The following is a 52270-nucleotide window of genomic DNA, read 5'->3' as shown; positions in this document are numbered from 1 at the left end:
ACCGGGAGTGGAGCGTCTTTCGTCCTGTCCTACGAGCGAACGACCGACCCGGTTCACCAGGTATCCGGCGGTTCGTTCAAGACCACCGAACGCACTGTCCGGACTCCAGCGCTCAGTGACTCCCGAGGTGATCAGAAGCTGTACGCACGGTGGGAGGACGCGCTGCCCCTCCGACAGGAGGACTGGCCCCTCCAGCAGGAGGACTGCTTCCGCTGCGCTCTCTGTCCTACGTCCGACATGAACCGAGCCGATGACCGATTGCTCCCGCTCCTGCTGACCAGCGCCCAGGCGGCGGTGGGGTCGCCCGTTCCGCCCTGTGTCGGCACGGTCTCCCGCTCGTCGCATCCGCCCCGGCCGACATGGTGCCGCTGCTCGCCTGCCGGAAGGCGCTGCCGCGCTCTTCGCCAGCGCTCCCGGTGCGCCGATCAATGCCCAAGTCATCGGGGTGCGCCCGTGCCCCGCCTCGGGGCGCACCACGGAAACGGCACGCGGACCCGCCGGTTGACAGGTGACAGCTCCGCACACGCAATCTCCGGCTGGTCCTGGGGTTCGGTGCGCCTCAGGCGGTGGATTCCAGGACGTCGTAGACCTGCTTGATGTAGCTGTGGGTGCGCCCCGAGCCGAGGATTCCGTCTCCCACGCGGTTCATCGTGTACGCGAACGTGACGCGTCGGTCCACGTCCATCATGACGACGGAACCGCCCCGACCGACCCAGAAGCAGATCCTGCCGGTGGGCATGCCCGGCATGGTCCGGGGATCGGCGAGTGCGTAGCCCATGCCCCAGCGGACGGGGACGCCGAGGAACAGGTCGACTCCGTCGGCCTGCACCTCGAACACCTTGTCCACGGTCTCCGCGGAGAGAAGCCGGCGGCCGTTGACCTCGCCGCGCCGTGAGATGGCGGAGAGGGCGCGGGCCATACCTCGTGCGGTGCCGTGTCCGTTGACGGCTCCGAGTTCGGCGGAGCGCCACTGCGGGGTGTCGACGTGTTCGTCGCGGGCAGGGCTTCCGATCAACGTCTTGGTGAAGATCCCCTCGGGATCGAGGCCGGTGGGGATGCCGGAGAGCTGCGAAGGCGCCACCAGGCCGGCGATGCGCGGCCAGTCCGCCTGGCGCGCACCGATCTGGACATCGGCTTGTGCCGGCTTGGCGATCTCGGTGTCGACGAACTCAGTCAGGGTGAGCCCGCTGACCCGCCGGACAAGCTCGCCGACCAGCTGTCCTTGAGTCTGTACGTGGTAGCCCGAAGCGCTGCCGGGCTCCCACCAGGGCGCCTGCGCGGCCAGCCGGGCGCTCGCGGTGGGCCAGTCGTAGAGGTCGTCCATGGTGAAGGGCTGCTGCCATCCGGAAAGTCCCGAGGTGTGGGACAGGACGTGCCGTACCTCGATGTGCTCCTTTCCCTGGGCGGCGAACTCGGGCCAGTAGTGCGCGACCGGACGGTGGAGGTCCAGTGCGCCTCGGTCGACGAGGACGAGGGCGGCGAGGTTGGTGAGTGTCTTCGAGGTCGACCACAGGCTGACCAGCGTGTCCTGGCGCCAGGGCGTGGTCCGAGCCTCGTCGGCATGACCACCCCACACGTCGAGTTCCATGACCCCGTCCACGTCGACGGCCATCGACGCTCCCAGCTCCTCGCCGGCTTCGAGGTTGGCGGCCAGCGCCGCTCGAACCGGTTCGAACCGGTCACTGCTCGTTCCCTCGACGATGCTCATGCTCTTCTCCAGTCTCCGTGACAACCGTTCGACCGCTCAACGGAAGGCACACCCGGGCGGTTCACGCATCGCCGCAGGTCATGACATCCCTCACATGTCGCTTCCGAAGGTTCCGGCTAGGAAACTCGACGCGTTCGTCCAGCGTGGGCTGACGGCTGACGGATGGCCGAGAGGCGTTCTCCTCCCCTATCTGGACGCGGCGATCGCCCAGCGACCGCGGGACCGGGCCGAGCACCGGTCTCTGGTCTCGAGAACCTGGGCAGGATGCCCGTGAGTGGCAAGTCTGTGCTCTCGCCGCGTCGCCCTCGCGCCTTCCGGTCACGTCCGGCACTCGACGCCCTCCCCCGCACGAACATGGAGAACGTCGCATGGACGAGCTTCGCCTTCTCTCTCACCCTGGCGGAGATGCAAGACAATTCGGACACCGCAGCCTCAAGGGTCCTGGCATCACTGAGCTTCTTCGAGCTAGCCCTTGATCGGGGGACGGCTGTGAGGCGTAACGAGCGAGGTCCTCGGGCTGTTGATCGAGCTGGCCGACGTCTCAACCGACCGGCCTGGGGGCCTCATTGGTCATCCACCCTGCCAGTCTCGACCTGCCACATGCCCTCGTGGAGTGGGTGACGATGCTCATCGTCACCCGTGAGGCGACCAGCGGTGCACATTGCGCCCGTCCCAGCGCGCGGTGGTGGCGCTGGTGGACACGCGCGAGCACACCACCCTGGCCAAGATCGCCACCGGGTTCCGCATCAGCGAGCCCACCGCCCATACCACCCCGGTCATCGATCTGCTGGCCGAATGGGCGCAGAGCCCACTGCGGGAAGGCGATCCGGACTTTGTCCTGCTGGACGGCACCCTCACCGAGTGCGGCCGCGTCGGCGACGGCCGGGCCGACTACTCCACCAAGCACCGCCGCCACGGGGCGAACGTCCAGGTCGTGTCCGATCACCACGGGCATCAATCGTCGAAGCCGTCCTCACTTTGAAACGGCACCGCTGACAAAGCTCAGTGAACAACGCGAAGATCGAAAAAGGGCATGGCGTAGGGCGAAGCGTGACCGAATGCTACGGCTGGCTGGTCTGGACGGTCACGGCACTCCGGACTCACCACAGCTCCCCGGGTCCCATGACAGTAAGTCCCACCTGCTCGGCGAGCCAGTGTGCGTACGGCTTCCTTACCTGGCGGCCGTCAATGCAGACGCTACGAACGTGAAGCAGGACGGTGTGATCGTCGGCAGGCTCGCTGAGCTCCCGAGTGCGTGTGTTGCACAGGAGCGACACCTCGGCATGTTTGCGCTCGCCAAGGAAATCCAACTCAGGTGCATCCGGCCAGCACAGCCACTCCCAGTTGATCCAGCCCCTGCTCGGGCCGATCGCCGCTGCGAAGACGTCCTCAATTCTTCCGACCGGCAGGTCGTCGAGCTCGCACGTCACCGGCAGCCGTCCTTCGTAGACCGCCGGATCGGTCGGCAGATCAGGTCCCGCAAGGCCACCTACCAACGGGGGCCACTGCTCCCGTGGCACTCCGTCGACCTCTCGATAATCAAAATTCCCCGCGTAGTGCCCCTGGGGCAGCTCCCTCGCCACCCGCTGCACCTCGGCAACCGAGCAGAGCTCGGCATACACGGCGACCCGAGAGTCCTCGCGGCGGCCGAACTCCATCAGACGGCGCGCGGTGCTGAGGCCTAGGCCGAGGTCGGAAGTGCGGAAGACGGGATAGGCGATGTCGTTGGACATGCGGGCGACTGTGCCACGACCCGTCCTCACAGGTCACGGAATTTCCGCTGCATACCGCTGAGGCGCCCGTAGGACCACGATCAGATGACGTCATTGAAGAGGCTCACTGCCGGCGCCGGCACGATCGGCACCCCGACCCGCGACCTGGTCACGGCAGGCATCGCGCGATCAACGAATCCTGACTTCGGATGACATCCTGATAAGATCTTCTGGCATGCGTGAAGCGGACAACGGGGTCCTCGTCGCTCCCGTCCTCAGCACCACCGCTGCACCGATCCTGTAGGCGTCCGGTGGGCGAGGCTGGTTTCCGTCACCGCGCGAACAGGTCGTCCATGATGCCGGGCCCTGGTCAGGTGTGCGCCCCTGCGGTGACGCTGTCGAGTGAGGTCTGGTGGGTACGTGACAGAGGTGGGGCAAGACCTTGACTTCGGGCTTCTGGGCCCGCTCGAGGTACGGCGTGCGGGGACGGTGCTCGACCCGGGCCCACGCAGACAACGACTGCTGCTGATCCGCCTGCTGATCGCCGACGGCCAGGCGGTCTCTCCACAGGTACTGTGCGAGGAACTGTGGCCCCAGCAGCCGGGGCGGTCCCCGAGCGCAGCGCTGAGCTCCCTCCACGCCCACATCAGCAAGGTGCGCGCGATCCTCGAACCCCAGCATCTTCGCCGACAGGGCTCCTTCGAGATGCTCGTCACCCAGCCCCTGGGCTACGCCCTGCGTGTGGCACCCGAGAACCGTGACACCGTGCGCTTCGAGCGCTCCGTCGACCAGGCACACCGTTTCATGGACCAGGGGCGACCCGACCGGGTCGTGGAGGAAGCCCAGAAGGCCCTGGACATGTGGCGCGGCGCGGCGTTCGCCGACGCCGGCCACCACCTGTTCGCCGCCCAGGAGACAGCACGTCTGGACGAGCTGCGGCAGACCACCCGCGAGATACGCACCACCGGTCTCCTGCTGCAAGGCCGGATCACCGAAGCGCTCAACGCGGCAGAGGAGATCACGGCGCGGCATCCTTTGCGGGAGACCGGCTGGGCCCTGCTGCTGCGTGCTCTGTACCTTGCCGGCCGGCACCCCGAGGCGCTTCAGCGCTACACCGAGGTGCGTCGCCTCCTCGCCGACGAGCTCGGGCTCGAACCGGGTCCGCTCCTCCGCGCTCTGCATCAGGGCATCCTCCACCACGACGTGCCACCCCTGCAGGGGGCACCGGACGGGGCAGCCGCCGCGTCGATCAGCCCGGCCGACGACGCCGACGAGGCCGCGCCGGACGCACGTGGCGTAGGGGCCGTGGAGGCCGAGAGGCCCGCGCCCCCGCCGCTGGTTCGCCCGGCGCAACTGCCCCACAGCCTGCCGGTGTTCGTGGGCCGCGCCGCTGAGGGGGCGTGGCTGTCCGCCGTCAGTGGTGCACCGGGACGACCCGCGCCGACCGCTGCTCCCTCCGTCGTCATCAGCGGTGCTCCCGGAGTCGGCAAGACCACGTTCGCCGTCCACCACGCGCACCGCATCGCGTCCTCGTTCCCCGACGGGCAGCTATTCGTCAACCTGTGCGGATTCCATCCGCACACGCCCGCAGTCGAACCCGGTGACGCCCTGCACGGCTTCCTCACCGCCCTCGGCGTTCCCGCCCCCCACATCCCCGAAGCCACTGCTGACCGGAGCACACTCTTCCGCAGCCTCCTGGCCGGCCGTCGGGTCCTTGTCGTCCTGGACAACGCCCGCGACGAGCAGCAGGTGCGCCCTCTGCTTCCCGCAGGAGCGGGCTGCCTCACCCTCATCACCAGCCGCAACCAACTTCCCGGCCTGATCACCACCGACGGTGCCAAGCCCCTGCGGCTCTCACTGCCCTCGCCGACCGAGGCGCACGAGGCTCTCGAACAGCGTCTGGGAACGGAAAGGCTCGCTGCTGAGCCCGGTGCCGCAGCGGAGATCATCCGCCTGTGCGGAAGGCTCCCGCTGGCCATGGCCGTGGTCGCCGCACGCGCGGAACTCGACCCCTCGCTCCCGCTGCACGTCATCGTCGACGACCTGCAACACACCGACGGCGGCCTGGACGCGTTCACCGGCTTCGACGCCACCACCGATGTGCGCGCCGTCTTTTCCTGGTCCTACCAGTCCCTGGACGAACACACGGCCCGGCTCTTCCGCTTGATGGCCCTGCATCCCGGCCCTCACCTCACCGCCCCTGCCGCAGCCAGCCTCGCCGGCCTCACCCCCGCGGGGACCCGCCGTGCACTCGCCGAGCTGCTCAGCTCCTGCCTCGTGGAGCAACCGCTCCCCGGGCGCTACAGCCTGCACGACCTCCTGCGCGGTTACGCCACCGAACTCACGCACACCCAGGACACCGGCCAAGGACGCGACCACGCCACCCTGCGGGTCCTGGACCACTACATGTTCACCGCCTGGCAGGCAAACGAACTCCTCAAGCAGGACACATCGCCCGACCTCGACCTCGGTACCCCCTCCCCCGGTGTCGCCCTCGAAGAGCTCACCACCGTCAAACAGGCCACCCGGTGGCTCAACGCCGAGCACTCTGTGCTGACCGGCCTGCTCCACACCGCCGTCAGCCAGAAACTCGACCATCAGACGACCGGGCTTGCCTGGTCGCTCGCCGAGTACCTCAACCGCCAGGAATTCTGGCCCGAAGCCATCACCGCGCTGCTTCCCGCCCTCGAAGTGGCCCGACGCCGGAACAACCGCCTGGAGGAGGGCCGTTGCCTGCGCCGCCTCGGCGGCATCCACGGCTACCTCGGCCATCAGGAGCAGGCTCTGGACCACCTGCGACGCGCGACAGCGATCTTCGAGGAACTCGACGACGTCGGTGAACAGGCACGAGCTCACTACATCACGGCGTGTGCGCTGTTCCTGCTGGGCCGAACTCCCGAAGCTGTGGCGGCCTCCGAGCGGGGCCTGGAACTCTCCCGGGAGACGGGCGAAGAGCTGTGGCTGGCCGAGTGCCTCCTTGAGCTCGCCTGGTTCCACTCCAACCTGGGAAACCTCGAGAAGAGCCTTCTGTACAGCGAGGAGGGCATCGCCCTGTTCCACCGCCTGGACACGCCCTGGCAGCTCGCCCAGGGGTGGGACATCCTGGGCCACAACCTCCGCCTGCTCGGTCGCTACGAGGACTCGGTGGCCACCTACCAGCAGGCGTCGCAGGCGTTCGAGGAACTGGGTGACCACAGGAACGCCCTCGGCACACGGATGCGCCTCGGCGACACCCGGCTGGCCATGGGCGACCGGGAAGGTGCCCGGGCCGACTGGGCGGATGCCCTTGCGAATGCCGAGGCGCGGGCGATGTCGTACAGCGCTCAGCAGGTCCGCGACCGGCTCACCGCCCTCGACATGGACAAGGACCCCGTCCCCCCGGTGCCGGAGAGGGTGGTCGGGAAGCACAAGCTCCCGGTTCCCAGGAGCAGCGACTCTGCGCTCTGAGCGCTGTGGCCTGGACGACGCGGCGGGCAGTGCACGTGCGCGCACCTGTTCCGGACCGCGCGGCCGGGTCCCGGGAGACCGGTAGGGCGCCGAGCCGCTCGGCTCCTGGACGTCTCCTGGGCGGCTCCGGCCGGCGGCTGGGCGGTTCGCGCCGCGTCCGATGCGACGCGTGATTCCGCCCAGGGTGACAAGGCCCCCTGACGGGCGAGGTGCACCTGAGCCGGAACGGTCAACTGCTCGTGGTGGGTTGGCATTACGCCGACCGCGCCCTCCGTCGGGTATCGCTGCATGCCGTAACTGTCCTTCTGTCGGCGGTGGGTGGGGGAAGTCGCCCGGCGCCTTTCACGAAGCGGTGCACCACGTTCGACCCCGGTGCGCTCCTCGGGTGGGGACGGCCGGTTCACAGGCACGAAGGAGACCACGCATGGGGTGACCTTCGGCTCGGCAGGCACGCCGGTGCGTGAACCGAATCCGCCGATCACTCGTCTTCTGCGGAGAGGCCACACGTACCTGGCTGTCCGCGCCCGCAACCAGGTGGTCCGATCCGTGTTTTCCCTGCCTCGCAGATGCCTGCCCGGGGGCATGCCACGCCCTTGCCGAGCCGCCTGCACCTGCGGAGAGAACCGAGCGGACCCCGGGCACGCCTGGCATGGACCGCAGGCGGCGCCCTCGGAACCGGACGCCTTTCCGGCAGGACGCCGCGGGTTCAACCGCCCGCGCCTCAGGTCGGAGGCGACCGGCAGGCCGGGGGCAGCGGGGCTCGCGGTCTCCTGCCGGGACCCGGCTCCGTCGGCCCTCATCTTCAGTCCCTGCCCTGACCCTTCGAACGACCGAGAGGCAACGATGCCCCAGAGGAACAACACGGATCCGACGGGTACCCCGGCGGGCGGCAGGAGAGGCCCCCGGCGTAACCCGTTGCCGGTCCGGAACCCGGCGACAGATCCCGCAAGCAGGCCTTCCGAGACCGCGGCCGAGACCCCGAACGAGGCGCAGCGCGCCCATGTCGCCCGGGCCCTGCGGGCCACTCGCCGTGCGGCGTCCAGCACCTCCTCCGCCGCCGTCCCCACGCCCCGCCCTTCCGTGACCGAGGAGTCGCCTCCGTCGAACGGGCCCACACCTGAGGAGGGCGGAACGTCGAAGTTCCGCCTTCCGCGCACGCCCCTCCTCATCGCCTCGGCCGCCGGCGTCGCATTGATAGGTGTAGCGCTCCTGTTGCCCGTGCTCGGGGACGACCCGAAGTCCTCCGCCGCTCACGAGACCCCACGTGCGGGCAGCTCTCACGCAGCGGGCGCCCCGTACGACGGTGGGGCGAGGAACGGCGAGGAGTCCACGGAGGAGGACGGCAAGGCAGGGAAGGCCTCCGGGGACGGCGCCAAGAAGGGCCAGGAGGAGAAGGAAGGCACGAAGGAGGGCACGTCCGACGGCGGGGCGCTTCGGACTCCCGAAGACACGGGCACGCCCGTGGCCAGTACGCCGGCGTCCGACGCGAAGAAGCCGGGAGCGAAGGCGGCGCCGGTGACCGGTCAGGCGTTGATCGGGCAGCAGTCGGGAAAGTGCCTCTCCGCAGGGGACGGCGGTGCCCAGTTGACCATCCGGACCTGTGACGGGTCAGCCGGCCAGCGGTGGGAGTTCCGCTCGGACGGTACGGCCCGTTCGCAGGGACAGTGCATGGACCTCGCCGGAACCTCGAAGGACAACGGCACCGCCATCCGGGTGTCCCCCTGCACGGGCGCAGCCAGTCAGCAGTTCCGCCTGAACGCGACCGACGACTTGGTCGCCGGGTTCGCCGCCAAGTGCGTGGACGTCTACGACGGCCAGTCCGCCGACGGCACCCGAGCCGTCCTGTGGCCGTGCACCGGTGCGGCGAACCAGACCTGGACACGCAGATGACCAGGACTGCGAGGCGATCTTCGGCCGGCGTCGGGAGCGCAGGTCGAGGATCGCCTCGCAGGAAGGTTCCGCTCGTCCCGTGAGCCTGCCCCTCGTGCCGCCCTCGGCTTGCAGGACGGCACGCCGGGCGGTCTGCCACAGGAGGGCTGGATCACACGCGGTTCTCGGCCTGGAACATCCAGCTCTGCTTCTCCAGGTCGGCCGTGAGCCCGATGAGGAGGTCCTCGGTCACGACATCCACCGGGCCGACCTCGCTGATGCGCTGACGCAGTCTCTCGATCACGGTGGAGAGCGCGTGCACGAGGGCCTCTACGGCGTCGGTGTCCCTGGTCCAGCCCGACGGAAAGGCGGGCACTCCGCTGGTTCCCGCTATGGTCGCGGCCCGTCCGTCCGGGCTGACGCCGAGGGCGGCAGCACGCTCGGCCACGGTGTCGGCGTGGTCCCGAGCAAGGGTGGCGGTCTCGTCGAGTTGCACATGGACCGAACGGAAACGGGGGCCGTACAGGTTCCAGTGGGCCTGCTTGGCCACCAGGGTCAGGTCGAGAAGGTCGGCCAGGGTCGCCTGCAACGCGGCCCCCGCGGTCTCGCGGTCGCCCTGCGGCAGAGAGTTGTTGATGACATGCATGGGAGTACGGTCCTTACGTGAGTGGTGCCGGAGCCCTGGTCGCGGGCGCCGACGACTGCCGTGCACGGAGATGTGCCGCAGCTCGTTGCTGTGGGGCGGTGATGAGCCCGAGGCTAGGAACGGCGGAATCCCGCCATGGGTTCAACCCGTCCGGCACATGAACTGCACATGTGGCGATGTTCCTTCATCCGGGTCGGCCTGACCGGTCGAGGGAGGACGCGTGGCCACACCCGCTCTCGGCGCCCATGAAGCGGTTCGGGTGGAGCACCGCGCCGACGTGGGGGTGTCGTGTCGTCAGCCCGGTGGCTGCGGATGCCGCCCCCCTGTGGGTACGGGCGACCTCGCGAGAACCGGCCCTCGACGACCCCCAGGCCACCCAGCCACGTCGGCTGTGGAACACGCGACAGCAGGCCCGGCTCGACCGGTCGACGCGCACAGTGGTGAATCCGGCAACCGGCGGGATAGCTCGCCGGACGGTCGGGAAGACGACAACCATGAGATTGACCAGCAGTTGCCGGACCGACCGGCCTTCCGGCACATGGCAGGCGTACGCCTTCTCGGCTGCCGCGGTCTCGGCGTGCGCTGCGCTGGGCGCCAAGGCTGTCGACGCGGACAGCGCCTGGTATCGAGCGCTGGACAAACCACGATGGCAGCCGCCCTCGTGGGCTTTCGGCGCAGTGTGGACCCCTGTCTACGCATCGGTCGCCTGGGCAGGTGGACACGCCGTGTCGCGGGCCCGGGGGCGCACTCGGAGCCGGCTGGCGGTCAGTCTGGCGGCCAACCTCACCTTGAACGCCTCGTGGAACTGGGCGTTCTTCAACCGCCGCAGCCCTGGAGCCGGAGTGCTCGGCACCCTTCTGCTGGACGCGAGCAACATCGAGTTGATCCGCCGTACAGCCAGGGTCGATCCCCTCGCGGCTCGCGCTCTGCTTCCCTACGCCGGCTGGTGTCTTTTCGCCACCGGGTTGAACGCCGCTCTCGCTCGCCGCAACTAAGGGCTGTCGCGACAGCTTCGGTGGTCGTCCGCGGTCGGTGCGCGCCGAACCGGCCGGCCGGGGTGGGCCTCGGCCCGTCCACGCCCTGGTGCAGCGCGGTCCGCTTCGCGGGACGGCCTGTCCGAGGAGGAGCGGCGGGGCGCACAGTCGCCGCACGGAGGGCACGGGCCTCGCGGGACGTACAGGGGGCCGGAGGTGCTCGTGCCCGATCTCGTTTCCGCAGGAGTGGTGGTCCTCGGCAGTTCGTTCAGCTGCGGAGCCCTGGCCTGATCGCGGCCGCGACGACCGTGCCGTTCTTCAGGGCGTCCAGTCGCGCACGGACGTCGGCCGCTCGCTCGGGCTGGAACTCCTCCAAGTACGGCAGCGCTTGCTGCCAGCGATATCCGGCTGGTTCGGTCTCTCCGGCCGCATGGTGGACCGAAGCGAGCCCACAATGTGCGAGGGCCTCAGCTTCCCTGTCCTGGGTCTCGCTGGAGATCCGCAGAGCGTCCGTGTACGGGCCCATCGCCTCCCCTCCCCTCCCCAGACTGAGCAACGCGTCACCGATGCCGATCAGAGCGCGGACCTGTCCGTAGAGGTCGGCGGTCTGCCGGTAGGTTTCGAGGGCGGGGTGATGCTCGACAAGTCCTCTCTCGGGCTGTCCGGTGCGGGTGTAGAGGTCACCCAGGCAGCGCCGGACGTGTGCCTCGCCGGTGCGGCTTCCCAGGGCGCGGAAGATGACGAGGGACTGGCCGAAATGTATGACCGCAGTCTCATAATCCCCTGTCTCCGTGCGCAGAAGGGCTAGGTTCGCCGCAGCGCTGGCTTCGGCCAGCGTGTTCCCCGTGGCGGTGCAGAGCGCAAGGGCCGATTCGTAGCAGCGTGCCGCCGTGTCGAAGTTTCTGAGCATCTTGTTGGCAATGCCCAGGCAGATGAGGGCGTCGGCCTCCACCCGCCCGTCGCCTGCTTCCCGTGCCAGTTCCACGGCTTGGCTGTGCCGTTCGGCGGCTCCCGCGTAGTTGCCCTGGAGTTCGTCGATGATGCCGAGGTTGAACAGGTTCCTGGCCTCGTCCGCCGGTCTGCCGAGAGCACGGAACGCGGTGATCGCCCATTCGTGGTGCGCGGTGGCGCGGTCGTGCTGTGCCAGCCTGCGGAGGACCGTCCCGAGGTTGGTGCGCAGGAGCGCCTCGCTCAATTCGTCCCCGGTCTCCTGGGCTGCCGCCACTGCGTGGGAGTAGGCGGCGACCGCCTGGGAAAACTGGCCGCTGCTGTGGAGATAGGTGTGGATGACGAGGGCGAGGGTGGTGCTGTACGGAGCGGCCCACTTGTGCCGGGTGCTTGCCTCGCAGGTGGCCAGCAGGCTCGGCATGGCCGCCGAGAGCCAGCGTGATGCGTCCTCGCTCCTGGCCAGATCGGGCAGAAGGACGGAGCGGTGTGGTGGGGGAGCCGTGACCCGGTCCGGGGCTTTGAACAGTGTGTGGGTCGCTGTTCTGGCTGCGGCGATGAAGTAGTCGAACAGTGATGCGAGTGCATGATGCTGCTCGCTCCGGGGGTCGGCGCTGTCGGTGGGGTCACGAGCGTAGGCGCGGAGCAGGTCGTGCATGGTGCTGTGGCTGTCAGGGGCCGGCTGGATCAGGTGGGCCTTTGTGAGCGCACGCAGGTCCTGGTCGACCGTAGCGAGGTCTTGTCCGGTGAGTGCCGCTACGGAATGGATGTCGAAATCGAGGGCGGGGTGGAGTCCCAGGAGTCGGAATGTTCGGGCAGCACGAGGGGTGAGGCGCTGGTAGGACCAGTTGAACACGGAACGGACTGCCGCCCGCTCGTCTCCGCCCGCTTCGAACAGATCCAGACGGCTGCGATGGTCGTCGAGTTCCTCGACGAGTTCGGTGAGGAAGGCGTCGGGACGGCTCGCGGCCAGTTCCGCGACGAGCCTCAGGGCGAGGGGCAGGCGTCCGCATTGTTCCGCAAGGCGGGTGGCGGCAGCAGGCTCGAGGTCCACCCGCCTGCCGACCAGCGTACGAAGGAGCCGTGTTGCTTCGCGGAGAGGCAGGAGGTCGATGTCGAGTCGATGGGCGCCGTTGAGAGCGACGAGGCCGGCGAGCGGGTCTCTGCTCGTCACCAGTGTGGTGCAGGTGGGTGTGCCGGGGAGCAGCGGCCGGACCTGTTCGGCCGAGGAGGCGTTGTCGAGGATGATCAGCATGCGCCGATCAGCCAGTTCGCTGCGGAACAGGGCGGCGCGTGCTTCCGGATCGTCAGGGATCTCGGTGGCTGGTATGCCGAGCGCTGAGAGGAAGCCCGCCAGGACGAGCATGGTTTCGGCAGGTCGGTCCACGTCGTAGCCGCGGAGGTTCGCGTAGAGCTGTCCCCCGGGGAACTGTGCGCGGTGTTGATGGCCCCATCGGACGGCCAGGGCCGTTTTGCCAACTCCGGCGGTACCTGAAACTGTCGAGATGGCTATCGTTGCGCCGGCCTTGGTGTCCTGTGGCCAAGCGCGGGCTGTGAGACAGTCCATTTCGTGGGTGCGGCCGACGAACGACGGTACGTCGGCGGGGAGTTGTGCGGGTACTCGAGGAGCTCGGGCCGACAGGGGACCACCGCGGTGCTGGGGAGGTGCCACCGTGTCCCCGTCGAGCATCGCTCGGTGGAGTTTCTGTGCTTCCGGGCCGGGGCTGGTGCCGAGTTCTTCGGAGAGGGTGTGTCGTAGCGCGGCGTATCGGGCCAGCGCTTCGGACGTTCGGCCGACCATGTGCAGGGCGCGCATGAGGTTGATCGTCAGCGGTTCGGTGAGCGGATCCTCCTCCGCCATGCCCGCCAGTGTGCCGAGGACCTCAGCCGGCCGGCCGACGGAAAGTTCTGCCTGCGCCCACGCAAGGGTGATGTTCGTGTGCTCGCGGCGCCACTCGGCACGAGACCGTTCGGCCCAGTCTCCCGTGCAGCCCGCGAGTGGCCAGCCGCGCCACTGCCTCATCGCTGCACGGAGAAGCTCGACCCGCCGGGATGGGGTGGAGTGAGGCCCGGAAGCCTCTTCCACCAGGCGTCGGCGGGAGTGGAGGTCCACCGAGCCGGGATCGGCGATCAGCGTGTAGCCACCGCTGAAGCGGCGAAGCTGCCAGACTTCTGCCCCCGGCTCACCCAGGGCTCCTGCCGCAGCGCTGCGGATCCGCGCGACATGGGCGTGGAGGGAAGCGCGGGGCTGCGAGGGAGGATTCTCGCCCCACACACGGTCGATCAGGGCTTCCACCGTGACGGGCCGCCCGATCTCCGCCAGAAGAACAGCGAGTACCAGCCGACGTTGGGGCGGCCCTGTGTCTACAAGACGCCCATCGATGCGCATTTCGACCGGCCCGAGCAATCGATGCTCCAACATGCGCCTATACTTCTTGCTCCCCAACGCCGACCCCCGGCGACGTGGTTCACATGGTCCTTCGCAGCCTCGCCCTTGTCGACGAACCCAGCGATATTCTCGGCCCGCAAGACGCGGGCGCGGGATCAGGGATGGTATGGGGCCTATTGTGAGGTGCGGCCCGTTCCAGGAGTCCTGTCGGCGGGTACCTGAACGCCATCGGGCCGCTCGCGACTCGGGTGCAGATCCGCGAGAGGGGCCGGCGGTTTCAGTTCGAGGCGAAGGAAGGGCCCGGCGGCGGCGGTGAGGTATGGCTCGTGGGCCTCACTGAGCAAGTCCACGGGGTGGAGTCTCAGTCCGGTGCGAGCCAGGTCGATGGTCGTACCCGGTGCACTCGGTCGGGGACGAAGGCGGGCACACCTTCCTCAGCCGGTCGCCCGAGGAGCCGCTCACCGGTCCAGGTGAAGTGGAGCGAACGGCCCGAGAACGTGTCGGTGACCACGCTCCGCGTGCGGCTGTCGTGCCGCCCTCACGCAGTCGCCGACTCCCACCGCAACGCGCCCAGTTCCTCGCGCTCGCCGCCGGTCAGCCCGCTGCGCCGGCTCGCATCACGTCCGCTCGACCCGGTCCCGCACCACGGCCCCCGGTCGGTTCGAAGTCTTCGGCGACATCCTCCCGGGGCTGGACCCCTGATCTCGGATGTCCGTCGCAACGGATCAGACCCGGCCCTGACCGCAATCACGACTGCCGAACACGTCGCCGTGAACGGGCCGGAGAAAATGGGCATGCCGTGAGCAGGTCGTCCTGAACAGGAGGGACCGACTCCTGTCGAACCCCACCCGCAGGAAGACCCGGAAGGAGAAATCCGGACGACAACTCCTTCGGGGAGCAGTGAACTTGACACCCCAGAGGCGGCCGCCAAAGAGTCCAAGGTCACGTTGACAGCAACGAGCCGGAACTCTACGCTCGCATTCGAGAACAACGAAAAGAGCGAGTCGCTCCGGGAAGCGCTGAGCAAATGACGCCGCTTTTGAGATATCTCGTCAGCGGCAGCACCCGATGCGGACTGAGCCGACTTTCCCTACCCATCGCTCCAGCCACCGACGGAAATGTGGTCGCATGAAGGGCATAGTTCTGGCCGGAGGCACCGGCACCCGGTTATACCCCTTGACGCACGCTGTCTCGAAGCAAATGCTTCCGGTATACAACAAGCCGTTGATCTACTACCCGCTCTCGGTACTGATGCTGGGAAAAATCCGGGACGTCCTGATCATCTCCTCGCCCCAGTACTTGGGCGCCTTCCGAGAACTGCTGGGAGACGGCAGCCAGCTCGGAATAAATATCGAGTACGCCGAGCAGCCGGAGCCGAACGGAATTGCCGAGGCGCTTGTCATCGGTGCCGACTTCATCGGCTCCGACGCCGTGACGCTCGTACTGGGCGACAACATCTACCACGGTCCCGGATTCGGCAGACTGCTCCAGGCGGAGATGCAGAACCTCGACGGCTGTGTGCTGTTCGGCTACTCGGTCGGCGACCCCGAACGCTACGGCATCGGCGAAGTGGATGCCGACGGACAGTTGATCTCCCTGCAGGAGAAACCGGCCGCGCCCAGGTCCGATCTGGCCATCACGGGTCTGTATGTGTACGACAACGACGTGGTGGACGTGGTCAAGAACGTGCGCCCCTCGCCGCGCGGCGAGTTGGAGATCACCGATGTGAACCGCGCCTACCTGGAGCAGGGCAGGGCCAGGATGGTCAACCTCGGGCGCGGATTCGCCTGGCTGGACACCGGTACCCACGACTCGCTGCTTCAGGCCTCGCAGTTCGTCCAGACGCTGGAGCAGCGCCAGGGAGTCAGGATCGCGTGCCTGGAGGAGATCTCCTTCCGCATGGGCTTCATCGACTCCGCGGCGTGCTACGAACTCGGCAATCAGCTGGCAAAGACGGACTACGGGAAGTACCTGATGGAGATTTCCGGCCACAACTAATTTCTCCCCCGTTCCCCAGCACTTACATCCTGATCCCACAACGAGAGGTAGCCCGTGCGCATACTTGTCACCGGGGGTGCCGGGTTCATCGGCTCGCACTTCGTCCGGCAGACCGTGCAGAACAATTACCCGGAGCTGGCCGGAGCCGAGGTGACGGTGGTCGACAAGCTGACCTACGCAGGAAGAAGAGAAAACCTCTCAACGGTGTCCGGGAGCCCCGGCCTGCGCTTCATCGAGGGCGACATCTGCGACACGCAACTGATGTCAGAAGCGATGCGGGGCATGGATCTCGTCGTGCACTTCGCCGCCGAGTCCCATGTCGACCGTTCCATCGCCGGGGCCGAAGAATTCGTACGGACCAATGTGCTGGGGACGCAGTCGCTGCTGACCGCCGCGTCGAACACCGGGGTCGGCAAATTCGTCCATGTTTCCACCGACGAGGTGTACGGGTCCCTGGACGCCGAGGGGAAACCGTGGACGGAAGAGGAGCCCCTCGCCCCCAACTCCCCCTATGCCGCGTCGAAGGCCTCCGCCGATCTCATGGTGCTCGCCTTTCACCGCACCCATGGGCTGCCGGTGTGTCTCACCCGGGGATCCAACACCTACGGCCCGTACCAGTACCCGGAAAAAATTGTTCCGCTGTTCGTTTCCCGTCTGCTGGCCGGCAAGAAAGTGCCGCTCTACGGTGACGGCGAGAACGTTCGTGACTGGCTGCATGTCGACGACCACTGCCGGGGTATCGCGCTGGTGGCAGCGGGCGGAGAATCCGGGGAAATATACAACGTCGGCGGCGGAACGGAATTGACCAACCGCGCGCTGACCGAGCGGTTGCTCGAATTGCTCGGCAGGGACAGCTCAATGGTGGAACGTGTGGCCGACCGCAAGGGGCACGACCGGCGGTACGCCATGGACATCACCAAGATCAGCGACACCCTGGGCTACCGGCCCGCAGTCGAGTTCGACGAGGGCCTCGCGGCGACGGTCGACTGGTACCGCCGGCACCACAGCCTCTGGGAGGACGCCGCGTAGTCCGCTCGCTCCGCTCCCAAGAAGGGGAGGGGGCCGGGCCACAAGCCTTTACGGTGGTGGTCCGGCCCCCTCCCCTTCTCTCAGCCCGGCACTGCGCTCCGTGCGATGACCCGACTACCCGAAATTTCCACCAGCCGGTCGCACGAGGCGAGTTCGCCACCGACGCCCGTCAGGAGCCAGCACGTGCGGTCCTGGGAGAGCCCGGTGAACAGCGCGGCCAACCGGGGGTCGGCGCCGAATGGATCCGCACCGGCCGTCGCGTCCACCACCACCAGGGAAGGATCGCCCGACAGAGCACGCAGCAACGCCAGCCGCCAGCGGTCCTCCGAGGAGAGCGGCTCGGCCGACGTCGTGGTCAGCGACTCCGAAGCGGTGTCGTCCGCAGCCACCGCCGCGCGCAGCCGGTTCAGCCCGTCCTGTACACCGGGCCGGTCCGCAAGCCGGTCAGGGAAGGAGTCGAGCAGCCGGACCGCCTCCTCCCGCGTGTGCTCCGAGTCCTGCGGGCAGACCCGGGCGATGTGCTGCTCCACGACGGACGGGGCGAGGGTGGTGACGTCCACCCCACCGATACGCACCTGCCCGGACGTCGGCATGACGTCGCCGGTCAGCAGGTCGCCGAGAAGCAGCCGGCTGCCGTCGGGGGTTCCGACGAGCGCCGTGGTCGTGCCGCCAGGGATCTCGAAAGAGACCGTGTCGAGCACGGTCGTGCCCTCCACCCGCAGGCTGACGTCGTCGAAGACGAGGTCAGTGCTGTCGGGCCAGTCGGCGCCCGGCAGGGCCTCCTGCGACCCGGACCCGTCGATGTCCAGGAGCCTGCCGATGGTGGCCATCACCGCACGTGCGTTCATGACCGTGCTGATCAGCAGAACGGCTTCCATCATGGGCCGGTAGGTGAGTACCGACAGCACGATCAGTGCGACGCCCCTCGTTCCCGGGAACCCGTCGGCAACGACGGCCGCCGCGCAGGCTCCGACAGCGGCGCACGCGGCGAGTTCGACCGCCCGCCACAGCAGCACCTCGCCGGTGGCGGTCGGCAGGAAGCCGCCCGAGCGACCCGCACCCCGCTGCTCGTAACTCCTGCGGAGCCACTCCGCGCCGTCCGAATCGTCGCTGCGTGACAGCAACCGGACCACGAGAAAGGAGCACAGCGCCAGCACGATCAGTCCCGCCGCCAGAGTCAGGGCGATCCGTAGGTTGACGAAGGCGCTGATGACGATCACGGTCAGCGGTGTGGCGACCGCGGCCACCACCGGCCGCATGACGTGTGCGGGAAGTCCCATCAGAACCACGACCGCGGTGCCGTCGAGCGCTGCCAGCCGGTCGGAACGGTCCACTCCGAGGGTGCGGTTGGGCAGTGTCGCGGTGTGCTCGGCGACCTTCCTGTGCAGGGTGGTCACCAGTTCGGCGCCCAGCTCGTTACCGAGGGGCACGCTGCGGTGGTGAAGTACCGCGTACACCAGGCTGACGGCCGCGAGCACCGCGATCCAGCCCCAGGGCGCTGCCGCACCGGGGGTGAGGAGGCCCGTCGTGATGGGCACCACGAAAGTGAAGGCGACCCCCTGGACGACGGCGCCCAGGAGCAGGAACAGGCAGAGAGATGCGAGCTTCCGTCTCCCCGAGATCTGCAAGAAGCGAGCGAGTACGGCCCTCATCGGGGCACCTCCTGAGACGCGGGGGTCCCTGCGGACCCGGTGGACAGGGCCACGGGGTCCGCGGCACGGCTCGGTCCCCCGACGGGGCCGAGCAGCCCCGCGTACGGGCTGCTGGGACCGGTCAGTTCCTCGTGCGTCCCCGATGCCACCACCTTCCCGGCTTCGGTCACCACGATCCCGCCGTCGACGACCGTGGGCGGACCGGTGGAGACGACCACTACGGCCGCGCGGCCCGACAGTTCGGCGACCGCTGCCCGGATGATGTCCGGACGGCCTGGAAAGGCCCTCTCGTCGAGCACGACGACCTCGCGGTCCCCGGCGAGCAGCCGGGCGAGCGCCAGCCGCTGGAGCTCGGGGTACGACTGCGGCGCCTCGGAGCCCACGATCGCGTCGTAGCCCCGGGGCAGCGCGGCGATCGTGTCGTGGCATCCGGCGGTGCGCGCGGCGCGTTCGGCCTCCGCGGTGCTGCCGTCCGTACGGTCGGCGGTGATGTACGCGCCGATGGGGCCGATCACGACGGCAGGGGCGGCCTCCACCGCGGCGAGCCGTTCCTCGGGCGTCTCGGCGAGCAGCTGGTCGATGACCGAGTCCGCGCCCGCGTCGGTGGTGGCGACGACGGTCAGCACCCCGCGCTCGGGCATCTCCAGGGCGGGACCACCGGGCGGCCCGGCCTCCGGGGCCGCGCCGTCCGCGGTACCGGTGGTGCCCGCCTCGCCCGCCGCCGCACCCGACGGGGCCGTTGCGGGCGGCAGGCTCCCGGACGTGAACCGGCTCAGGCGGGCCGCGGCCTTCTTGCCCTCCCCGACCTCTTCGACGAAGTAGGTGATGGCCAGCAGGGGTGCGGCGAGACCTGCTCCGACCAGCAGGAACGGGATCAGGTCAGCGGGGGCCAGCCACTGCGAGCGGGTCAGCACGGCACCCCCGCCCAGTACGAAGACGAGCACGGTCAGCGGCGAGAAGGCGATCTCGGCCAGCGCCCGGCCGCCCAGCAGCAAGCCGATGCGGGAGCGGAAGAACTCGCTGAACTCATCGGTGACGTCGGCCAGCCGGGCTGCGGATCGCCGCGTGGCGGCGGCGGTGCGGGCCCGTGTACCGGCCGGGCCGACGCGGAGCGGCAGGTCCACGGTGGGACGTACCGCGTCGATGCCACCGATGCTCTCGGCGTAGTCGGTGGCCATCTCCCGGAAGAAGCGCGCGGAGATGAAGCCGAAGACGACGAAGCCGATCAGGATCGGAGCCAGGGTGATGACCGCCATCAGCCAGTCGACCCAGAACAGATAGCCGACCGACAGGAGGAACACCAGTCCCGCCGAGAGCAGTTCCGATCCCGCTCGGCCCACCGTGACGCCCATGGAGACGATGTCACGGCCCAGTGTGGTGCCGTGCTCCTTCCAGGCGGCGTGCAGCGGCCGGGCCGCGCGTGCGCCGCGCAGCCTGCCGGTGACCGCGAGAAGCAGTGCGTTCTGGGTGCGTGCCCCGGCCTCCTTGCTGAGGACACGGCCCACCAGTTGGACGACGAAGCCGACGGCTGCCGCGGCGGCGACCACGAGGACGAGCCGGCCGACCCTGCCTCCGTCAGGGTGCTCGCCGAGCAGTTCCCGGCACACCTCGACGACGGCGAGGACGGGGCCGACCGTCGCCACCGCCGCGGCTGCCTCCAGGGCGAGTGCCGTTCGGGTGCGCCAGACGATTGCGGTCGACCCGCTCATCGCTTGGTGACCAGGTGGTCACCGAGGACCAGGAAGTCGATATCGGTTCCGAGGAAGCACTCGACGGCGTCCTTCGGGGAGTTGACCACCGGCTCGCCCGCGACGTTGAAGGAGGTGTTGACCAGGCACGGCACCTCGGTGCGCGCGGTGAATGCACGCAGCAGTTCGGCCAGCCGGGGGTTGCTGTCGTCCGTCACGGTCTGGATGCGCGAGGTGGCGTCGACGTGCGTCGCGGCTGCGATGGTCTGCGTGTACTCGGGCTTCACCGGGAACACGAAGGTCATGTACGGCGAGCGCTCCTTCTTGCCCATCTCGAAGACCTTGGGCGCGTTCTCCTCCAGGACGATCGGGGCGAACGGGCGGAACGGCTCGCGGTGCTTGACGCGGGTGTTGATGATGTCCTTCATGTCCGCGTGGGACGGGTTGGCCAGGATGGAGCGGTTGCCGAGGGCGCGCGGGCCGTACTCGGTGCGGCCCTGGAACCAGCCGATGACGGTCTTGCCGCTGAGCAGTTCGGCGGTCTTCGCGACGATCGCGCCGTCGGGGTGCTCCTCCCAGACGACACGGTCGGTGTAGGCGTCCAGGGTGGCGACGATCTCCTCGGCGGTGTACTCGGGACCGAGATAGGGCGACTTCACAGGCACGAGCGGGACGTTGTTCTCGCGGACGACGTGTGCTGCGGCGCCGATGGAGACACCCGGGTCGCTGGCGCCGAAGCTGACCTCGGCGCGCTCGAACGGGAGGTCCTCCAGGAGCTTGGTGTTGTTGACGCAGTTGAGCGCCACACCGCCCTCGTAGATGAGGTCGCGCAGGTCGGTGACGTCGGCGAGGGCGCGCAGCTGGTGCGCGGTGACCACTTCGAGAGCCTGCTGGGCGGCGCTCGCGACACGAACCTGGAACTCGAACTCACCCCGGTTGTCGTCGTTGCCGCCGAAGATCTCGTCGAAGAGGGGGAGGTAGGCGCGAGGACCACGGGGGTCGTTGGCCAGGGCCAGCGAGTACCGCCCGGGGCCGTCGAGGGTGACGACGTGGTTCAGGATCGGGTTGTCCTCCTGGGCCGGCGGCTCGCCGAACCCTCCGAGGCCCATGACCTTGTACTCGTCGTTGTTCGGGGTGAAGCCGAGGTATCGCGTGATCTCCGCGAAGAGCTGGGCGATCGAGTTCTGGGCGTCGATCGTGAACTGCTCGAACACCTTCACCTCGCCGTCGCGGATTTCGCCCATGATGGCGCTGTCCGCCTCGCCCTGGCCGTCGCTGATGAGGAACGCGGTGTCGTCGAAGCCGGAGAAGGTGCGGCCGCAGGCGAGGTGTGCCCGGTGGTGCGGGACCGGGACGAGCTTCTCCTCGGCCAGCTCGTACCCGGTGTTACGGACGAAGTCCTCGAGGATGGCGTTCTTGCCGAGCATGCCGGTGTAGAGCTCACCGAAGCCGGCGAGGGCCTGGAACTTGTACTCGGGGGGTATCGGCGAGCCGGCGATCTTGGAGATGGCCGCGTCGGCGAACTCCGGGCTGAACCGCCAGCCGAAGGCGTAGAGGTCGACGTCGGAGAAGTCGAGCCCCCCCTGGTCGAGGACCCAACGCATGGCGTTGATCGGGAAGGCGGTGGTCTTCTTCTGGCGGTTCATGCGCTCTTCCTCGACGGCGGCGACCAGCTTGCCGTCGATGAACAGGGCCGCGGCCGCGTCGTGACCGAGGAAGCTGTGCCGGTCGACACTGTCCTGCGTATAGCCGTAGAGCTTGCCGAACAGCTCGACGGCACGGGAGAAACCGTTGTAGCCAAGAACTATCACTGCGCTGTCTCCTCTGGTACACGGGTCACTGTGAGCCGTGGTGTCATGTGGTGGCCGGAATGAGCGGCCGGTGGCCACGAAGGCAGAACCACCCTCTGCCTCTCGTCGGTTCAGATCTCCTGGTCCGCGAGCCATCCGCGGATCGCGGCGGCGGTCACGGCGATGTGCTCCTCCATGAGGGTGAAGTGGTCGCCCTCTGTGGTGACCAGCGTGTGAGGAAGGGGCCAGGCGGCCCGCCAGCCGTCGTCGTCGAAGCCGTCGGCCTGGTGCGGAAGGGGCTTCTCGGCGCGCACGAACAGTGTCGGAGCCTTGACTTCGGCGATCGCGCACTCGTCCATCAGCGTGTGGTAGTGCCCCATCGCACTGAGGCGTACGCCGCTCAACGCGTCGCTGCCGAAGAGGTGTTCGCGGGCGAAGAGCCCCTCCAGCATGGCCCGGCTCAGGTCGTCGGAGAACTGCGTACCGGCTTGGAAGGTGTCCAGGACGACGATGCCCGCGGGCGCGAGCCCCTCTCGTTCCGCCTGCGCGGCAAGGGCGTGGCCGATCAGCCCGCCGGCGGAGTGCCCGAGCAGTACGAAGGGCCGCGAGCCCACGGCCCCGCGCAGTACCTCGACCTGGAGGCGGAGGTACGCCTCGAAGGACTCCGGCACCAACTCTCCGTGTCTGAAGCCGGGGTTGACCAGCACACTCACCTCACGCCCGCCCTGGATCTGCTGGGCGAGCCCGACGTACTGGAGGGGGCCCGCAGTCGCCGTGATGGCCGGGACGCAGACGAGAACCGCGCGGTCCGCACCGCCCCTGGCAAGACGGATGGGTTCGTGGAGGTGCTCCGCCGCACTCTCGTAGCCGAAGGAGGGCCGCAGCCTGCCCGCGGCCTGGATGAGGTCCATGCCGGTCGAGCCCGCCCTGCCGAGGGCGTGGGACTGCCGGTACAGGGCCTCCAGGCTGTCGAACGACGAAGCGGTAGCAGGGGCGGTGGCAGGCACGCCGACGGTGCCCGCGTCACCGGGCTCGGGCGCGGTGCCTATGAGGCCGACGAGGTTCGCGGCGAGAAGCGCCGTGGTCGGGTACTCGAACAGCGTGGCCGCGGCGAGGTCCAGGCGCAGGAGCGAGCCGAGCCTGGAGCGCATGTCGATGCCCGCCATCGAGTCCACGCCCAGGTCGAGGAATTCGGCGTCCACGTCGATGGCTTCGGCATCACCGTGCCCCAGGACCGCCGCGAGCTCGGCACGGACGAGGTCCTCGACGAGCCGGGCCCGCCGGCCGGGCTCGGCGGCCAGGATCCGCGCCACGGCGTCCTGCACCGACTGCGCGGGGCGGGCGACAGGCCGCCGGGCGGCCGCCTGCGGGGCCGGGGCCTCGGCATCCCGGTCACGCCGGAAGCCGGCGGTGGGCACCGCTCGCAGTGTCACCGTGCGGGCCTCGGCGACCGGCCGCCCCGTCGGGTCGGCCATGTGCAGGCGGAGTGCGCCGTCTCCTGCGTCGGACAGCCGTACGCGAAGGCTTGTGGTGCCGGTGGCGTCAAGGATCCGCACCCCGCCCCAGGCGGCGGACAGCCACACCTGGGTACCGTGCGCGTCCGTGTCCGTCGGCTGCTCGGCGATGTGCGCGTGCAGCGCGGCGTCGAGCAGGACCGGGTGCAGGCCGCCGAAGCCGGGCCCCACGGCAAGGGCGTCGTCGGGAAGCGCCACCTCCGCGAGGATGTCGGTTCCGCTGCGCCAAGCGGCGCGCAGACCCCGGAAGGCCGGGCCGTGGACGTGGCCCCGCTCCTCCAACGCGGCGTAGAGGGCGCCGGGTTCGAGGGCCTGTGCGCCTGGCGGCGGCCAGGCGCCCGACAGCGCGCGGAACTCCGAGGTGTCCACGGGGCCCGGCGGGACCGGCGCGACGACGGCACGGGCGTGTCGCGCCCACTCCCCCGCTTCCTCGCCGGTCGCGGGTTCGGGCCGGGAGTGCACGGTCAGATCGCGCAGGCCCGCCTCGTCCGCCGCACCGACCTGGACCTGGACGTGCAGGGCGGCGCCCGGCTGAAGGACCAGCGGCCCTTCCAGGGTGAGTTCGGCCACCTGGGCACAGCCGAGCCTGCCTCCCGCGTACAGCGCCCAGTCGAGCAGAACACTGCCCGGGAGGACGACGGTGTCCGCGGCCGCGTGGTCGGCGAGCCAGGGGTGGGTGGCCTGCGCGAGCCTTCCGGTGAGCAGGGCCGTGTCGCTCTCCGCGGGCTCGATCGCGCCGGCGAGGAGCGGGTGATCGGCGGCCGTGAGCCCGACGGTGCCCGCGTCGCCCGCGGGCGTGGGGACGTCCAGCCAGTAACGCTCGTGCTGGAAGGCGTACGTGGGTATGTCGGCGGGCCGCACGGCCGGGTCGAGCAGCGCCGCCCAGTCGACGGTGCCGCCGCGCGCCCACAGTGCGGCGGCGGTCGAAAGCAATGCGGGGCGCGCCCCCTGGCCCTGCCGCAGGGCGGCGGTGACCAGAATGTCGGGGCCTTCGGCCCCGGTGGCCGACTCGACGGCGGTGGTCGTCTCCCGGGAGACGAGGGCGCCGAGCTCGACGACGGCCTCGACGCCGTCGCCGAGAAGCCCCTTCACGGCGGCATCGAAGCCGGCCGGCTCCCGCAGGGTGCGGTGCCAGTGCTCCGCGTCGAGGTCGCCTGCGACAATGCGCGCCCCGGTGACCGCCGAGTACATCCGGACGCGGCCCTTGCCCGCGGTGACCTGGGCCGCGGGCACGCTCGACCGCTCCTGCTGGGAGTCGGCCCCGGGGATGCCGGCCACCGCGTCGTCGTCGTGCCGGCGCTCGTGCGGGTGCTGTCGCCGCTCGTGCTCGTGCCGACGCTCGTGGCCGTGCTCGTGCTCGTGCTCGGCAGGCAGGCGGCCCTGTCCGGCGGCGAGTAACGCGCCCTCGGCAAGGGACAGGACGCCGGCGGCGCAGGCCGCGGCGATCTCGCCGACGCCGAAGCCGACGACGGCGGCCGGGGTGATGCCGACGGCCGACCACATCTCGGCGAGCGACACCGTGGCCGCCCACAGGGCGGGGCGGGCGACAGCCGGGTCGGCGAGCCTCCGGGATTCGTCGCGCAGGACGTCGAGGAGTGCGAAGTCGGTGTGCGGGGCCAGAGCGGCGGCGCACTCGGCCATGGCGGACGCGAAAACCGTTGAGGTGTCCAGGAGTTCGACTGCCGCTTCGGCCAGTCCTTCGGCCCGGTCGGGGAAGACGAACGCGGTCCTCAGCGGCCCGCGGGCCACGCCGCGCGCGGCGGCGGCACCGGGGACGTCCCCGGCCGCGAGGGTGTCGAGGGCCGTGGTGAAACCCGTGACGTCCTCCGCGAGGACGACGGCGCGGTGGTCGAAGGCGGTACGAGCGGTGGCCAGTGCCACCGCCGTCCCCGCCAGGTCCACGTCGCGTGAAACGGCGTGCTCCCGCAGCCGCACCGCCTGGGACCTCAACGCGGAGGGCGACTTCGCGGAAAGCACCCACGGCAGCACACCACCGGACCGCCCACCGGCCTCGGCCACCGCCCCTTCGACCGGGACGTCCCGCGGAGCCTCCTCCAGGACGACATGGGCGTTCGTACCACTGATCCCGAAGGAGGACACACCCGCGCGTCGCACGCCACGCCCCGGCCACGAGGTCCTCTCCGTCACCAACTCCACGGCGCCGGAGGCCCAGTCGACATGACTGCTGGGCTCACCCACGTGCAACGTCGGGGGAACCACACCGTGCCGCATGGCGAGCACCATCTTGATGACACCGGCAACCCCCGCGGCGGCCTGCGTATGCCCGATGTTCGACTTCACCGAACCCAGCAGCAACGCACCTCCGTCGGACCGCTCCTGGCCGTACGTGGCCAGCAACGCCTGCGCCTCGATCGGATCGCCCAGGGACGTGCCCGTCCCGTGCGCCTCGACCACGTCCACATCGGCAGCACCCACACCCGCACTCGCCAACGCCTCACGAATCACCCGCTGCTGCGACGGACCGTTCGGGGCCGTCATGCCGTTCGACGCACCGTCCTGATTGACCGCGGTCCCCCGTACCAAGGCAAGGACACGGTGACCGTTGCGGCGGGCGTCGGACAGGCGCTCCACGAGGAGCATCCCGACACCTTCACCCCAGGCCGTACCGTCAGCACCCTCGGCGAACGCCTTGCACCGGCCATCGGCGGCAAGGCCACCCTGTTTGCCGAACTCCGCGAACACCGTGGGGGTCGACATCACGGCGACGCCGCCCGCGAGTGCCAGGTCGCACACGCCGCTGCGGAGCGCGGACACGGCCATGTCCAGGGCGACGAGGGACGAGGAACAGGCGGTGTCCACCGTCACGGCAGGGCCCTCGAAGCCGAAGGTGTAGGCGATGCGACCGGAGGCGACACTGCCCGCGTTGCCGTTGCTGAGGTACCCGGCGATCTCCTCCGGGATCTCCTGGAGCCGTGCCACGTAGTCGTGGTGCATCAGGCCCGCGTACACGCCTGTCCTGCTGTGCCGCAGGCTCGTCGGGTCGATGCCCGCACGCTCGACGGCCTCCCAGGAGGCTTCGAGGAGCAGTCGGTGCTGGGGGTCCATCGTGGTGGCCTCGCGGGGCGAGACACCGAAGAATGCCGCGTCGAAATCGGCCGCCTCGTGGAGGAATCCGCTCTCGCGGACGTACGTCGTACCGGTGCGGCCGGGCTCGGGGCCGTAGAGCCGCTGGAGGTCCCAGCCGCGGTCGTCGGGAAAGCCGCCGATGCCCTCGCGCCCGCTGTCGACCATGTCCCACAGATCTTCGGGTGAGGAGACGCCGCCGGGGTAACGGCAGGCCATGCCGATGATGGCGATGGGGTCGTCGTCGGTGGCCCGCACCGGGGCGAGGCGTGCGCTGCGCTCGGAGGGATCCCTGAGGGTCTCGCCCAGGAAGCCGGCGAGCGCCTCGGGGCTCGGGTAGTCGAAGACGAGGGTGGTGGGCAGCTGGACCTTCGTGAACTCGGCCAGCCGGTTCCGGAGTTCGACGGCGGTCAGGGAGTCGAACCCGAGGGCGTCGAAGGACTGGGCGGGCGCGATGTCCTCGGACGTGGTGTGGCCGAGGACGGTGGCGACGTGCTCGCGCACCAGGTCCACGAGGGCGGCGGAGCGCTCCGCCGCCGACAGGCCGAGCAGCCTGTCGTGCCAGGCCGAGGAGGCGGCCACCGGGGCGGCGGAGACATGCCGGGGGGCGGACCTCACCAGGGAGCGCAGCAGCGCGGGCGGGTCGGTCCGGCCGCGCAGGTCCAGGCGTACGGGAACGGCGACCGGCTCTTCCAGCCGCACCGCCGCGTCGAACAGGTCGAGGCCCTCCTCGGCGCTGATGGCGCGCAGGCCGCCTCGGCTGAACCTGCCCCTGTCGGTGTCGCTGAGCGTCCCCGTCATGGTGCTGAGATCGGCCCACAGACCCCATGCGAGCGAGTTCGCGGGCAGCCCCGCCGCGCGTCGGTGCCGGGCGAGCGCGTCCAGGAAGGCGTTGGCGGCGGCGTAGTTGGCCTGGCCCGGGGAGCCGAAGATGCCCGCGGCCGAGGAGAACAGGACGAACAGGTCGAGGTCTCGCTCCCGGGTGAGCTCGTGCAGGTACCAGGCGGCATCCGCCTTGGGCCGCAGCACGGTGTCCAGACGCTCGGCGGTCTGCGCGGTGACCATCCCGTCGTCGAGGACGCCCGCGGCGTGCACCACGCCGCGCAGGTCGGGCAGGGATTCGACGAGTGCGGCCAGCTCGGACCGCTGGGAGACGTCGCAGGCGGCGAGGCGCACTTCTGCGCCCGCCGCACGCAGTTCCCCGGCGAGTTCGGTGGCTCCCGGCGCGTCGGCACCGCGCCGCCCGGCGAGCACCAGGTCGCGGACACCGTGAGCGGTGACCAGGTGGCGGGCCACGGCGGACCCGATGACGCCGGTGCCACCGGTGACCAGGACAGTGCCCCGTCCGGTGTACGCGGCGGGAGCGTCGGGTGCGGTGCGCACCAGACGCCGCACGAAGATGCCGTCGCCGCGCACGGCGATTTCGGTCTCCTGGTCGGCGAGAGCGGCGTACACGGCGGGCCAGGGGATGTCGGCGAGCCCGGCGTCGGGGGCCAGGTCGAGCAGCGCGAACCGCCCGGGGTGCTCGGAGCGCGCCGAGCGCAGCAGGCCGTGCACCGCGGCCTGAGCCGGGTCGGCGGTCTCTCCGGGGTACACCGCGACGGCGCCCCGCGTCAGTACGGTCAGCCGGGCCTGGGCGGTGCCGTCGTGCGCGAGCCAGGCGTGGACGCGCTCCAGGGCGTGTCCCAGACGGGCTCGTACCCTTTCGAGGGCGTCGGTGCCGCCTTCCTCCACGCAGTCCAGGAGCACGGTGCCGGCGGCCGTCAACGCGTCGAGGCCGGTGTCCGGGCCCCAGACCCGCGGAGCCGCTTCCCCGGCGGCGGCGTCCTGTGCGCCCTGGTCACGGAGCTCCCAGGCTTCGGTGAACAGGGACTCCGCGAGCAGGGCGCGCCTCGGGCCCACGGGGGTCTCCGAGACGGGCCGCAGCACGAGCTCGTCGATGCCGATGACGGGGGTGCCGGTGGTGTCGGCGATCCGCACGCGTACGGCGGCGGTGCCCACGGTCGTCAGACAGACGCGGACGGTACGGGCGCCGCTCGCCCACAGCCGTACGCCGGCCCAGGTGAACGGCAGCCGGGAGGTGTTCTCGGAGTCGTCGGCCACGCCGCCGAGGCCGATGCCGTGCAGGGCGGCGTCCAGGAGGGCCGGGTGTACGCCGAATCCCGCGACGTCGTCCGCCGCAGCCTCGGGCAGCTCCACGTCCGCGAAGAAGTCGGTGCCGCGGCGCCAGGCCCTGCGCAACCCCTGGAAGGTGGGGCCGTAGGCATAGCCCTGCTCGGCGAGGGCGGGGTAGAAGTCCTCGATCTCGACCGGGGCCGCACCGCGGGGCGGCCACACCGCGCCGGTGACCGCGCCGAAGGCGTCGGCGTCCGGTTCGCGGTCCGGAGGGGCGACCACGCCTTGGGCGTGCCGGACCCACTCGGTCTCCACACCGCTCGTCCCGTCGTCGGACGGTTCGAGGCGCGAGTGCACGACGACGTGACGGTGGCCCTCGGCGTCGGCGGGGCCCACGCCGACCTGGATCTGGACGGCCTCCTCGGGGGTGAGGACGAGCGGGGTCGCCAGGGTGAGGTCGCGAATCCGGCCGCAGCCCACGTTCTGCCCCGCGCGCAGGGCGAGTTCGATGAAGGCGGTGCCCGGAAGGAGCACGGCGCCCAGGACGGCGTGGTCGGCGAGCCAGGGATGGGTGGCGAGCGAAAGGCGGCCGGTCAGCACGGCGCCACCGGCGGAGTCGCCGTCGGCGACACTGACGGCGGCTCCGAGCAGCGGGTGGTCGAGTCCGGCGAGTCCGGCGCCGCTCACGTCGCCCGCGCGGCGCGACGAGACGTGGGGCCAGAAGCGCTTCGGTTCGAAGGGGTACGTGGGCAGGTCCCGGGCCGCGGGTACGGCGGGCAGCAGCGCGCGCCAGTCCACTGCGGCACCACCGGCCCACAGGGCACCGACCGCCCTCAGCAGGGACGCAACCATGGGGCGTTCGCGATGGGCCACGAAGGCGACGGTGACGGAGCTGCCCTCGGTGAGGCAGTCCTCCAGGGGCCGGGAGAGCACGGCGTGCGGGCCGATCTCCAGGAAGGCGTCGACGCGCGTCTCCGCGGCGCGCACGGCGTCCTGGAAGCGCACTGCTTCGCGGGCGTGCCGCACCCAGTAGTCCGGCGACGTGATGTCGTCCGCCGCCGGCTCACCGGTGACGGTGGAGACCATCGGGACGGTCGGACGGGAGAAGGTGAGACGTGCGAGCACGGAGCGGAACTCTTCGAGCATCGGCTCCATCAGCGGCGAATGGAAGGCGTGGCTGACCTGGAGCCTGCGAAGACGCCCCCCTGCCCGTGCGGCGGCCTCGGCCACCTGGTCGACGGCGTCCGAGGCGCCGGACACGACCACGGCGGAGGGACCGTTGACCGCGGCGATCGCCACCTGCCGCCGGTGCTGCTCAGGGAGGGCACGCAACCACGCATCGGCCTGTTCCTGAGTGGCGTCGAGGGCCAGCATGGCACCGTCGCCCGGGAGTCGCTGCATGAGGGCACCGCGGGCGACGGCCAGGGTCACCGCGTCCTGGAGGGAGAGCACCCCGGCCACATGGGCGGCGGCGATCTCACCGATGGAATGGCCGAGGACGACGTCCGGGCGTACGCCCCATGCCTCCAGGGTGCGGAACAGCGCGACCTCGACGGCGAAGAGGGCGACCTGGGTGTAGCCGGTCCGATGGATCAGCTCCGCGTGGTCCGTGGGCCGGCCGGCGGAGCCGGCGAGTACCACGTCCGCCAGCCCCACATCGAGCTGCGGGTCGGCGGCTGCGCAGATGGCGTCGAACGTCTCGGCGAACACGGGCAGTTGTTCGTACCACTGGCCTCCCATGCCTGCCCACTGCGCGCCCTGCCCAGCGAAGACGAAGGCGGTCCTGAAGCCTGGCTCTGCCGTGCCGCGGACGAGGTGGCGGCCCGCGCTGCCCTTGTCCGCGAGGGTGTCGAGGGCCGCGGTGAAGCCTGTGGTGTCCTCGGCGAGGACGACGGCACGGTGCTCGAAGGCGGCGCGGCCGGTGGCCAACGCGACCGCCGTCCCCGCCGGGTCCACATCGCGTGCCGCGGCGTACTGCCGCAGCCGCTCCGCCTGGGACCTCAAGGCGGAAGGCGACTTCGCGGAAAGTACCCACGGCAGCACACCGGCGGCCTCCCGCCCCGCCCCGCCCGGGGCCACGGCTTCACCGCCGAGGGCTTCCCGCGGGGCTTCCTCCAGGATGACGTGGGCGTTCGTACCGCTGATCCCGAAGGAGGACACGCCCGCGCGCCGCACCCCCTGCCCCGGCCAGGCGACCCTCTCCGTAGCCAGCTCCACCGCACCGGAAGCCCAGTTGACGTGGCTGCTGGGCTCATCCACGTGCAGCGTCGGTGGCACCACCCCGTGCCGCATCGCGAGCACCATCTTGATGACGCCGGCGATGCCGGCGGCGGCCTGGGTATGACCGATGTTCGACTTCACCGAACCCAGGAGCAGCGGCCGGCCGCCGCCCCGCTCCTGGCCGTACGTGGCAAGCAGGGCTTGGGCCTCGATCGGATCGCCGAGGGACGTACCCGTGCCGTGTGCCTCCACCACGTCCACATCGGAGGCGGCGAGTCCCGCGTTGGTGAGCGCCGAGCGGATGACCCGCTGCTGGGAGGGGCCGTTGGGCGCGGTCAGGCCGTTGGACGCACCGTCCTGGTTGACGGCCGAACCCCTGACGACGGCGAGGACGCGGTGACCGTTGCGGCGCGCGTCCGAGAGCCGCTCGACCAGGACCACGCCCGCACCCTCACCCCAGGCGGTGCCGTCGGCGCCCTCGGCGAACGCCTTGCACCGACCGTCAGCGGCAAGACCACCCTGCTTGCCGAACTCCGCGAACACACCGGGGGTCGACATCACGGTGACGCCGCCGACCAGGGCCAGCGGGCAGTCGCCGGAGCGCAGCGCGCGGGCCGCGAGGTGCAGCGCCACGAGGGAGGCCGAGCAGGCGGTGTCGACCGTCACGGCAGGGCCCTCGAAGCCGAAGGTGTAGGCGATCCGGCCGGAGATGACGCTGGAGGCGTTGCCGGTCAGGAGGTGACCGAGAGACTCGTGTCCCGCCTGGTTGAGCATGCCGGGATAGTCCGCGCCATTGACGCCGATGAACACGCCGGCCTTGCTGCCGTGCAGGTCTGTGACGTCGATCCCCGCGCGTTCCAGGGTCTCCCAGGACGTCTCCAGGAGCAGCCGCTGCTGCGGATCCATCTCCAGGGCTTCGCGCGGGGATATGCCGAAGAAGGAGGCGTCGAATTCGGTGGCCGTGTCGAGGAAACCGCCCTGTGGACGGGCCCCGCCCTCGAACTGGCGCCAGCCGCGGTCGTCGGGGAAGTCGCTCATGGCGTCGACACCGTCGTGCAGAAGGTTCCAGAACTCCTCGGGTGTACCGGCCCCGCCCGGGAACCGGCAGCCCATGCCGACGATCGCGATGGGCTCGCGCTCGGCCTCCTCCAGGTCTCGGACACGGTCCCTGGTGCGTTTCAGGTCCGCCGTGACCCGCTTCAGGTACTCGACGATCTGCTCTTTCTCAGCCATGTCCGAAACCCCTCGTTGTGCAGAACGTGCGTGTGGGCCGTGTGCGCAGCCGTGCGTGTGTCAGCTCAGCCCGATCTCGTCGTCGATGTACCGCAGCAGCTCTTCCTCGCTGACCTCGCCCAGCTCGCCGGCCCCCGCGTCCTGGGTCCGGCCACCGCCCGGCGCGGTGCCGGCCAGCGTCCTGGAGCGTTCCCGCCAGCGCAGCAACAAGGTCTCCAGACGGGCCGTCAGCTTGTTGACCTCGGCCTCGTCACGCTCGTCGTCGAGCATGGCCTCGAGCCGGAGGACGGCCTCCCTTCCCCACTCCTCCGGCTCCGTGGCGGGCAGCAGGATCTCCAGCAGACGGCCGGTCAGGGCTTCAGGAGTGGGGTAGTCGAAGACGAGCGTGGTGGGCAGCCTCGTACCGGCCATCCGCGCCAGGCGGTTGCGGAGTTCGACGGCGGTCAGCGAGTCGAAGCCGAGCTCCGTGAACGGCCGGGTGGCGGAGACCCGGTCGTCCGTTCCGTACTTGAGGACTCGGGCGATCTCACCGCGCACCGTCTCGAGGAGGGCTTCCTGCCGCTCGGCCGCGGGCAGCGCGGAGAGGCGGCCTCGCAGCTCCTGGGCGTCCGGTGCCGAGGAGCGGAGGGGCGCGGAACGCACCAGGCCGCGCAGCAGCGCGGGGGTGTCCTCGCCGCGGCGCAGCTGGGCGCGGTCCAGCTGGACCGGCGCGGAGTGCGGCAGGCCGCCGGCGAGCGCGCGGTCGAAGAGGGCGAGCCCTTCCTCCGTGCTGAGCGGCAGGACACCTCCGGCGTTCATCCGCCGCCGCCCGGATTCGCCGAGGGCGGCGGTGAGTTCGCTGGTCTCCTCCCACAGACCCCACGACAGCGACTGGGCGGGAAGACCCTCGGCACGGCGACGCACCGCCAGCGCGTCCAGGAACACGTTGGCCGCCGCGTAGTTCGCCTGCCCCGGCGAACCGAACACACCCGCCACCGAAGAGAACAACACGAACAGGTCCAGCTCAAGACCTCGGGTCGCCTCGTGCAGATGCCACGCGGCATCCACCTTCGGCCGCATCACCGACGCCAGCCGCTCCGCCGTCAGGCCCGTCATCACCCCGTCGTCCACCGCACCCGCCGCATGGACCACGCCACGCAGACCCGGGACCCCGGCGATCAGCTCCTCCACCGCGGCACGATCGGCCACGTCACACGCCACCACCCGCACCTCGGCACCCAGACCGACGAGCTCACCCATCAGTTCACCGGCGCCCGGAGCATCCTCACCACGCCGACTCACCAGCACGAGATCACGCACACCGTGCACGGCCACCAGATGGCGGGCCACCGCCGACCCGATGACACCCGTGCCCCCCGTCACCAGCACCGACCCACCGCCCGACCACGACACACCACCACCGGAAACAGCAGCAGCATCCGCACCGGCCAGGACCAATCGCGGCACCAGCACATCCCCACCACGCCAGGCGAACTCCGGCTCACCCTCAGCAACAGCCGCAGCCACCACAGACACCGGAACACCCCCGGCCCCACCATCCGCATCCACCAACACGAACCGCCCAGGATGCTCCGACTGCACAGAACGCAGCAGACCACGCACAGCCGCCTGTGCGAGATCCACCGGGTCGGTGCCCGACACGGCGACGGCGCCATGGGTGACCACGGCGAGCCTCGCATCGGCGAGCGCCTCGTCGGCGAGCCACTGCTGAGCGCGCGCGAGGGCGGCGGTCACTGCCTCACGGACCCGCCCCGGCAGGTGCTCGCCGTCGCTCTCCTGCCGGCCGGCGTCGAGGGCTGCCGCGTCCAGAAGGACGAACCGCACGCCGTCGGCGACGGCGGCCTCGATCTCCTCCGCCGACCGTGTGCCGTCCCACAGGATCGAAGGCGGTGTCGGTGCGAGCTCGTCGAACGCGCGTCGCTCCCAGCTCACTTCGTAGAGCGAACGCGCCGCGGTGGCACCCGCCGAGCGGAGTCGGGCCGCGGTGACCGGCCGCAGCTCCACCTGGTCCACGCCGAGCAACGGGATGCCGTCGGCATCTGTGGCGCGTACCCGCAGGGTGCCTTCGGCGGCCGGGGACAGCCGGACCCGTACGATCCGGGCGTCGTGGGCCGTGTCCCGGCCGGTGGCGGTGTCGAGGCCGCCGGCCCGCGCCCGTACACCACGCCAGACGGTGGGCTGCAGGGCTCCGGCGGTGCCGGGGCCGCCTTCGTCGGCAAGACGCCAGGCGTGGCAGACGGACTCCAGGAGCGCCGCACGCGGCGCCAGCTCTGCGACGGGCTGTTCGAGCAGCTCGATCTCCGCGTAGATGTCGTCGCCGATGCGCCAGGCACGACGCAGCCCCTGAAGGGCTGTTCCGAACACCTGGTCCGTGGCGAAGAGTTCGCCGTACAGCCCGGCAGTGTCCGCCGGGGTCGCGTCTGCCGGCGGCCAGGTGCCCGAGAGCCGTGCGTACGCCTCGTCGGTCTCCTCGGCCCGGGAGTGCAGCTCGGCGGTGGCGTACAGGGTCCACTCCGCGGCATCGCCGTCGGGCTGCGCGTGGACGGTGAGGCGGCGGTTCCCGGAGTCGTCGGGGGCCGCGGCCATGACCTGGACGCGGACGGCTTCGTCGGGGGGCAGGAGCAGCGCCTGGTGCTGCTCCAGGTGCGCGACGCCGGGCAGGCCGAGACGGTCCGCGGCGTACAGCGCCCAGTCGAGCAGGGCGCTCCCGGGCAGTACGGGCGTGTCGAACACGGTGTGCTCGGTGGGCGAGGCCGCGGCCGGGGTGGTGAGCCTGCCGGTGAACAGTATGGTGTCGGTCCCGGCGGGGACGACGGCCGCGGCGAGCACCGGGTGGCCGGTGGCCTCCTGTCCGACACCGCCCGGGTCCCCGAAGTCGGCGGGCGCGTCGAGCCAGTAGCGCTCCCGCTGGAACGCGTACGTCGGCAGGTCGACGGCGCCGGCCCGCTCCTCAGGGGCCGGGGTGAGAGCGGTCCAGTCCACACCGAGACCACGGGTCCACAGGACGGCGGCGTTGCGCAGGAACGCCGTGCGCTCGTCCTCGTCGCGGCGCAGAGTACCGGTGACGACGACCTCACGACCGCCGGCCTGCAGCGCGGTATCCTCCAGGGCCGCGGTGGTGACCGGGTGCGGGCTGATCTCGACGAAGGTGTCGATGCCGTCTTCCAGGAGGCCGGCGACGGCCTCCGCGAAGCGCACCGGCTGACGGAGGTTCCGGTACCAGTACTCCGCGTCGGCCTCCCGGTCCCCCACGTCCTCACCGGTCACGGTGGAGCGCCAGGTCACTCGGGGCCGCTCCGGGACGATAGGACCGAGCTCCTTGATGAGACGGTCCTTGATGACCTCGACCTGGGGCGCGTGCGAGGGGTAGGTCACGGGGATGCGGCGGGCGCGGATCCCGTCGCTTTCGCAGCCGTCCAGGAGCTGTTGCAGCGGCCCCTCGTCGCCCGCGACGACGACGGCGCCGGGACCGTTGACGGCGGCGATGACCACGCCGGTGGCGGGTTCGGCGTCCCCGTCCGTGTACCGGTCGATGAGTGCCTGGGCCTCGTCGTGGGGCACGGTCAGCGATGCCATGCCGCCGCGCCCGGCGAGCTCCTCGGCGATGACGCGGCTGCGCAGGGCCACGAGTCGCGCGCCGTCGGCCAACGACAGGGCACCGGCCACGCACGCCGCGGCGATCTCTCCCTGGGAGTGGCCGACGACCACGGAGGGCGTGATGCCACAGTGCTGCCAGACCTTCGCGAGGGAGACCATGACGGCCCAGAGGGCGGGTTGTACCACGTCGACGCGCTCCAGGGCCTGCTCGTCGCCGAGGACGTCGAGCAGGTTCCAGTCCGTGTGCGGCGCGAGCGCGTCGGCGCATGCGCGCAAGGACCCGGCGAACACCGGCGACGACTCCATCAGACCGAGTGCCATGCCCGTCCACTGGGCGCCCTGCCCGGGGAAGACGAAGGCCACGTTCGCGCCGGGACGCACGGCCCCGTGGACGAGTCCGGGGGCCTCGGCGTCCTGGCGGGCCAGGCCCGCCAGCCCTTCGGCGAAGCCCGCCGGGTCGGCGGCGAGGACGACCGCGCGCTCGTCGAAGGCGGTACGGCCGCCGATGAGCCCGGCAGCCGTCGCCGCGAGATCGGCTCCTTCGGCTGCGAAGGCACGCAGGTGCTCGGCCTGGCCGCGCAGCGCGGCGGCGGACTTGGCCGAGACGAGCCACGGCAGTACGGCCCCTTCGGCGGCGGTCAGCACCGGCTCGGGCCGCTCCACGCTCCGTTCCGGCTCGGCCTCGGGGGCCTGTTCGAGGATGACGTGGGCGTTGGTTCCGCTGATCCCGAACGAGGACACCGCAGCACGCCGCGGCCTGCCCGTCTCGGGCCAGGCGACGGCCTCGGTCACCAGCTCGACGGCACCCGCCGTCCAGTCGATGTGCTCGCTGGGCCGCTCGGCGTGCAGGGTCCGGGGCACGGTGCCGTGCCGCAGGGCGAGCACCATCTTCATGACGCCCGCGATACCGGCGGCGGCCTGGGTGTGGCCGATGTTGGACTTGACCGAGCCGAGCAGCAGCGGGCGGCCTTCGGGGCGGTCCTGCCCGTACGTCGCGAGGAGCGCCTGGGCCTCGATCGGGTCCCCCAGGGACGTACCCGTGCCGTGCGCCTCCACGACGTCCACGTCGGAGGCGGCGACCCCGGCATTGGCGAGCGCCTGACGGATGACCCGCTGCTGCGAGGGGCCGTTGGGCGCGGTCAGGCCGTTCGAAGCACCGTCCTGATTGACGGCCGAACCCTTGATGACGGCGAGGACGCGGTGACCGTTGCGGCGCGCGTCCGAGAGCCGCTCGACCAGGACCACGCCGGCGCCTTCGGCGACGCCCATGCCGTCGGCCGCGTCGGAGAACGCCTTGCAGCGGCCGTCGTGCGCGAGGCCGCGCTGGCGGGTGAACTCCGCGAAGATCGTCGGGGTCGACATCACGGTGACGCCGCCTGCGAGCGCCAGGTCGCACTCGGCACGCTGCAGGGCGCTGACGGCCATGTCCAGAGCGACCAGGGACGAGGAACAGGCGGTGTCCACGGTCACGGCGGGGCCCTCGAAGCCGAGGGTGTAGGAGACTCGGCCGGTTGCCACACTGCCCGCGTTGCCGTTGCTGAGGAAGCCCGCGACATCCTCGGGCACGGAGCGCAGGCGGGCCGCGTACTCGTGGTACATCAGGCCGGAGAACACACCGGTCCTGCTGCCGCGCAGCTCTGTCGGGTCGACGCCCGCACGCTCGATGGCCTCCCAGGACAGCTCCAGAAGCATCCGGTGCTGGGGGTCCATGGTCACGGCCTCGCGCGGGGAGATCCCGAAGAAGGAGGCGTCGAAGTCGGCGGCGTCGTGCAGGAATCCGCCCTGGTCCACCAGGGAGGTGCCGGGGCGCTCGCCCGTGGGGTCGAAGAACGAGTCGAGGGCCCAGCCGCGGTCCTTCGGGAAGCCGCTGATGCCCTCACCGCCTTCGGCGAGCATCTGCCACAGTTCCTCGGGCGAGTCGACGTGGCCGGGGAAGCGGCAGCTCATGCCGACGATGGCGATGGGCTCGTCGTCCGCCACGACCCGCGCCACCGCGCTGTCCTGCCGCACGGCCGTGCCGGCCAGGAGGCCGTGCAGATGCGCACCGAGTGCGGCCGGTGTCGGGTAGTCGAACACCAAGGTCGCGGGCAGGCGGGTGCCGGTGATCTCGTTGAGCCGGTTACGCAACTCCACAGCGGTCAGGGAGTCGAAGCCGAGGTCCTTGAAGCCGCGGTCGACGCGGACGGCGTCGGTGCCGGAGTGGCCGAGTACGGAGGCGACCTGCGCTCGGACGAGGTCGACGAGCATGCTCTCGCGCCCGTCGACGGGCGTTGTCTCGTACTGCGCACGCCAGCCACGGCCCGCGGGGGTACCGGCGGTGCGGCGCACGGGGCGGACCAGGGCGCGCAGCAGCGGGGCCACCTGGCGGCCTCCGGCGCGGGCGCGGGACAGGTCGAGACCTACAGGGACCAAGTGCGGGGCGTCGAGGGCCAGCGCCTGGTCGAAGAGGGCGAGACCTTCCTCGGTGCCGAGGGCCCGCAGTCCGCCCCGGTCGAGCCGGTCCTTGCCGGTTTCGCCGAGGGCGGCGGTGAGTTCGCTGGTCTCCTCCCACAGACCCCACGACAGCGACTGGGCAGGAAGACCCTCGGCACGGCGACGCACCGCCAGCGCGTCCAGGAACACATTGGCCGCCGCGTAGTTCGCCTGCCCCGGCGAACCGAACACACCGGCGGCCGAGGAGAACAGCACGAACAACGCAAGATCACGATCACGGGTCAGCTCGTGCAGGTTCCAGGCCCCGTCCACCTTCGGTCGAAGAACGGTGTGGAGGCGCTCGGGAGTCAGCGCGGAAACGACCCCGTCGTCCAGGGCACCTGCGGCATGCACGACACCGCGCAGTTCCTCGATCCCGTCCAGAAGCGCGCGAAGACCCGCACGGTCCGCGGCATCACACGCCTCGACCCGCACCGACGCACCCGACGCGGTGAGATCGGCGACCAGTTCACCGGCGCCCGGAGCGTCCTCACCACGCCGACTCACCAGCACGAGATCACGCACACCGTGCACGGCCACCAGATGGCGGGCCACCGCCGACCCGATGACACCCGTGCCCCCCGTCACCAGCACCGACCCACCGCCCGACCACGACACACCACCACCGGAAACAGCAGCAGCATCCGCACCGGCCAGGACCAATCGCGGCACCAGCACATCCCCACCACGCCAGGCGAACTCCGGCTCACCCTCAGCAACAGCCGCAGCCACCACAGACACCGGAACACCCCCGGCCCCACCATCCGCATCCACCAACACGAACCGCCCAGGATGCTCCGACTGCACAGAACGCAGCAGACCACGCACAGCCGCCTGTACCGGGTCGGGCAGGTCCTCGGGCGCGTTGCCGACGGCACCGCCGCCGGTCAGCACGGCGAGCCTGGCCCGCGTGGGTGTCTCCAGGGCGAGCCACTCCTGGACGCGCGCCAGCACGACGCCGACCAGGGCGTGGGCCGTGGCCGGCACGTCTCCGCCGGGCAGCTCCTGGGCGGTGCAGTCGAGCAGCACCAGCTCGGGGTCGTCGGCGACGACCTCGGCGAGCGGGGTGCCCGGGTGCCAGGGGACGGCGGGGAGTGCGGCGGCGGTCGCGGGCCGCCAGGCGTCCCAGCGCGGGACGTACAGCGACCGGGTGGGGGCCGCCGCGCGCACGTCGGCGGCGGAGAGCGGGCGCAGCACGAGTGTGTCCACGGAGGCGACGGGTGTACCCGCGGCATCCGTGGCCAGCAGCCGTACGCCGTCGCCACCGGCCGCGGTCAGCCGGACGCGCAGCGAGGTGGCGCCGTCGCTCCAGGTCTGCACGCCGGACCAGGCGAACGGGAGGCGCACCGCGTCCTCGTCCCCGAACACGCCGCCCGGGCCCATGGCATGGAGGGCGGCGTCGAGGAGAGCGGGGTGGGCGAGGAAGTCACCGGCGTCCGCCTCTTCGGGCAGGGCCACTTCGGCGAACACCTCGTCACCGCGACGCCAGACGGCCTGCAGGCCCTGGAAGGCGGGGCCGTACTCGTAGCCGCGCTCGAACAGCGCGCCGTAGATGTCTCCCAGCTCGACGGGGGCGGCGCCTGCAGGCGGCCAGGCGCCCTGGAGGTCACCGAGCTCCTCCGGCGCCCGTACCTCTTCGGCCGTCAGGGTGGCGGTCGCGTGCCGGATCCACTCCGCGGGCTCCTCCTGGTCGGCGGTGCCGGTCCTGGAGTGGATCGTGGCGGTCCGCGCACCGGACTCGTCGGCCTCGGCGATCTGGACCTGGAGGGTCACGCCGGTGTCCGCGGTGAGGGTGAGGGGGCGCTCCAGGGTGAGCTCCTGAACCCGGCCGCAGCCCCTCTCCCGGCCTGCGGCGAGAGCGAGTTCGAGGAAGGCGGTGCCGGGAAGGAGTACGGCATCCAGGAGGACGTGGTCGGCCAGCCACGGGTGCGTCGGCAGGGAGATCCTGCCCGTGAGGACGGCCGTGCCGGACTCGGCGGGGATCGTGGCAGCGGCGAGCAGCGGGTGGGTGACCGGGTCGAGCCCGATGCCCGTGGCGTCCCCGGTGCCGGCGGCACCCTCCATCCAGAAGCGGCGCCGCTGGAACGGGTACGTCGGCAGCCCGGCCCCATCGGCCGGACCGGCCGGGGTGGCGGTGGTGCCCGCGCCGTTCCGGAAGGTGTCCCAGGAGATGCCGACGCCGCGGGTCCACAGGGTGGCGGCGGCACGGGTCAGAGCGGTGCTCTCGTCCTGGTCCCGGCGGAGCGTACCCGAGACGACCACGTCGTCGTGGCCCGCGGCAGCCGCGAGATCCTCGATGGCGGGGGCGATCACCGGGTGCGGGCTGATCTCGACGAACGTGTCGATGCCGCGGCCGAGGAGGGCGGTGACCGTATCGGCGAAGCGCACCGGCTCGCGCAGGTTCCGGTACCAGTACCGCGCGTCGGCACGGTCGCCGTCGAGGGGCGCCACGGTCACCGACGAGTACATCGGTACGGAGCCGGCGCGGGGCGCGAGGGCTCCGGTGACCTGGAGGAGCCGGTCACGGATGCTCTCCACGTGCGGGGTGTGGGACGCGTAGTCGACCGGGATGGTGCGGGCACGGACGTCGGCGGCCTCGGCGGCCTCGGAGACCTCGGCAAGCGCCTCGGGGGCGCCGGCGACGACGGTCGCGCCGGGGCCGTTGACGGCGGCCACCCACACGTCGTCGCGTCCGCCGAGGAGTTCGGCGGCGCGCTCCGCCGAGGCGGCCAGGGAGACCATGCCACCCTGCCCGGCAAGGTCCTGGGCGATGGTGCGGCTGCGCAGCGCGACCAGGCGCGCCCCGTCCTCGACGGAGAGGATGCCGGCGGCGCAGGCGGCAGCGATCTCGCCCTGGGAGTGTCCCACCACGACGTCGGGCGTGACGCCCGCGACCTGCCAGACCTTGGCGAGGGAGACCATGACGGCCCACAGCACGGGCTGCACCACGTCGACGCGCCCCAGGGCTTGTTCGTCGCCGAGGACGTCGAGCAGGCTCCAGTCGGCGTGTGGCGCCAGTGCGTCGGCGCACTCGCGCATGGCCTCGGCGAAGACCGGCGAGGACGTGAGGAGCCCGGTGGCCATGCCGGTCCACTGGGAGCCCTGGCCGGGGAAGACGAACGCGACCTTGGCGCCGGGGCGTGCGGTGCCGTGCACCAGGCCGGGCGCGTCCGCCGTACCGTCGGCCAGCGAGGCGAGCGCCGCGGGGCGCTCGTCGCCGAGGACGACGGCGCGGTGGGTGAACGAGGCACGGGTTCGGACGAGGGCGGCGGCGACGGCGTCCGTGTCCGGGGCGCCCGCGTCGGCGAGGAAGGTGAGCAGCCTGCCGCCCTGGGCGTGCAGCGCGGCGGCGTTCTTGGCGGACAGCGGCCAGGGAGCGGGGACGCCGGTGAGCACCGCCGGAGGCGCATCGCCCGCGGACGGCTCCTCGGCCTCGGGTGCCTGCTCGAGGATGACGTGGGCGTTGGTTCCGCTGATACCGAACGAGGACACAGCAGCTCGCCGCGGCCTGCCCGTCTCGGGCCAGGCGACGGCCTCGGTCACCAGCTCGACGGCACCCGCCGTCCAGTCGACGTGCGGGGTGGGCTCGTCCACGTTCAGGGTGGGCGGCACCACGCCGTGCTGCAGGGCGAGCACCATCTTGATGACGCCCGCGATCCCGGCGGCGGCCTGGGTGTGGCCGATGTTGGACTTGACCGAGCCGAGCAGCAGGGGGCGGCCTTCGGGGCGGTCCTGCCCGTACGTCGCGAGGAGCGCCTGGGCCTCGATCGGGTCGCCCAGGGTCGTGCCGGTGCCGTGCGCCTCCACAGCGTCGATGTCGGACGCGGCGAGCCCCGCGTTGTCGAGCGCCGAGCGGATGACCCGCTGCTGGGAAGGGCCGTTGGGTGCGGTCAGGCCGTTCGACGCGCCGTCCTGGTTGACCGCGGAGCCACGGATGACGGAGAGAACGCGGTGGCCGTTGCGGCGCGCGTCCGAGAGCCGCTCGACGAGCAACACGCCGACGCCCTCACCCCAGGCGGTGCCGTCGGCCCCGGCCGCGAACGCCTTGACGAGACCGTCCTGTGCAAGCCCGCGCTGCTTGCTGAACTCGGTGAAGGCGTCCGGCGTCGACATCACCATCACGCCGCCCACCACGGCCAGCGAGCTCTCCTTGCCGCGCAGCGACTGCGCCGCGAGGTGCAGCGCGGTCAGCGAGGACGAACAGGCGGTGTCGACGGTGACGGCCGGCCCCTCGAACCCGTACGTGTAGGAGAGGCGTCCGGAGAAGATGCTGGAGGCGTTGCCGGTCAGCAGGTATCCCTCGCTGTCCTGCGTGCTGCCCGCGTTCGAGCCGTAGCCGGACAGGACGCCGCCGACGAAGACACCCGCGCTCTCGCCGCGCAGCGTGCCCGGGTCGATCCCGGCCCGCTCGAACGCCTCCCAGGATGCCTCCATGAGCACGCGCTGCTGCGGGTCCATGGCGAGGGCCTCGCGCGGGGATATCTCGAAGAACTCCGCGTCGAAGTCCGCGGCGCCGTCGATGAACCCACCCTTGCGGATGTACGAGCTCCGCGGGCGCAGCCCCTCCGGGTCGTAGAGAGCCCCCAGGTCCCACCCGCGGTCCGCGGGGAAGTCCGCGATGCCCACGCGCCCTTCGGCGACCAGCTCCCACAGGTCCTCGGGGGTCTGCACCCCACCGGGAAACCGGCAGCTCATGCCGATGACGGCGAGCGGCTCTCGGGCGGCCTCCTCGACGGCACGCAGCCGTGCGTAGGAGTCGCGGGCGTCGGCGACCGCCTGCTTCAGGTACTCGCGGAGCTTCTGCTCGTTCGACATCCAGTCCTCTTCCGGTCCGGCAAATGCGGTCAGCAGGTGGATTCACATGGCGGACGGGGTGGCCCGCCCGCCGGTCAGCTGGACCATGGCCTGTTGTCCATGAGCTCGAACAGTTCCGCGTCGGTCACGTCGGTCAGGCTGGCCGGGTGGTCGCCGGCGTCGCTCCTGGTCCACTTGGCGAGAACCGCCCGCAGCCGCACCGTGAGGTTGGCACGCCTCGGGTCGTCGTCGGCGACCTCGTCGAGCAGCGCCTCCAGGGCGGAGAGCCGGCTCGCGGCGAGCGCGGCCGGGTCGATCTCCGGGAGCAGTTGCTGCCTGAGGTGGGCTGCGACGGCCGCGGGCGTGGGGTGGTCGAACAGCAGGGTGACCGGGAGCCGCAAACCGGTGGCGGCGTTGAGCCGGTTCCGCAGCTCGACGGTGGTGAGCGAGTCGAAGCCGAGGTTCTTGAACGGCCGCTCGGCGGCCACGGTCTCGGTGTCGTCATGGCCGAGGACGACCGAGGCCTGCCGGCGCACCTCCTCGGTCAGCAGTTCCTCGCACTCCTTCGGGGACAGCCGCGCCAGGCGTTCGGCGAGCCCGCCGCCGCTCCCGTTGTCCGTGGTGGAGCCGGCCGCCGTCCGCTTGGCGGGAGCCCTGACCAGGCCGCGCAGCAGGGGTGCGACGTCTCCGGTGAACCTGGAAGGGTCCAGCTGCACGGGGACGGTGTGGGTGTGGTTGTCGCCGGTGGCGGCGTCGAAGAGGGCGAGGCCGTCGGCCGTGGACAGGGCCCGTACACCGGTACGTGCCATCCGGTCGAGGTCCGCCTGGTCGAGCTCACCGGTGATCCCGCTGGTCTGCGCCCACAGCCCCCAGGAGAGGGACTGTGCGGGAAGTCCGAGGCGGCGACGGTGGTGCGCGAGGCCGTCCAGGAAGGCGTTGGCCGCCGCGTAGTTGGCCTGGCCGGGCGCGCCGAACACTCCGGAGGCGGAGGAGAACATCGCGAAGAGGGCGAGGTCCTTGCCGCGGGTGAGCTCGTGCAGGTGCCAGGCGGCGTCAGCCTTGGGGCGCAGCACCGTGTCGAGCCGTTCGCGGTTCAGTGCCGTGATCACCCCGTCGTCGATCACGCCTGCGGCGTGCACCACGCCCCGCAGGTCTTCGATGCCGTGCAACAGGGCCGCGAGGTCGTCGCGGTCGGCGGCATCGCACGCCACGACGCGGGCGGTGGCGCCGAGTTCGGCGAGCTCCGCGACCAGTTCCGTGGCGCCGGACGCCTCGGGGCCGCGGCGGCTGGTGAGCACCAGGTCCGTGACACCGTACCGCTGAGCCAGGTGCCGGGCGACGGAGGCGCCGATGGAGCCGGTGCCGCCGGTGACCAGGACGGTGCCGTCCAGGGTCGCCGTGGGAATGGTGAGGGCGACCTTGCCGATGTGCTTGGCCTGGCTGAGGTAGCGGAAGGCCTCGGGCGCCCGGCGGGCGTCCCAGGTGGTCACCGGGAGCGGGGACAGCACGCCTTCCTCGAAGAGGTGAGCGAGGTGGGTGAGCATCTCGCCGATGCGCCGGGCGCCTGCTTCGCCGAGGTCGAAGGAGCGGTAGAACGTGCCGGGCCAGGAGGCGTTGACGGCCCCCGGTTCCCGGATGTCGGTCTTGCCCATCTCGATGAACCGGCCCTCGGGGACCAGCAGGTCGAGCGAGGCGTCGGTGAACTCCCGTGCCAGGCAGTTGAGAACGACGTCGACGCCGCGGCCACCGCTTGCGGCGCGGAAGGTATCGGCGAAGTCCAGCGTGCGCGAGGACGCGAGGCGTTCGGCGGGTATGCCGGAGGCGCGCACGGTCGGCCACTTGGGCTCACTGGCGGTGGCGTACACCTCGATGCCCCAGTGGCGTGCGAGCTGGACGGCTGCCATGCCCACGCCGCCGGCCGCGGCGTGGACGAGCAGTGATTCGCCCTCCTTGACGCGGGCGAGGTCCTGCAGCGCGTAGTACGCGGTGAGGAACACGGTGGGCACGGCGGCGGCCTGGGCGAAGGACCAGCCGGTGGGGATCGGCGCGACGGTACGGGCGTCGGTGACGGCCAGCGGTCCCGCGTACGAGCCGGACAGCAGGCCCATCACGCGGTCGCCGACACGGACGCCGGTGACGCCCGGGCCGACCTCGGTGACGAAGCCCGCGCCCTCGGAGCCGAAGGCCATGTCGGTGAAGGAGTCGGCGACGTCGACCACGCCCAGGGCGAGCAGGACGTCGCGGAAGTTCACGCCGGTCGCCCGGACCTCGACGCGCACCTGGCCGTCGGCCAGCGGCGCTTCGGCCTGGGGGCACGACACGAGCCGAAGCCCTTCGAGGGTGCCGCTCCCGTCCACGTCGAGGCTCCACGCACCGTCGGCGGGCGGGGCCAGGGTGTCGGCGGGGACCACGCGGACAAGCCGGGGCGCCAGCGGGGCGCCGGCGCGCACCACGCTCTCCGTCTCCCCCGCGGCCACGGCGGCGGCGACGCAGGCGGGCAGGGCGGCGGCCGAACGGGCATCGCCGTCCAGGTCGACCTGGACGATCCTGCCGGGGTTCTCGGAGCAGGCCGAGCGCACCAGGCCGCGGACCGCGGAGTGCACCGGGTCGGTGCTGTCGCCGGGCACGGCGGCGGCTCCGCAACGGGTGACGACCGCGAGGGTGGCGGTCTCGGTCTCCTCGGCTGCGAGCCATGCCTGCAACGCGTCGAGGATGGCTCCGGTCAGCTCGCGGGTGGCGGCCAGAGTGTCGTCGCCTCCCGCGGGCACGGGCAGCAGCACCACGCCGGGCAGTTCCTCGCCGGTGCGTACCGCCTCCTGGAGCGCGGCGAGGTCGGCGAACCGGACGGCTCCCTCGGGGCCTCCGGCGAGGTCGCCCGCGCCGCCGAGCACGGCCGGGCTCTGCCCGGACTGTTCGGGGGCCTCGGGCAACGTGACCCAGTCGAGGCGGAACAGGCCGTCCACGCGCGGCCGTTCGCGGACGTCGTCGGCCGCCACGGGGCGCGAGGTGAGCTCGTCGACGGTGAGTACGGGCAGACCCGAGGAGTCGGTCATCGTCAGGGACAGGGCGTCTGCACCGCTCGGGGTGAGCCGGACGCGGGCCGTGGTGGCTCCGGTGGCGTGCAGGCGTACCCCACCGAAGGAGAACGGCAGCCTCGGCTCGATGCCGCTCTCCTGGTCGAGGGCGGTGGCGATCTGGCTGTGCAGGGCCGCGTCGAAGAGCGCCGGGTGCACGCCGAAGCCGGCTGCGTCCGCGCCGCCCCGCTGGTCCAGGCCGACCTCGGCGAAGAGCTCGTCGCCGCGCCGCCACAGGGCACGCAGCCCCTGGAAGACGGGGCCGTAGGAGTAGCCCCATTCACCCAGCCGCTCGTACAGGCCCTCGACGGGCACCGGCGTCGCGTCGGGCGGCGGCCAGGCGGACTGCTCGGCCACGGGCGCGGCGGCGGGCTCCGCGGTCAGCGCGCCACTGGCGTGGCCCGTCCACTCCTGCCCGCCACCGTCGCCACCGGTCGCGCGGGAGAAGATCCGCACCTGGCGGGCCCCTGTCTGGTCGGCCTCGCCGACGGTGACCTGAACGTCGACGCCAGGTCCTTCGGCGGCCACGGCCAGCGGACTCTCCAGAACGAGTTCGGCGACCTGGTCACAACCCACGTACTCGCCGGCGCGCAGGGCGAGCTCGACCAGAGCGGTACCGGGTACGAGGACACGGCCAAGGATCTGGTGGTCGGCGAGCCAGGGGTGGGTGCGGGTGGAGATCCTGCCGGTGAGTACGTAGCGGTCTCCGTCGGCGGCCTCCACACCCGCGGACAGCAGCGGGTGCCCCACGAGGGAGAGCCCGGCGCCGGAGACATCGGCTGCGCCGCCGGTTCCCGCGGAGAGCCAGTAGCGGCGGCGCTGGAAGGCGTAGGTGGGCAGGTCGACGACATCGGTGGCGCCGGTGGCGTACACCGCGTCCCAGTCGACGTGGACGCCGCCGGTCCACAGCTGCGCCAGGGAGGTCAGGAGCCGGCGGGTGCCGCCGTCGTTCCTGCGCAGGGTTCCGGTGACGGTGGCGGCGCGGGCGCCTGCCTGCTGGTTCGCGACCGTGTCCTGGACCGCGGTCAGCAGGACCGGGTGCGGGCTGACCTCCACGAAGGCGGTGTTGCCCTCGTCCAGGAGCAGTTGGACGGTCTCGTGGAAGCGGACGGGCTCGCGCAGGTTGCGGTACCAGTACTCGGCGTCGAGCGTCTCGCCGGGCACGGGCCCGGCGGTGACGGTCGAGTACAGCGGCGTGTCCCCGGCGCGCGGGGCGACCGGAGCGGCAAGGGCGAGCAGTTGGTCGCGCACCCGCTCGGTGTGCGGGGTGTGGGACGCGTACTCGATGCCGACCTTCCGCGGCCGGAGCCCGGCGGCCTCGGCCTCGGCGTTCACCTCGGCGAGAGCGTCGAGGTCGCCGGCCACGACGGTGGACTCGGGGCCGTTGACCGAGGCGATCCACACTCCGGTCCGGCCCTCGATGAGCGCGGCGGCCTGCTCGGACGTCGCGGAGAGCGAGTACATGGCGCCCTTGCCCGACAGGTGCTCGTTGAACACCCGGCTGCGCAGGGCCACGAGGCGGGCGCCGTCCGCCAGCGACAGCGCACCGGCCGCGCAGGCGGCGGCGATCTCGCCCTGCGAGTGGCCGACGACAGCGGCGGGCACGACGCCCAGGGAGCGCCACAACCGCGCGAGGGAGACCATGACGGACCACAGCACAGGCTGGACGACGTCGTCGCGCTCCAGCTTCTCGCCGCTTCGCAGCAGTTCGACCGGGTCCCAGTCGAGGTGCTGAGCCAGCTCATCGGCGCACTCACGCATGGCCTCGGCGAACACCGGCGAGGCGGCCATGAGGTCGATGGCCATACCCGCCCACTGGGAACCCTGGCCGGGGAAGACGAACACCACCTTCGCGTCGGACGAGGCGGCCTCCCCCATCGTGACGTGCGCGGAGGCCTCCTGCCCGGCGACGGCATCGAGACCGGACAACAGCCCGTCCCGCTCCCCCGACAGAACGACGGCACGGTGCCGGAGCGCGGTGCGGTTCAGGGCGAGCGCGCGGCCGGTCCCGAGGGTGTCCGCAGCGGTGTCGGCGGCGAACTCGCGTACTCGAGAAGCCTGTTCACGCAGTGCACGGGGAGTGTGGCCCGATATGACCCACGGCACGGTGGCGCCGTCCGCGGTGAGCGGCGCGGGGGCCCCGGAGGGTGTTCCGGCGGAATCGGCCTCGGCGGCCTCGTCCTCGTACTGTTCCAGGATCACGTGCGCGTTGGTGCCGCTCACGCCGAACGCGGAGATCCCCGCGCGCCGCGGCTGCCCGGTGCTCGGCCAGTCGGTCGCCTCGGTGACGAGGCGGATGCGGCCCGTCCCCCAGTCGACGTGCGGGGTGGGCTCGTCCACGTTCAGGGTGGGCGGCACGATGCCGTGCTGGAGGGCGAGCACGGTCTTGATGACGCCGGCCACTCCCGCGGCAGCCGCCGTGTGGCCGATGTTGGACTTCACGGAGCCGAGCAGCAGCGGGCGGCCTTCGGGGCGGTCCTGGCCGTACGTGGCGAGCAGGGCCTGGGCCTCGATCGGGTCGCCGAGCGTGGTGCCGGTGCCGTGCGCCTCGACGACGTCGACCTCGGAGGCCGCCAGACGGGCGTTGCCGAGCGCCTGGCGGATGACCCGCTGCTGCGCGGGACCGTTGGGCGCGGTGAGGCCGTTGGACGCGCCGTCCTGGTTGACGGCGGAGCCGCGCAGCACGGCAAGGACGCGGTGGCCGTTGCGGCGCGCGTCCGAGAGGCGCTCGACGAGCAGCACGCCGACACCCTCGCCCCAGGCGGTGCCGTCGGCCGAGGCCGCGAACGCCTTGACGCGGCCGTCGGAGGCGAGGCCCTGCTGCTTGGTGAACTCGGTGAACATGCTGGGCGTCGACATGATCGTCACACCGCCCGCGAGGGCCATCGTGCACTCGCCCTTGCGCAGCGCGTGCGCGGCCAGGTGCAGCGCGACCAGGGAGGACGAGCAGGCCGTGTCCACGGTGAGCGCCGGGCCCTCGAAGCCGAAGGTGTAGGCGATGCGGCCGGAGGCGACGCTCGCGGCGTTGCCGATGCCCATGAAACCGGCGAGCTCGGGCTGGTCGTTGCCGAGCATCAAGGTGGCGTAGTCCTGGCCGTTGGTGCCGACGAACACACCGGTCCTGCTGCCGCGCAGCGCCTTGGAGTCGATCCCGGCCCGCTCGATGGCCTCCCAGGAAGTCTCCAGGAGGAGGCGCTGCTGCGGATCCATGGCGAGGGCCTCACGCGGCGAGATCCCGAAGAAGTCCGCGTCGAATTCGGGGGCGTCGTACAGGAACGCGGCGGCGCGGGTGGCCGATCGTGCCTCCTGTCCGGGACCGCTCCCGAAGAGTGCGGCCAGGTCCCAGCCGCGGTCCGTGGGGAACTCGCCGACGCCGTCGGCCCCTTGGAGCACCAGCTTCCACAGCTCCTCGGGGGCGTCGACGCCGCCGGGGAAGCGGCAGCCCATCCCGATGATGGCGATGGGTTCCCGCTCCGAGTCCTCGACCTCGCGCAGTCGGCCGCGGACCTTGTGCAGGTCGGCGGTGACCCGCTTGAGGTAGTCGAGAGTCTTGTCCTCATCCATGGTGGATCCCATTCGTGTGTCGTGCCGCCTTACGCCTTGCCGCTCGCCACTCGTGCGCGCGGTTCCGCCGGGTGCGCCGGCTCGTTCGTGCTCAAGGGCTCCGCCGTCGTGCGCCGGCCCGTTCGTGCTTCCCGGACTGCTGTGGCTCACAGGCCGAGCTCGTTCTCGATGAAGTCGAAGACCTCGTCGCGCGACGCGGACCGCAGATGTTCGGCGGTCGCCTCACGGGGTACGTCCGAGGACCAGCGCTCCGCCAGGGCCGTCAGCCTGGCCAGAACGTCCGGCGAGGGGGCCGCGTGGGCCGCGACCGCGGCAAGGCTTCCCTCGAGACGGTCGATCTCGGCGAGCACGGACTTCTCCGACGGTTCGCCCTCGCCCAGTTCGGAGCGCAGATGCTCCGCGAGTTCGGCCGGGGTGGGGTAGTCGAAGATCGAGGTGGCCGAGACGGCGAGCCCGGTGGCCTCGGTCAGCCGGTTGCGGAACTGGACCGCCGCGAGCGAGTCGAAACCCACGTCGCGGAACGGCTTGTCCGCCTCGATCGCCGCGATCCCCGTGTGTCCGAGCACGACCGCCGCATGGGTGCGGACCAACTCGGTCAGCGCCTGCTGCCGGTCGGCGCCGGAGAGTCCGGACAGACGTCGCCGGAGCTCCTCCGCGCCGTCCTCGGCAGGCTCGGCGGCTGCCTGCGCCCGCAGGGCCTCGGGAATGTCGGACAGCAGGTTGCTGGGCCGCGCCGAGGTGTACGACAGGGCGAACTTCTCCCAGTCGACGTCGGCCACCGTCAGGCAGGTCACCCGCTGGTCGATCGCATGCCGGAGCAGGGTCAGGGCGGTGTCCGGTGCGAGCGCCCGCACACCGCGTCGGCGCAGGTGCGCCTCGGCGTCGCCCTGGGCCGCCATGCCGCCCTCGCTCCACGGCCCCCACGCCACCGAGGTGGCGACGGCGCCGCGCGTCCTGCGCCGTTCGGCGAGCGCGTCGAGGTAGGCGTTGGCGGCTCCGTAGGCGCCTTGTCCGGCACCGCCCCAGACGCCGGCCGTGGAGGCGAACAGCACGAACGCGTCCAGTTCGGTGTCGGCGAAGGCTTCGTCGAGGTGGCGTGCGCCGTCGGCCTTGCCCGCGCTGATGGCGGTCACGTCGTGTGCCTGTGTCTCGTCGATGCGGCTGGTCTGAGTGACTCCCGCGGTGTGCAGCACCGACGTGACGCGCACACCGTCGGCGGCGAGCTCGCCGAGCAGCGCGTCCAGCTCACCCCGGTCGGCGACGTCGCACGCGGCGATGGTCACCTTGACTCCCATGCCAATCAGTTCGGCTTCCAGAGCTGCGGCTCCGGGAGCCTCGCGGCCCCTGCGGCTGGTCAGCACCAGATGCTCCACGCCCGAACGCGCCAGCCAACGGGCCACATGGGTGCCCAGGGCGCCGGTGCCGCCCGTGACCAGGGCCGTGCCGCGTGGGGTCCAGCCCGCGTCCACCGTGACCGCGCGGGGGGCGCGCCGCAGCCGCCGGGCGAAGAGGCCGCCGACGCGCAGCGCCACCTGGTCCTCACCGGTGGTCCCGGCCAGAACGGCGCCCAGCCGTGCGGTGTCCCGCGGTCCGAGCTCCTCGGGCAGGTCGATGAGCCCGCCCCAGCGCTCCGGGTGCTCCAGCGCGGCCACCCGGCCGAGGCCCCAGACCTGCGCCTGGCCCGGCCTGGTCTCCTCAGCTGCGACGGCCACCGCGCCCTGGGTGACGCACCACAGGGGTGCCGGGACGTCCGCCTCGCCCAGGGCGCGCACCAGTGCGTGGGTGACGGCCAGCGGCCAGGCGTCGCTCCGGCCCTCCGCCAGCGCGACGAGGGCCAGCACTCCGCGCACGGGGGTGTCCGCGACCACGGCACGGAGCCTCCCGGCGAGGACACCGGGGTCCGTGGCGCCCTCCATGTCGGCGGAGACGTCCATGGTCACGACGGGGAGGCCCTGCCTCTCCAGCGTCGCGACACACTCGGTGGCGGCCGTGCCCCCCGCGGTGATCACCAGCCAGGTTCCGGTCGGCTGTGCGGCGGGTTCCGCGAGAGGACGCCAGTTCACCTCGTAGCAGAGCGCGCCGAGGTTCGAGCGCTCCTTGGACCTGCGGCGCCAGTCGGCGAGGACCGGCAGGATCTCCCGCAGCGGCGACTGCCGCTCCTCCTCGTCGACGCCCAGGGCGCGGGCCAGGACCTCCATGTCCTCGCCCTCCACGGCGGTCCAGAACGCCTGGTCGGACTCGGAGGTGTGCTCCTGACCGCTGGTGACGGGGGCGTCCAGCCAGTAGCGCTGTCGGTTGAAGGCGTACGTGGGCAACGCGACCCGCCGGCCGGGACGCAGCCCCGGCCACGACACCACCGCCCCCCGCGCATACAGACGCGCCAGCCCCCGAACGAACGAGGCCACCTCACCCTGCCCCACCCGCACCGAGGGAACCGCGACCACACCCTCACCACTGCCCTGCACCAGACCCGACAACACCGCCTCAGGACCGACCTCGACGAACTCCGTCACCCCCCGACCCACCAAACACTCCACACCGTCCCCGAACCGCACAGCCTCCCGAGCATGACGCACCCAGTACTCGACCGAAGCCAACTCCCCCGCCCCAGCCACCGAACCCGTCACATTCGACACCACAGCAACACCCGGCTCGCTGAAAGACACCCCCCGCAACACCGCCGCGAACTCCTCCAGCACCGGCTCCACCAACGGCGAATGAAACGCCTGACTCACCCGCAACCGCCGAGAACGGCA

General features: G+C 71.3%; 16 protein-coding genes and 1 pseudogene. 6 read left to right on the top strand and 11 right to left on the bottom strand.

Going from position 1 to position 52270, the window contains the following annotated elements:
- Positions 1 to 559 precede the first annotated feature (559 nt).
- Positions 560 to 1708 (bottom strand): serine hydrolase domain-containing protein, encoded by a 1149-nt coding sequence (locus tag ACFY8O_RS33635; protein WP_145813058.1) that lies wholly within the window; start codon positions 1706 to 1708, stop codon positions 560 to 562.
- Positions 1709 to 2274: 566 nt separating this feature from the next.
- Between ACFY8O_RS33635 and ACFY8O_RS33630 the strand changes: the two are divergent.
- Positions 2275 to 2660, top strand: a pseudogene (locus tag ACFY8O_RS33630) (IS5/IS1182 family transposase); the annotation flags it as partial.
- A 148-nt stretch (positions 2661 to 2808) separates the two neighbouring features.
- On the opposite strand, the gene ACFY8O_RS33625 reads toward ACFY8O_RS33630, so the two are convergent.
- Complete coding sequence (locus ACFY8O_RS33625; protein WP_387909085.1) at positions 2809 to 3441, bottom strand: hypothetical protein; 633 nt, start codon at positions 3439 to 3441, stop codon at positions 2809 to 2811.
- Between the two features lie 408 nt (positions 3442 to 3849).
- Between ACFY8O_RS33625 and ACFY8O_RS33620 the strand changes: the two genes are divergently transcribed.
- Together ACFY8O_RS33620 and ACFY8O_RS33615 are read left to right on the top strand one after the other, a co-directional pair.
- Complete coding sequence (locus ACFY8O_RS33620) at positions 3850 to 6867, top strand: AfsR/SARP family transcriptional regulator (RefSeq protein WP_387909084.1); 3018 nt, start codon at positions 3850 to 3852, stop codon at positions 6865 to 6867.
- Between the two features lie 1218 nt (positions 6868 to 8085).
- A complete protein-coding gene (locus ACFY8O_RS33615; RefSeq protein WP_387909089.1) occupies positions 8086 to 8757 on the top strand; it encodes an RICIN domain-containing protein in 672 nt (223 codons plus the stop codon).
- Positions 8758 to 8908: 151 nt separating this feature from the next.
- On the opposite strand, the gene ACFY8O_RS33610 is transcribed toward ACFY8O_RS33615, so the two are convergent.
- Positions 8909 to 9382, bottom strand: a complete 474-nt coding sequence (locus ACFY8O_RS33610) for a Dps family protein (RefSeq protein WP_145813064.1) — start codon at positions 9380 to 9382, stop codon at positions 8909 to 8911.
- A 494-nt stretch (positions 9383 to 9876) separates the two neighbouring features.
- On the opposite strand from ACFY8O_RS33610, the gene ACFY8O_RS33605 reads away from it, so the two are divergent.
- Positions 9877 to 10377, top strand: a complete 501-nt coding sequence (locus ACFY8O_RS33605) for a TspO/MBR family protein (RefSeq protein ID WP_387909082.1) — start codon at positions 9877 to 9879, stop codon at positions 10375 to 10377.
- A gap of 247 nt (positions 10378 to 10624) precedes the next feature.
- Here the strand turns inward: ACFY8O_RS33605 and ACFY8O_RS33600 are convergent, their stop codons facing one another.
- Positions 10625 to 13723 carry an AfsR/SARP family transcriptional regulator gene (locus tag ACFY8O_RS33600; RefSeq protein WP_387909080.1) on the bottom strand — a complete coding sequence of 1033 codons (3099 nt, stop codon included), beginning with the start codon at positions 13721 to 13723 and terminating at the stop codon, positions 10625 to 10627.
- A 1095-nt stretch (positions 13724 to 14818) separates the two neighbouring features.
- Between ACFY8O_RS33600 and rfbA the strand changes: the two genes are divergently transcribed.
- Positions 14819 to 15688 (top strand): glucose-1-phosphate thymidylyltransferase RfbA, encoded by an 870-nt coding sequence (gene rfbA / locus ACFY8O_RS33595; RefSeq protein WP_387909078.1) that lies wholly within the window; start codon positions 14819 to 14821, stop codon positions 15686 to 15688.
- A gap of 54 nt (positions 15689 to 15742) precedes the next feature.
- On the top strand, positions 15743 to 16717 hold the full coding sequence (rfbB, locus tag ACFY8O_RS33590; protein WP_387909076.1) for a dTDP-glucose 4,6-dehydratase: 975 nt from the start codon (positions 15743 to 15745) through the stop codon (positions 16715 to 16717).
- Positions 16718 to 16797: 80 nt separating this feature from the next.
- Here the strand turns inward: rfbB and ACFY8O_RS33585 are convergent, their stop codons facing one another.
- From ACFY8O_RS33585 to ACFY8O_RS33555, 7 genes are all read right to left on the bottom strand, one after another.
- On the bottom strand, positions 16798 to 18369 hold the full coding sequence (locus tag ACFY8O_RS33585; RefSeq protein ID WP_387909075.1) for an ATP-binding cassette domain-containing protein: 1572 nt from the start codon (positions 18367 to 18369) through the stop codon (positions 16798 to 16800).
- Positions 18366 to 20078 (bottom strand): hypothetical protein, encoded by a 1713-nt coding sequence (locus ACFY8O_RS33580; RefSeq protein WP_387909073.1) that lies wholly within the window; start codon positions 20076 to 20078, stop codon positions 18366 to 18368. The genes ACFY8O_RS33585 and ACFY8O_RS33580 overlap by 4 nt, the downstream gene beginning before the upstream one ends.
- Positions 20075 to 21868 carry a carbamoyltransferase family protein gene (locus ACFY8O_RS33575; protein WP_387909071.1) on the bottom strand — a complete coding sequence of 598 codons (1794 nt, stop codon included), beginning with the start codon at positions 21866 to 21868 and terminating at the stop codon, positions 20075 to 20077. Before ACFY8O_RS33575 ends, ACFY8O_RS33580 begins: the two co-directional genes overlap by 4 nt.
- A gap of 110 nt (positions 21869 to 21978) precedes the next feature.
- Positions 21979 to 32013 carry an SDR family NAD(P)-dependent oxidoreductase gene (locus ACFY8O_RS33570; RefSeq protein WP_387909069.1) on the bottom strand — a complete coding sequence of 3345 codons (10035 nt, stop codon included), beginning with the start codon at positions 32011 to 32013 and terminating at the stop codon, positions 21979 to 21981.
- Positions 32014 to 32073: 60 nt separating this feature from the next.
- Positions 32074 to 42753 (bottom strand): SDR family NAD(P)-dependent oxidoreductase, encoded by a 10680-nt coding sequence (locus ACFY8O_RS33565; protein ID WP_449341839.1) that lies wholly within the window; start codon positions 42751 to 42753, stop codon positions 32074 to 32076.
- A 218-nt stretch (positions 42754 to 42971) separates the two neighbouring features.
- The gene (locus ACFY8O_RS33560) at positions 42972 to 49514 is read right to left on the bottom strand and encodes an SDR family NAD(P)-dependent oxidoreductase (protein ID WP_387909067.1); all 6543 of its coding nucleotides are present in this window, start codon (positions 49512 to 49514) and stop codon (positions 42972 to 42974) included.
- A gap of 146 nt (positions 49515 to 49660) precedes the next feature.
- Entirely contained in the window at positions 49661 to 52027 is a 2367-nt protein-coding gene (locus ACFY8O_RS33555) for an SDR family NAD(P)-dependent oxidoreductase (RefSeq protein WP_387909065.1), read from the bottom strand.
- Positions 52028 to 52270 lie beyond the last annotated feature (243 nt).

This window comes from Streptomyces argenteolus (genome assembly GCF_042902585.1).
GTDB lineage: Bacteria > Actinomycetota > Actinomycetes > Streptomycetales > Streptomycetaceae > Streptomyces > Streptomyces argenteolus.
This window is presented reverse-complemented; position numbering and strand designations above follow the sequence as displayed.

What these genes read in the sequence shown, in the direction of transcription:
- ACFY8O_RS33635 (WP_145813058.1), bottom strand. Translation starts at nt 1,708, where the DNA reads ATGAGCATCGTCGAGGGAACGAGCAGTGACCGGTTCGAACCGGTTCGA.
- ACFY8O_RS33625 (WP_387909085.1), bottom strand. Translation starts at nt 3,441, where the DNA reads ATGTCCAACGACATCGCCTATCCCGTCTTCCGCACTTCCGACCTCGGC.
- ACFY8O_RS33610 (WP_145813064.1), bottom strand. Translation starts at nt 9,382, where the DNA reads ATGCATGTCATCAACAACTCTCTGCCGCAGGGCGACCGCGAGACCGCG.
- ACFY8O_RS33605 (WP_387909082.1), top strand. Translation starts at nt 9,877, where the DNA reads ATGAGATTGACCAGCAGTTGCCGGACCGACCGGCCTTCCGGCACATGG.
- ACFY8O_RS33600 (WP_387909080.1), bottom strand. Translation starts at nt 13,723, where the DNA reads ATGTTGGAGCATCGATTGCTCGGGCCGGTCGAAATGCGCATCGATGGG.
- rfbA (WP_387909078.1), top strand. Translation starts at nt 14,819, where the DNA reads ATGAAGGGCATAGTTCTGGCCGGAGGCACCGGCACCCGGTTATACCCC.
- ACFY8O_RS33585 (WP_387909075.1), bottom strand. Translation starts at nt 18,369, where the DNA reads ATGAGGGCCGTACTCGCTCGCTTCTTGCAGATCTCGGGGAGACGGAAG.
- ACFY8O_RS33580 (WP_387909073.1), bottom strand. Translation starts at nt 20,078, where the DNA reads ATGAGCGGGTCGACCGCAATCGTCTGGCGCACCCGAACGGCACTCGCC.
- ACFY8O_RS33570 (WP_387909069.1), bottom strand. Translation starts at nt 32,013, where the DNA reads ATGGCTGAGAAAGAGCAGATCGTCGAGTACCTGAAGCGGGTCACGGCG.
- ACFY8O_RS33560 (WP_387909067.1), bottom strand. Translation starts at nt 49,514, where the DNA reads ATGGATGAGGACAAGACTCTCGACTACCTCAAGCGGGTCACCGCCGAC.